Raw genomic sequence first — 54,470 nt, 5'->3', positions numbered from 1 at the left:
GCCGCCGGCGAAGTCGGCCCCGGCGCGGATGAAATCCTCGGTGATCAGCGACGAGGGATAGCCGCGGTTCATCCGCACCTCGTTGGCGAAGGTGCCCCAGACCTGCGTGGCGACGTGGCCCATGTAGTTGCGGCCGACCTGATCGCTGGAATTGGCCAGCCCGAGATGCAGCAGCAGGCGCGGCGTCTCGACGGCGCCGGCGCAGAGGAACACCGCGCCGCAGCGCTGGCGCCGTTCCTGCCCGTCCTGGGTGTAGACCACCGCGGTGACCCGGCCGTCGGTGCCGCGCTCGAGCCCGTGGACGAAGGCCCCGGCCCGGATCTCGGCCCCGTGGGTGACCGCGAGCGGCAGGTAGGTGACGTCCATGCTGGTCTTGGCGCCGTTGCGGCAGCCCTGGTGGCAGAAGCCGCAGTTGATGCAGGCGTTGCGGTAAGGACCGCCCTCGGACTGGAACGCCTGCGAGACCACCGCCGCAGGCGCGTCGGCCCAGCGGATGCCGAGCGCATCGCAGGCGCCGGCCATGATCTGCGCAGGCGCGTTGCGCGGCACCGGGGGCAGGGGATAGCGGCGGCCGGGATCCCAGGGATAGGATTGCGGCCCGGAGACGCCGATGAAGCGCTCGACCCGCTCGTAGAACGGGGCCAGCTCGTCGTAGCTCAGCGGCCAGTCGACACCCTCGCCGCTCTCGGTGTGGAGGCGCAGGTCACGGGCATCGGCCCGGGGCACGAACGCGCCCCAGTGCAGAGTTGAGCCGCCGACCCCGGTACCGCTGTTGTTCGCCCCGAACGCCTCCGGGGTGGAACCGCCGCTCAGGCGCTCCTCGGTCCAGTAGATCTCGTCGGCCAGGGTCTCGTCGAAGGCGAAGCGTTCCGGTGAAAAATTCGGTCCGGCCTCCAGGGCCACGACCTTGAGGCCGGCGGCGGCCAGTCGGGCGAGGAGCGGCGCACCACCCGCCCCGGTGCCGACGATGACCGCATCGACGGAATCGTCCGTGCGGTAGGTCCGCATCCCGTCGAGATTCATCGTGCCGTCTCCCCATGCGTCGGGCGCGGTTCCCAGGGTTCCGGCGCGTCGAGCCCGACTTCGTGGAAGCCCGGCAATCCGTTCGCGATCGGGCCCGGCCGGTCGCCGCCGGCGCCGATGCCGGAAAAGCCGACCCGCGCCAGGGCCGCCGGATGGGCGAGCCACAGGCGCACCGCGTCGGCGCGCAGATCCTCGAACCAGAACCGCATCCGGTCGCCATCCAGGCGGCCACCGAGAATCTCCGGCACCGACAGGTCGCCGCGCTCGGCGAGCGTCAGCAGCGCATCCTGCTCCCGCCCGTCGAGGACGACGAACGGACGGCCGTGGGCGGCGCGGGCCGCCGCGTCGAGGGTGCGCAGGGCGGCGCGATAAGCCTCCAGGTCCGGCGGCAGAGCCACGAAGCGCCAGCCGTCGCCGGCCCCGGATGCCAGGCGCTTGTCGATCCGGGCGGCGATATCCACGCCGGGAGTCGGCAGGACGCGGGCGCAGGCAGCGCGCAGGATCGCGAGTTCCACCGGGTCGAGCGCTTCCGGTCGATAGCCCGGATCATCGGGTTCCGCGCGCTTTGCGAGGGCACCGCGCAGGCGGCTGTTGACCCGCTCCGACGCGATCAGCGCGGCGTAGGCGGGGGGAATTTCGGCAGCCTGCGCAGCGTCCGCGCGGGGCCGGTCGCCAATATGCTGGCGCACCAGGTCGGCCAGGGCCTCAGGACGCTCCAGCGGCAGGAGATGGCCCACGCCGTCGACCGTCACGACCCGATAATGGGCGAGATGCGGCGCCATCAGCGCGTGCTGCGCATCGGCGCCGAGATCGGCATCCTCGGACCCCGCCAGGATCAGGGCCGGCGTGCGCAGAACGCCGACGCGACGGCTCAGATCCTCGTTCGAGCCGGATTCGAGCCAGGCTTTCCAGGCCTTCGGCGCAGCCTCCAGGACGTCGGCGACCGCACGGGCCTCGGTTTCGGGATCGAGCGAATCGCCGACATTCGCGCGGACGAAGGCCTTGGCCTCGCGCAGTCGCGTCTCTGGATCCGCGTCGATCCACGCGATCATCTTGGCGCGGCGATCCTCCGGTATCGGCTCCGGGCCAGGTGGCGAGCCCGAGATCAGGATCAAATCGGTCAGTCCCTCCAGGCCCGATTCGCCGTCCTCGGAGCGGCGGGCGAGGGCCAGCGCCACCTTCGCGCCCATGCTGTGGCCCGCAATGGCGAAGCGCACCGGCGCCTTCGTGCGGATCACGGCGGCGACGTGGTCGGCCATGGCGTCGACTGAGAAACCCGTCGCACCGGAGGCGTTGCCGAATCCCGGCAGATCGATGGACACGCAGACCAGCGTGTCACCGAGGGCCCAGGAGAACGGCTCCCAGGTTCGGGCGCTGCCGCCGAGAAAATGGAGGCTGAAGAGAAGGTCGGGCGCGGGCATTGCGGGGACATCGCGCAGACTTGGAATGCTTCAAGCGTACGCGACGCCGCACAGCACCGGGCGCACAGGGGTGGCGCGGTCCCGATCGGCATGGGATCAAACAGTCGGAGCGACTCATGACGTCCGACATCGATCTGTCCTGGCGCGTGGAAGAGGCCTGCCTGAATGCCTGGCCGAGCCCGCGCCAACTCTTGGTCCACGGCTACCTGCTGCGCGCCACCGGCGGCACCTCGAAGCGGCAGAACTCCGTGAACCCCTTGCGCGGCAGCGGCGCCCCCGAGCCGGCCATCGCGGCCGGGCTGGCGCTCTACGCCGCCCTCGGGCGCCGGGCGATCTTCCGGGTGCCGGCAATCGCGCCGCAGATGGAGCCGCTCCTGGCCGGGGGCGATTACACCGTGGTCGACGAGACCTGCACGCTGTTTCGCGATCTCGACGCCTTGCCGGGTGGCCCGGATCCGGCAGTCAGGCTGACGCCGGCACCGGATGCCGAATGGCTGGCCGTGCGCGACGCCGTGAACCGCGCCGACGCGGCGGCCGCGCAGGCGTTTCGCGACACAGTGGAAACTCTGATCCTGCCGCGGGCCTTCGCGTCAGCGGTCGTGGACGGCGGCATCGGTGCCTTCGCCTTCGGCGTGCTCGACAGCGATCTTTTGGTGATCGAGTCGGTGGCGACGGTCGAGCACTTGCGCGGGCAAGGCCATGCCAAACGCGCCGTGGGCGCGCTGCTGCACTGGGCCCGGGGGCAGGGCGCTCGGGCGGCCTGCCTCCAAGTGGTCGCGACGAACGCGCCGGCCCGGGCGCTGTACCGGGGGCTGGGGTTCGCGCGGGAGCTGTACCGGTATCACTACCGGGTGGGGCCGGAGCCGGCCTGATCCATCAGCGATCTTGATCAGTTTTTAAATAAAGCCCATCCCATCCTCGGCCTCATCCTGAGGAGCTTCCGCGCAGCGTAAGCCTCGAAGGAGTGCCCAGAAATCTCCGTGCTCGCTGGAAATCTCGTTGGTTGCCGACACGACGCTCCGGCATCTCAGGATCAGGGGAGTAATTTGGATATTCGTCGCCATCTATGAACTATCGCTACCATGACGAATTCTCGATTGTGTTTTTGGCAACCCGCAAATAATCAGAAACGCGGTCCTGCAGATGCGGCACCGCCCGCGGATGGGCAATGAAGCGCACCGCCGACATCAAGCGCCAAGCGGTGCCTTCGCTTCCGAATTGGATCCGCTCGACTTCAACCAACAATAGCGGCGCAGCGCAGAAATAGGCCGAGGCCCCAGTGCCGGACCAGCTCGGATAGCGACGCTGCCAGACGATCCGCTCAGGCTCGATGTTCAGGCCGCACTCTTCGTGGGTCTCGCGCAGCGCGCAATCCGCGGGAGATTCCTCGTTCTCCCGGCCGCCGCCGGGAAGGTCCCAAAGCCCTGGAAACGGGATGTCCGGCCGGTCGTCGCGCCGGTAGACGAGGATCTCGTCGCCGAGGACCAGGGCGATCTTCGCGCCCGTGAATGGCCGCCCATCCCAGATGTCGATCCGCACGCTGTCCGGCTCCGACGCGCGGCTCAGAAGAGCGACCCCTGTCGCGTCGGCGCAGTGGCGCTCGCGGGCGTGCGCTTGCCCGTCTCTGCGCCGGAGGCCGGCTGCGTCCGCGCGGCGCGCCGGGCGGACTTCGCGGAGACGGACGGATCGGAGGTCCCATCCGGCACCGCATTCACCGTCCCGTCGGCGAATTGGAGGCTGAGGCGGCTGGCGGCGGTGGCCTCGGCGGCGTGGCGGACCGGCAGGCCGGCGGCGTCCCGGACCAGGACGTAGCCGCGCTCCAGCACGGCCCGGTAGCTCAGCGAGCCGAGGAGATGCGCCAGGCCTTCCAGCCGGTCGCGGCGGCGCTCGACACCGCGCAGGCCGGCCTGGGTCAGGCGATCGGACAGGGCGACCAGGCGGTCGGCCCGGCGTGCCTGCAGCGCCCGCGCCCGCTCCAGGCTGGCATCCCGGGCGACGACGAGGCGGCGGCCGAGCTGGGCCAGGGCCTCGCCCTTGCGCTGCACGTCGTTGCGTAAAGCGGTCAGCGGCCGGTGATCGATCCGCGCCAGGCGGGCGCGGGCGTTGGCGAGCGCCACGTCGGGCGAGCGCCGGGCCATCCGGTCGAGGAGGAGTTGCAGGCGCGCGCGATGACGGCTGGCGCCGGCCGCGAGCGCCGGGGCGAGCCGCGCCTCGGCGAGGTCGAGACGCTGACGCTTGGCCGCCAGCAGGACGTCGGCGCTCGGAAGGGCTCGAGCCAGCGCCCGTAGATCCGACCGGTCGCGCTCGACCCGCCGGCCGATCGAACCGACAGCCCGGGCTGAGAGGTCCGAGACCGTGGCGATCAGGTCGGCACGGACCGGCACGGCCATCTCGGCGGCGCCGGTCGGGGTGGGAGCCCGGCGATCGGACACGTAATCGATCAGCGTCGTATCGGTCTCGTGGCCGACCGCCGAGATCAGCGGGATCGCGCTCTCGAAGGCGGCGCGGACCACGCACTCCTCGTTGAAGGCCCAGAGATCCTCGATGGAGCCGCCGCCCCGGGCGACGATCAGCACGTCCGGGCGCGGGATGGCGCTGTCCGGGCCCAGCGCGTTGAAGCCCCGGATCGCGGCGGCGACCTCTTCCGCAGCGCCGTCGCCCTGGACGCGCACCGGCCAGACCAGGACCGGGCGCGGGAACCGGTCCTCCAGCCGGTGGAGGATGTCGCGGATCACCGCGCCCGTGGGCGAGGTGACGACGCCGACGACGCGGGGCAGGTAGGGAATGGCGCGCTTGTGCTCCGGGGCGAACAGCCCCTCGGCGGCCAGAAGCTTCTTGCGCTCCTCCAGCAGGGCCATCCAGGCGCCGAGCCCGGCCGGCTCCAGGCTCTCGACCACGATCTGGTAGGAGGACTTGCCCGCGAAGGTGGTGATGCGCCCGGTGGCGACCACCTCCAGCCCTTCCTGCGGCTTCTGGCGCAGGCGCCCGAACACGCCCTTCCACACCACCGCGTCGATCCGCGCCTGCCCGTCCTTCAGCGAGAAATAGGCGTGGCCGGAGCCGTGCTGGCCGCGATAGCCGGAGATCTCGCCGCGCAGGCGGACATGGCCGAACGCGTCCTCCAAGGTGCGCTTGAGCGCCCCCGCCAGCTCGCCCACCGACCATTCGGGCTGGTTGGCAGTGAGCACGCTGGTCGGCGGGATATCCGCCGCGGGCGAGGCTGCGGGGCGCGGAGGCGGCACGAGGGGCATGGACGGACGCTAGGCGGCCTCAGCCGCAAGGTCAAAGGCCCAGGTCATGACTATTCCACCGCCAGTTCGCGCGGCGCGTCCGAGATCGTGATGCGCGGGACGAACAGCGACAGCACCAGCGTCAGCAGTGCCACCGCGAAGACCGTCCAGAACGTGCCGTGCAGGGCGTGCTGCAGCCCGTCGCGGATGGCGTCGCCGCCCGTCCCGAGGCTCGCGGGATCGTCGAGGAGGCGCCGGAGCTGGCCGGGGTCGACCGCCGGCCCGCCGGCCGGATGCACCAGCCGGTAGTTCAGCACGGCCCCCAACGCAGTTGCGCCCAGGGTCGAGCCGAGGTTGCGGGCGAAGATGTTCGAGGCGGTGGCGGCGCCACGCTGGGCCCAGGCGACGCTGTCCTGAATGATCACGATGGCGGCGGTCGAGAGAAAACCCATGCCGAGCCCCATCACGATCGAGCCGCAGGCGGCGACGATCGGCGAGGTCTCGGAACGCAGGGCGACGAAGGCCGTGGCACCGAGCGGCAACAGCGTCGCGCCAAACAAGAGCGTCGGGCGCAGGCCGAAGCGCACGAAGTTGCGCGCCGCCGTGGTGGCGCCGATCGGCCAGCCGAGCACCATCAGGGTCAAGGTCAGGCCGGCGATCAGAGGCGATTGCCGGAGCACGCCCTGGACGTACATCGGCAGGAACGCGGTCAGCCCGATCACGGTCATGCCGGAGAGCAGGGTGGCGGCATTGGTGGTGGCGATCGGGCGCTGCATCCACAGGCGAATGTCGAGCATCGGGTCGGCGGCCCGGCGCTCCTGAAGCACGAACAGGATGGCAGCGACCACGAAGCCGAGGGCCGGCCAGAAGGCCGCCGCGGCCGAGGTCCCGGCCTCGGTCAGCGCCATCATCAGCGCGGCGATGGCCGCCGTGAACAGCGCCGCGCCGATCGCATCAATCGGGCGGCTGCGGCGCTCGACGCTCTCCCGCAGGTAGACCAGGAACAGAGCCGCCGCGACGAGGCCCACGGGCAGGTTGATCCAGAAGATCCAGGGCCAGCTCAGATGGCCGATGATCAGGCCGCCGACCAACGGCCCGGCCACGGACGAGATGCCCCAGACACTCGCAAGATAACCTTGGACCTTGCCGCGCTCCCGGGCCGGGTAGAGGTCGCCAATCACCGTCAGGCTCACCGGCTGGATCGCCCCCGCGCCGACGCCCTGCACGAGGCGGAACAGGATCAACGAGGGCATCGACCAGGCGAGCCCGCACAGCAGGGATCCGGCCAAGAAGACCGCGATGCCGAACAGCAGCACCGGGCGCCGCCCGTAGAGATCGGACAGCTTGCCGAACACCACCGTGGTGGCGGTCTGGGTCAGCAGGAAGGAACCGAACACCCAGGCGTAGAGGTGGAGGTCGCCGAGTTGCCCGGCGATCTGCGGCATTGCGGTCGAGACGATGGTCGCCTCGATGGCGATCATGAACATCGCCGCCATCACCGCGGCGAGGACCAGCGGGCGGCGCGTCTCGGAGGGGTTCGGCATGCGCGCGGTCTAGGCCCGCTGCCGGCCGCCACCTAGCGTTGACGACCGGCTCCCGCGCGGCTCCGCTTCCGGGCCGTGCGGAAGCGCACATGTTCGGCTACGCTTCGAGCTCCGCATCGAGGTCGCGACCGCGGGTCTCAGGCAACAGGAATGCGGCGATGGTCCCGACCAGGCTGAAGGCAGCGAGGTAATAGGCCGGAGCCAGCCGGTCGCCGGTCGCAGCGATCAGCCAGTTGATCACGTAGTTGGTGCTGCCGCCGAAGATCGAGACCGAGAGCGCATAGACGATCGACAGGCCGGCGCTGCGCACCGCCCGCGGCAACGCCTCCGGGATACCGACGATCACCGCGGCGGCGTTGATCGAGGACAGAGCCGAGAGCAGGAAGGTCACCGCATAGACGCTGGCCGCGCTGGGGGCGCTCACCACCCAGGCGAAGGCCGGCACGGCCAGGACCAGGATCAGCGCCCGCGGCCAGATCATGAGCGGGCGCCGGCCGAACCGGTCGGCCAGCCAGCCGCCCAGCAGCGGAAAGATCACCGAGGCGAGGCCCAGGGCGATCGGTACCGCGGTGGCGGCGGTCTCGCTCAGGCCCAGAGTGGCGCCGGCAAAGACCGGCATGTTGGTGCCCACGGCGTTCGACACGGTCGAGGCGGCGATGACCAGGAAGGTCAGCCCCAGCAGGCGGCCATGCTCGCGCAGCAACCGCCGGACCACTGCGAAGGTCGAGGATGCCGCGTGGGGATCCTCCTCGGCGCCAGCGGTCTCGGGCAGATGGCTGCGGATCACGAGGCCCACCGGCACGACGCACAGGCCGAGGCCGAACATCACCCGCCAGCCCCAGGCCGACATCGCCTGGTCGCCGACGACGAGCGCCAGGATGGTCGCGACGATGCCCGCGAACAGGGCCGCGCAGCCCTGGCTGGCGATCTGCCAACTGGTGACGAAGCCGCGCTTGGCCGGCGGCGCCGCCTCGAGCAGGTAGGCGGTGGACGGGCCGACCTCGCCGCCGAGGGCGAGACCCTGGATGAGGCGGCCCGCGATGACGATCACTTGGGCCCAGCCGCCGATCGCCGCGTAGGACGGGCAGGCGGCCAGCATCAGCATGCCGAGCGCCATCAGCGCGATGGTGATCAGCATCGCCGGCTTGCGACCGGCCCGATCCGCGAAGGCGCCGATCAGCACGCCGCCGATCGGCCGCATCACGTAGCCGATTCCGAACAGGGCCAGCGATGCCAGCAGGCTGTGGGTCGGGTCGGTGGCCGGAAAGAACGCCTCGCCGATCGGCTTGGCGAAGAAGGCGTAGACGGTGAAATCGTAGAATTCGAGGGCGTTGCCCAGCACCACGGCGCCGACCGCCTTGCGGTCGAGGGCAGGATGCGGCGCGGCGCCGCCTGGTATCGTCGTCTTGGCGTCCATCAGCGTGTCGGCCCCCCGGCCGGCGGATGCTTGGCGATTCCCTCGGTCACCGGCTCGGCGCCATCGGAGACCGCTTCGTCGTAGCCCGCAAGCCAGCGCGTGCGCGCCTCCGTACCCTCGGCGTAGGGGCAGGCCGCTCGGGCGAGGCCCTTGCCGGGCGCGGCGCGGCCGAGGGCGTGCGTGTCGAGATCGTTCGGGGGCGAATCCATGTCGGCGCAGGTCTCCGTGTGTCGCGTCCGCCGCGATGTAGGGCAGGCGGCGTGCGACGGCCTGCGCTCAATGCAGGGTCGGATCCGCGTCCGGCGGGAGGGAGACGGCCTCGCTGAACGGGAATTCCAGCACCACTTCGCCGGCCGCGTCAGTGACGACCAGGCAGGCGGTCATCAGCCGGACCTGGTTCTGCGGATCGGCCAGGGCCGCCCGGATCGTGTCCTGGGCCTTCTCCCAGGCCTGGTCCGGGTCGCGCAATTCGAAACCGGTCGGATCGGTGATCGTGTCGTCACCGATCTGAGTGTGGAAGAAGTAGCGCGGCATGGCCTTCGTCCCCGATATCGAGCGCGTGTGGTCGAGCGCGCGCTGTTCAGATGGGGATCGGCACGTCTCAGGTCAGCAGCGCGGCGCTCCGGGATCGGTCCAGGGACGGGGCTTCATCCCGCACGCCGCCGCCAGCGCTGTTCAGCCGTTCGCGGCTCTCAGTTCCGGGGCCGCGGGAACGGGCCGGAGGTTATGGACGGTCGCCGTGGGGGCGCCCGTGCGATGCAGCTTCTCCATCGCCATCAGGGGCCGCAATTCGGGCTCGGCAAAGTCCATCAGCCGGGCGTTGCGCCAGCGCGGCTTGCCGGCACCGCGGCCGAACCAGCGCGGGCGCACCTCCTCGACCAGCAGCACCAGCCGGCCCGTCCAGGATTTGCGGAACCAGAAGCGCCCCGTCAGAGCCATCGTCCCATCTCCCTGAAAAGACCCGACCGAGCCGATACCGCCCAGCTATCGGCAGCTCCAATACCCGACCCGTCCGCACAAGTACCGGTCGACGGCGCCGTACTATCGCGGATCGACCGATATCCACAGGCCGAGACCGGCGGACGGCACTCAGCGAACGACGTGACGCACGACCAGGCCGAGCAAGAGGATCCAGACCAGGCCTGAGGTGACATAGACGAAGCCTCGCAGGAGCGCGGATTCCAACGCGTGATGCGCGGAACCCTGATCGCCGGGCTGGATCCCGCGCTCGGCAGGCAGCCGCGCCGTCTCGACAACAGCCCCTTGAGGCGCCGCGAGGTAGCACGTCAGGCTCTCCGGCAGCTTTCGTTGATCGGTCTTCACAAATCGAGAGATTACGCTTCGCCAGTTCCGCGGCAAGGTATGGCCGCGGGTGAATCGCAGGCGGGTGCGTGTTACTGATCGCCGACCCCGGCGGCGCGGCCGGCCCACAGCGTCCGATCATGTCCCTGCCTCCTGTCCTGATCACGGGCGTCGCCGGATTCATCGGCAACGCGCTCGCGCTGCGCTTGCTCGAAACCGGCCGGACGGTCGTGGGCCTCGACAACGTCAACGCCTATTACGATGTCGGCCTGAAGGAAGCGCGGCTCCGGCGCCTCGAACCGTTCGCCGGCTACAGCTTCGAGCGCCTCGACCTGATCGACGGCGCCGGCCTCGACGCGCTGTTCCGCCGCCACGGCTTCCGGACCGTGATCCACCTCGCCGCACAGGCCGGCGTCCGTTACTCGCTGACGAACCCACATGCCTATGCGTCGAGCAATCTCGTCGGCTTCCTCAACATCCTCGAAGCCTGCCGCCACGGTGGCGTGGAGCACCTGCTCTACGCATCCTCGAGTTCGGTCTACGGCGCGGTGACGGCGATGCCGTTCTCGATCCACCAGAACGTCGACCATCCGGTCAGCCTCTACGCGGCGACCAAGAAGGCCAACGAGTTGATGGCGCACAGCTACAGCCATCTCTACGGGCTGCCGACCACGGGCCTGCGCTTCTTCACCGTGTACGGACCCTGGGGACGGCCCGACATGGCGATGTCCCTGTTCGCGCGCGCAATCCTCGCCGGCGAGCCGATCCAGGTGTTCAACGAAGGCCGGATGCGCCGAGACTTCACCTATATCGACGACATCGTCGAGGGCATCGTCGCCTTGGCCGAACGACCGGCCGCCCCGAACCCCGCTTGGACCGGCGCCGCCTCGGATCCGGGCACCAGCGCGGCGCCCTATCGAGTCTACAACATCGGCAACAACGAGCCGGTCGAGCTGATGGAGATGATCGCGTTTCTCGAAGACGCGCTCGGGCGCAAGGCCGAGACGATCCTGCTGCCGATGCAGCCGGGCGACGTGCCGGCCACCTACGCGGATATCGAGGACCTGACGCGCGACACCGGGTTCCGGCCGGCGACCCCGCTGAGGCTCGGGATCGAACGCTTCGTGGCATGGTACCGGAGCTATCAAGGCCTCTGAGCGGCGCCTCAGCGACGGCGCCCCGCCGCGTCGCGCCGCCGATAGCCGAGCACGGCCGCGATCCCGACGAAGACCGCCAGCGCCGTCCACATCCCGCCCTCGCCGAGCTTTGCGACGATGGCCGAGAGGCGTTCCGGCTCGTCCATGAGCACGATCAGGACGGCGGCAAGGCCGCAGAGCGTCACGACGATCGCCAGGGCGCGAAAGGTCATCAGAGGCGCTCCGTTCCCGACACCGCCACCGGTGCGATCCGGCGGCAAACCGGTTCGACCTGCTTAGCGCATCGGGCCGAAAGATGGTCACCGGCTTTCGGAAAACGACGATGCGGCGTCAAAGCCTGACGGTCCCGCAATCCGACACGGCGCCGAAGCCGCTTCGATCGGCGAACCGCAGTCGCCCGGCTGGCCGCGATCCAGCTTCCATCCGCCGCAGGCGGCGAAGTCCGAGGCCTGGTGTTGAGGGTCTGGCCGCTCTCTCATCCACGGGATGACGGTCGCGGACGGCTAGGCCGTTGCACGATCTGCGTGTAATCATTTAGAGCTGTTCCAGGCAGGCAAGCTCTGCTCTAAACGCTGCCGCGAAAGCGGTCATAAGGAGGAAATCCATGCGTTCTTTCGTTCTCGGCGCCGTCCTTGCTGCTTTGATTCCGCTTTCCGCCCAGGCCCAGGAGGCCGGTGATGCGGCCGCAGGCGAGAAGGCGTTCGCCCCCTGCAAGGCGTGCCACAATTTCCAGAAGAACGGCGTCGGTCCGGACCTGAAGGGCGTCGTCGGGCGCAAGGCCGGCACCTACGAGGGCTACAACTACTCCGCCGCGGTGAAGAATTCCGGCATCACCTGGGACGAGGCCAATCTCCACGAGTGGCTGAAGAACCCGAAGACCAAGATCCCCGGCACCAAGATGATCTTCCAGGGCTACCCCGACGACAAGAAGATCAACGACGTGATCGCCTACCTCAAGACGCAGTCCTGAGACATCGCGCGACAGCGCAACCGAACCGGAGGGCATCCGCGCAGCCACGCGGGTGCCCTCATCCGTTCAGGACCGAGGTAATCGGGCGCCGATGGCGCGCTATTCCGGGATCAGACCGGCCTGAAGGCCGAGCCGCAGGGTGACGAGGTCGTTCAGCAGGTCCTTCCGGCCCTGCATATCGAGGCCGGTCCGGTCGCCCGCCTCGTCGGGGACGCAGGCGAGCACGTCGCGCAGCGATTGGCCGGCCGGCGTGAGGAAGATGCTGACCTGCCGCTCGTCGGCCCGATCCCGGGCGCGCCGCACGCGGCCCGAGGCCTCCAGGCGCTTGAGCAGCGGAGTCAGGGTTCCGGAATCGAGGAACAGGCGGTTGCCGATCTCCTTGACCGACAGGCCGTCCTCTTCCCACAGCACCAGCAGGACGAGGTATTGCGGATAGGTCAGCTCATAGCGGCCAAGAAGAGTCCGGTAGGCGCGGCCGAAGGCATGCGCGGCGGCGTAGACCGCGAAGCACAATTGGTTGTCGAGGCGCTGCCGATCCCGCTGCGATGGCTGGTCGACGGTCGCACGACCCGCCTGATTCGGCTCAGCGCCGCTCTGCGAAGCAGTCGGGCCTGACATCGGTTGAACTCTCTCTGGTAAAGGCGGGCTATCGTACCGGTATGCCCACAGGTCACTCTTAGTCAGTTCGTGAAACCTGTACAATTCTCATCAACGGTAGAGGTGCCAGACATCCTCCGCGGCGTTCAGCCATCCATGAGCGGGTGCAGGTCTCGTACCATCGCCTTCAGGCGCTCATCGAGGACGTGCGTGTAGATCTGCGTGGTCGAGATGTCGGCGTGGCCGAGCAACTCCTGGACGATGCGCAGATCGGCACCGTTCTGCAGCAGGTGGCTGGCGAAGGCGTGGCGCAGTACATGCGGGCTAACGCGGTCGGGACGCAACCCGGCGGCGACCGCCACGGCCTTCAGGTCGCGGGCGAAAGCCTGCCGGGTGAGATGGCCGCTGTCGCTGTCGGTCGGGAACAGCCACGGGGATTCCTCCGGCACCGCCGCGAGGTGGCCGGTCATCGCGGCCCGGGACGCCTCGGTCAGCGGGACGAGCCGTTCGCGGCCGCCCTTGCCCTTGATGAATAGATAGCGCTCGCGGGTGGTGCCGGCGGCGCGCGGCAGGGCGACGAGTTCCGAGACGCGTAAGCCCGTCGCGTAGAGAAGCTCCAGCAGGCAGACCATCCGGCGGGCGCGCCGCGCCGGCCCAGGTTCCTTGTCAGCCGCCGCCGCATGCGCCGTGGCCAGCAGCCCGTCCACCTCGGCGATCGACAGCACCTTCGGCAGGGTCCGGCCCCGGCGCGGGCCCGACACCGCGACGCTCGGATCGGCCTCGGCGTAGCCTTCGGCATAGAGAAACTTGTGGAAACCGCGCACGCAGGACAGGCGCCGGGCGGCCGACGAGGCCATCAGCCCCCGCGTCACGAGGTCGACCATGAAGGCCCGGAGGCTGTGTGTATCGGCCTCCTCGAGCGGGATGTTTTTGCGGCCGAGATAGGCGAGATAATCGTCGAGATCGCGCCGGTACGCGGCCAGCGTGTTGGCGCCCGCTCCACGCTCGGCGGCCAGCATGTCGAGATAGGCGGCAACCTCCGGAGACTGGAGCGTGACCGGGCCGTCTGCCGCCGCCGCGCTCAACGGTTGCCCGGTTGAAGCTTCGAGGCCGGGATGGTCACGATCATCTCCCGGGGGGTCGGCACCACGAAATTCGCCAGGGCGAACATCGCCGCGAAGACGAGACCGGCCAGGATCGCGAGGGTGGCGAAGAAACGGAACAGGGTCGGCACGTCGGTCGAACCTCGGGCAGACGAGCGCAGTCGGCGGGGAGGGGAGCGCGCGGAAGCCACCCCCAAGATGTCGCGAGAGATCGGTTTCCATCACGCGATCGCGGCGCTGACAAGGCCCGCGAGGACACAGCGATGCGTTTCGCAGGCCGCTTGAATCGCGCTAAGAGCCTGACGCAGGATTGGAAGCCCCCCGCGAGGCGCATGCGGAGCGGCCGATAGGGAGCCGGAGACGCCACGACCATGCAATGCTGCCGTCCATGAACGAGGAGGAAGTCGGTGAACCGATCGAGGCGCGCCTGCGCCGGGCGCTGGGCCTGCGCTCGATCGTGCTCGTCGGCTTGATGGGGGCGGGCAAGAGCACGGTCGGCCGGCGCCTCGCCAGCCGGCTCGGGCTGATCTTCAAGGACGCCGACAGCGAGATCGAGGCGGCGGCCGGCCTGACCATCCCCGACATCTTCGCGATCTACGGCGAGCCGAGCTTTCGGGACGGCGAGGAGCGGGTGATCTCGCGCCTGCTGCGCGCCGGCCCCCTGGTGCTGGCGACCGGCGGCGGCGCCTATCTGCGCGAGGCGACCCGGACACGGATCGCGGAATCCGCCATCTCGGTCTGGCTCAAGGCCGATCTCGACGTGCTGATGCGGCGGCTGCGCAAGCGCGGCAACCGGCCCCTTCTCCAGACCGACGACCCCGAGGCGACGATGCGCGACCTGATGGCGATCCGCCACCCGGTCTACGAGGCGGCCGACGTGGTGGTGATCTCTCGCGAGGTGTCGCACGACCGCGTCGTCCAGGACGTGCTGGAGGCGCTGGACGCCCACCTGAACGCCGCGGCGCCGAGCCCCATCGCCGCCCAGTGACCTTGCAGTGAGCCTGTCCGTGACCGAGCCCTCGACCCATCCGGTTCCCCTGACCGTCCATGTGCCGCTCGATACCGGCCGCGCCTACGACATCCTGATCGGCCGCGGCCTGATCGAGACCGCCGGCGCGCACATGGCCGGTCTCGGGGCCAGGCGGGCGGCGATCGTCACCGACGAGAACGTCGGGGCGCTGTATGCCGATCGCCTGCGGAACAGCCTGGAGCACGCCGGACTCAATGCCGGCTTGGTGACGGTGGCGCCCGGCGAGGCCTCGAAATCCTATGCCGGCTACGCCCAGGTCTGCGACGGCCTGCTGGCGCTGAAGGTCGAGCGCGGCGATCTCGTGGTGGCCTTGGGCGGCGGCGTGGTCGGGGACCTCGCGGGCTTCGCGGCCGCGACCCTGCGGCGGGGCGTGCGCTTCGTGCAGGTCCCGACCAGCCTGCTCGCCCAGGTCGATTCCTCGGTGGGCGGCAAGACCGGGATCAACGCGCCGCTCGGCAAGAACCTGATCGGCGCGTTCCATCAGCCGCGTCTCGTGCTGGCCGACACGGCGGCGCTCGACACCCTGTCCGAGCGCGAGATGCGCGCGGGCTACGCCGAAGTCGCCAAATACGGCCTGATCGCCGATGCCGGCTTCTTCGACTGGTGCGAGGCGAACTGGCGCGGCATCTTCTCCGGCGGCCCGGAGCGTGAGCAGGCGGTCGCCGCCTGCTGCCGCGCCAAGGCCGCTGTCGTCACCCGCGACGAGCGGGAGGACGGCGAGCGCGCGCTGCTCAACCTCGGCCATACCTTCGGGCACGCCCTCGAGCGACTGACCGGCTACGACTCAGGCCGGCTGGTGCACGGGGAGGGGGTCGCGATCGGCACGGCTCTGGCGTTCCGGTTCTCGGCCCGGCTCGGTCTCTGCGCCGGCCAGGATGCCGGCCGCGTCGCCAACCATCTGGCACTTGCCGGGCTGCCGACCCGCCTCCAGGCGGTGCCGGGGGGCTGCGGCGATGCCGACGCTCTCCTCGACGCCATGGCGCAGGACAAGAAGGTGCGCGACGGCGCCCTGACCTTCATCCTCGCCCGCGGGATCGGCCAGAGCTTCATCGCCCCCGGGATCGACCGGGCGGAGGTGCGGGCCTTCCTGCAGGACGAACTCGCTGCAGACCCGCGCCCCTGACCGCACCATCGGCCTTGCCTTGCGCCGGCCGGACCGCTATGAGCCTGCCACGTCCGGGACGGTTCAGACCCGCGCGGAAACCTGGCTCGGAGCGTCCGCGCGACACCCGGGGCAGGAGGTCGAGGCCGGGTCACCGGTCTTGCCGGTTGCCGGTGTAGCTCAGTGGTAGAGCAGCGCTTTCGTAAAGCGAAGGTCGGGGGTTCAAATCCCTCCTCCGGCACCATTCTCTTCCGCGGTCGGTCACAGCTCTCACGCAAGATGCCGACCGAACCGGAGATGCGCCTATTTCAGGCAGCCTGAGCGACGGATCGCTGAAAGGCCACCGCAGTTTCAGAGCCTCGCGTTCCATCATCCTCGGAACTCGACGCTCCATCCTCGTGTAGAGCCACCTGTGCCGAGCACCAGCCCAGCAGACGGGGATAGCCATGAAAGCCGAGATTCTGGACGTCCGGTTCATTCATGAGGGCTGGAGCCGGTTCGGGATCGCGACGGTTCGTCTCGCCGACGGCGCCGTCGTCGAGCGCGAGATCGAGGATCACGGCAACTCGGTGGGCGTCCTGCCGTATGATCCCGAGCGAAGAGTCGCCACGCTGGTGCGCGAGTTACGGGTGCCGCCCCTGTTCGCGTCCGGCGAGCAGGTCCAACTCGAAGCGCCGGCCGGCCTGATCGAGGACGGCAGCCCGGAGGAGAACGGGCGCCGGGAGGTGCTGGAGGAGGTGGGCCTGCGCTTGCACGACCTGGAGTTCGTCGGCGCGACCTATTCCTGCGCCAGCCTGACCACGGAAAAACTGCACCTCTACCTCGCCCCCTATGGCAGGGCCGACCGCGCCGAGCAGGGTGGGGGCGCCGAGGGTGAGCACGAGAACATTCGGATCGTGGAGATGCCGCTCGCCGAGCTCGCTCGCCTGGCGGACCGGGCCGAACTCACCGATCTGAAGACCTTGACGCTGGTCCTGGCGCTCCGCGCCCGCCATCCGGAGCTTTTCGCGGCGTGAGAATCCGCTATCGCGTCTTCGCGCAATGGTTGATCACCGGCGCGGTGTTTCTCGCGGTCGCCTGGATCGCGTTCCACCTGCGCTGAGCACAAAACCCGTCTCAGGGATCGAAGCGATGAGCGAAGACACCGGCACCGCAGAACCGCACGGCCTCGACCGGGGGCTGACCAATTACGGCGACCGGGACTTCGCCCGCTACCTGCGCCGGTCCTTCGCCCGGTCGATGGGCATCTCGCGCACGCTCCTCGACAAGCCGGTGGTCGGCATCGCCATGACGCCGTCCGGCTTCAACAACTGCCATCGCGGCATGCCGGAACTGGTGGAGGCGGTCTCGCGCGGGGTGCTGGCGGCTGGGGCCCTGCCGATGCCGTTCCCGACCGTGTCGCTCGGTGAGGTTTTCCTCAATCCGACCAGCATGATGTACCGCAATCTCATGGCCATGGACACGGAGGAGATGATCCAGGCCCAGCCGATGGACGCGGTGGTGCTGATCGGCGGCTGCGACAAGACCGTGCCGGCCCAGCTCATGGGCGCGGCTTCCGCAGGCTTGCCGGCGATCCAGGTGGTGACCGGCCCGATGTCCACCGGCCGTCATCGGGGCCAGCGGCTGGGCGCCTGCACGGATTGCCGGGGTTTTTGGGCCAAATACCGCGCCGGCACGGTGGATTCGGAAGAGATCGCCGAGGTCGAGGGAAGGCTTTCGGTCACGGCCGGAACCTGCGCGGTGATGGGCACGGCCTCGACCATGGCGTGCATCGCCGAGGCGCTCGGCATGTCGCTGCCCGGGACCGCCGCGATCCCGGCGGTGCATTCGGACCGGCTGGTCGCCGCCGAGGAGACCGGCCGCGCGGCCGTGCGGCTGATCCAGACCCAAGTCACGCCCGCGCAGGTCATCACGGAAAAATCGGTCGAGAACGCGATCCGGGTCCTGATGGCGGTGTCCGGCTCGACCAACGCGATCGTGCACCTCACGGCCATCGCCGGGCGCCTCGGCATCCGCATCCCCGCCGGACGCTTTAACGCCATCTCGGACGAGACGCCGGTGCTGGTCGACCTGAAGCCGGTGGGTGACGGCTACATGGAGGATTTCCATGCGGCCGGCGGCATAGGCGCGCTGCTGCGCGAGCTGCGCCCGCTGCTGCATCTCGACACCGTCGATGTCGAGGGCCGTACCCTCGCCGAGCGCCTCGACGAGCCGCCCGGCTGGGTCGACCGCGCGGTGATCCGGGCGTTCGACAACCCGGTCTCCCCGGTGGGCGGCCTGGTCGCGCTGACCGGAAACCTCGCTCCCGACGGGGCGATCTTCAAGCGCGCCGCCGCGACGCCGGAGCTGTTCGAATCCGAGGGGCGGGCGGTGGTGTTCACCGGCCTTGAAGACCTGAGCCGCCGGATCGACGACCCGGACCTCGACGTGGCGCCGGGCGACGTGCTGGTGCTGCAGAATGCCGGGCCGCACGCAGCCGGCATGCCCGAGGCGGGCTACCTGCCGATCCCGAAAAAACTCGCGCGGGCGGGGATCAAGGACATGGTGCGCATCTCCGACGCACGGATGTCCGGCACGGCCTTCGGGTCGATCGTGCTGCACATCGCCCCGGAGGCCGCGATCGGCGGGCCGCTGGCTGCCGTGCGCGACGGCGACCGGATCCGGCTGTCGATCCGGGACAAGCGGATCGACCTGCTGGTGGACGACGCCGAGATCGCCCGGCGCCTCGTGGACCATCGACCGCCGCCGGCACCCAAGCGCGGCTACAAGGCGCTTTATCGGCGCACCGTTACCCAAGCGCCGGAAGGCTGCGACTTCGACTTCCTGATCGGAGACGGCGAGACGGGCTGAAGCTCACGGCTTGATCCTCGGGCACGCCGGGCTCATCGTTCGACGAAGAATCGGGAGGAGTCGAAAAAATGACGCGCGCCTGCATCGTGGGCTGGGCCCACACACCGTTCGGCAAGCTCGAGGAACCGGACGTCGAGGGCCTGATCGCGCGGGTGTCCGGCGAGGCGCTGACGCATGCCGGCGTCGAGGAGTCCCAGGTCGACGGCATCTATGTCGGCGTCATGAACACCGGCTTCTCGAAGCAGGGTTTTGAGGGGTCGCAGGTCGCGTTGCATCGGCCGGGGCTCGCCCACGCGCCGGCGACGCATCTTGAGAATGCTTGCGCCACCGGCTCGGCGGCGCTCTACGCGGCCCTCGATTTCGTTGATAGCGGCCGCGGCCGGATCGCCCTGGTGGTCGGCGCCGAGAAGATGACGGCGAAATCCGTGGCCGAGACCGGCGACATCCTGCTCGGCGCCTCCTACCGGAAGGAGGAGGCCGACATCGAGGGCGGCTTTGCGGGCGTGTTCGGGCGGATCGCGGCGGGCTACTTCCAGCGCTACGGTGACCGCAGTGAGGAGCTGGCCCGGATCGCCGCCAAGAACCACCGCAACGGCGTCGCGAATCCCTACGCGCAGCTCCGAAAAGATCTCGGTTTCGAGTTCTGCAACAAAGTTTCAGAAAAAAACCCCTACGTCGCGGCGCCGCTCCGGCGCACCGACTGCTCGCTGATTTCGGACGGCGCCGCCGCCCTGGTGGTGGCGGATGCCGAGACGGCAGAGGGTCTGGCGCGCGCGATCGGCTTCCGCGCCCGGGCGCATGTCAACGACATCCTGCCCCTGTCGCGCCGGGACCCGACCGAATTCAAGGGCGCCCGGCTCGCCTGGGACAAGGCCCGCGCGCAGGCCGGGATCGGCAACGACGACCTGTCGTTCGTCGAGACCCACGACTGCTTCACCATCGCCGAACTCATCGAGTACGAGGCGATGGGGCTCGCCGAGCCCGGCCAGGGTTTTCGCGTCGTCCGCGAGGGCCTGACCGAGAAGGGCGGCCGGCTGCCGATCAACCCGTCCGGCGGGCTGAAGTCCAAGGGCCACCCGGTCGGCGCCACCGGCGTCTCGATGCACGTGATGGCCTGCCTGCAGCTCATGGGCGAGGCCGGCGACATGCAGGTCCCCGGCGCGAACCTGGCCGGAATCTTCAACATGGGCGGCGCGGCGGTGGCCAACTACGTGTCGATCCTGGAGCGGCGACGCTGAGCTAGCATTCGGTGTGCCGTCGCTCCGCGGTCGCGGCGGCACACGACAAGGGGCTCGCCCGATCCTGATCGGCGGCGCCCCTCCAACCCAATCCCCTCATCCTGAGGCGACGGAGCGAAGCGAAGGCCTCGAAGGAGCCCTCCAGCCGGCAGCGCGATCCCTGGCGGGCTCCTTCGAGGCTAGCTGCGCTCGTACCTCAGGATGAGGGGATTGGGATTGACCTTAGGGTGTGCATCTGCCGCCAGACACCGCCCACTCAGCCGAGCTTGTCGAGCGCCTGCTTGAGATCGGCGATCAGGTCGGCCTCGTTCTCCAGGCCGATCGACAGGCGTACGGTCTCGGGGCCGACCTGCGCAGCGGCCTTCTCGCCCTCCGGCAATTGCCGGTGCGTGGTCGAGGACGGGTGGATCGCCAGCGACTTGATCTCGCCGATATTGACCAGATGCGAGATCAGCTCGAGCCCGGCGATGAACGCCAGGGCCGCCGGCTCGCCGCCCTTCAGCGCGAAGGTGAAGATCGAGCCCGGACCCTGCGGTGTGTAGCGCCGGGCGAGCTCTTCCCCGGTCTGGCCCGGCAGGCCGGGATAGCTCACCCAGGCCACCGCCGGATGATCCTTTAGGAAAGCCGCGACGGCTCGCGCGTTAACGCAGTGCCGCTCCATGCGCAGCGGCAGCGTTTCGATCCCCATCAGGGTCAGGAAGGCGTTCATCGGCGACAGGCCCGGGCCGAGGTCGCGCAGGCCGAAGAACCGGCAGGCCGCCGCGAACGGCGTCTCCGGGAAGCTCTTGGTCAGGACGAGGCCGTCGTAGTCCGGCCAGGGTTCGGTGATCAGGTTGTAGCCGCCGGCCTTCGTCCAATCGAAGGTGCCGGCATCGCAGATCATGCCGCCGATGGTCTGGCCCGAGCCGCTCAGAAACTTCGATGTGGAGTGCCAAACGATGTCGGCACCGTGCTCGATCGGCCGGATCAGGGCCGGCGAGGCCAGGGTGTTGTCGACGACGAGGGGCAGGCCATGGCGACGGGCCACCGCGGCGATCCCGTCGAGGTCCACCACCGAGGCGCAGGGATTCACGATCGATTCGCAGAAGATGGCCCGGCACTCCGGCGTGATCGCGGCCTCGAAATCCTCCGGCCGCATGCCGGCGGCAAAGCGCGGCTTCAGGTCGTAGCGGCCGTCGAGGCGACGCATGAGGCCCAGCGACCCGCCGAACAGCCGCGGCGAGGCCACGTAGGCGTCGCCGCTCTTCATCAGCGTCATCAGCACGAGCAGCATCGCCGACTGCCCGGAGGACACCGCGACGCCGGCCTTGGCACCTTCGAGATCGGCCACCCGCCGCTCCAGGGCGGCCACCGTCGGGTTCGAGCCCCGCGAGTACGAGAAGCCGGACCGGCGGCCCGCGAAGATGTCGGCCGCCTGCTCGGTGGAATCGAACACGAAGCCGTTGGTGAAGTAGATCGGCTGGACCCGCGCTCCGGTGGCGGGGTCCGGCGCTGCGCCGGCATGGATCGCCCGGGTCGCGAAACGGTGCTTGCGGCTCAAATCCGTCATGGCTCTCGATCGGCTGTTCGGCGCCCGGATCGTCGACGCGTCCGAGCCGGAGGAGGCTTCACGCCGCGCGATGGATGAAAGCCTGCAGGGTTCGGACCAAGGTCGTCGGCTCGTAGGGCTTCGGGATGAACCGGGCGCCGTCCGGCATGTCGTAGGGGCCCGGCGTGCCCATGCCGGAGACCACAAGCACGGGAATTGCCGGCCAGCGATGCGCCACCAGGCGGGCGAGGGCGAACCCGTCCATCGAGCCCTGCGGCATGTCGACATCCGTCATCAGGACGCCGACATCGTCGCGGTTTTCCAGGACCTTCAGCGCCTTGTCGGCGTGGCTGGCCTCCAGCACGGTGAAGCCGGCCTCCGCCAGGGTGTCGGACGCCTCCATGAGCAGGAGGCCGTCATCTTCCACCAGCAGCACCACGGGTTGGCCGGACGGGCTCTCTGTCATCAGACCTGCAAAGGTTTGGACGCGATGTGCGAAGCCCGCGCCGTATGCCCCGGGCCTGCCCCCGTCAAGGCGCGGGACCTGCGACCTCAGGCTGCTTCCTCGCGCTTGCCGAGGCGCTTGTCGAGGTAGGTGTCGACCGTCTGGGTCAGCTCGTCGACCTTGCCGTCGAAGAAGTGGTTGGCTCCCTCGACCATCTGGTGCTCGATGATGACGCCCTTCTGCACCTTCACCTTCTCGATCACCGGCATGACATCCCGGGCCGGCGCGACCCGGTCCTCGGAGCCGTGCACGAACAGGCCGGAGGAGGGGCAAGGCGCCAGGAAGGTGAAGTCGAAGCGGTTGGCCATGGCGGCGATCGAGATGAAGCCCTCGATCTCGGGACGCCGCATCAGCAGCTGCATGCCGATCCACGCGCCGAAGGACACGCCGGCGATCCAGCACGACTTCGCCTCCGGGTTGACCGACTGCACCCAGTCCAGCGCCGCGGCCGCATCCGACAGCTCGCCCGAGCCGTGGTCGAACGCGCCCTGGCTGCGGCCGACCCCGCGAAAATTGAAACGCAGGGCTGCGAAGCCGCGATTGGCAAAGGTGTAAAAAAGATTGTACACAATTTGATTGTTCATCGTGCCCCCGAACTGGGGGTGCGGGTGCAGCACGATGGCGATCGGCGCGCCGCGTTTCTTGGGGGCCTGGTAGCGGCCTTCCAGACGTCCGGCCGGGCCGGTGAAGATGACTTCAGGCATCGTTCGACTCTCGTTACAGCGGTCGCCGGCCGCGCGATCTCGGACCATGAAGAGGCAGCCTTGACTCGCCGCACGCACACCATACAAACACTCTTAGAACAGTTCTAGGCGATTAGAACTGTTCTAATGTAGGTGAGCAGCCGCGACAGGCTAGCTTTCCGGACCAGCCTTGCGGTTGGCGACATTTCATTTGTCGGCGCGCCTTAGCACGGCGAGCCGGTGCGCGGGCAAGGAATTGTCACGCGCCGCAGCAGGGGACGACACGGAATCAGCATGAGCCGGGCCCGCGCCTATCTCGATTACAACGCGACCGCCCCCGTCCGCCCCGCCGTGGCGGAAGCGGTGGCACGCGCGCTGATGCTGCCCGGAAACCCGTCCTCGATCCACCAGGAGGGCCGTGCCGCCCGCGCCGCCCTCGAAGCCGCCCGCGGCCAGGTCGCCGCCCTGGTGGGCGCCCGCCCGGGGCAGGTCGTGTTCACCAGCGGCGGGACGGAGGCCGCGAATGCGGTCCTGTCCGGGGCGCTGGGCCGGCGCGGCCAGGCGCGGCCGACGCACCTGCTCCATTCGGCGACCGAACACCCTTGCGTCGCCGCGGGCCATCGGTTCCCCGATGGCGCGGTCGAGCATCTGCCGGTCACCCCGGACGGCGTGATCGATCTCGGCGTCCTCGAACACCGTCTAAGCATGCTTTCGGACGAGAGCGTGCTGATCTCGGTCCATGCCGCCAACAACGAGACCGGGGCGATCCAGCCTCTGTCCGACATCGCCGCCCTGGCCCGCGCCCATGGCCGGGCCCTTGTGCACAGCGATGCCGTGCAGGCGGTGGGCAAGATCGCCCTCGACATGGCGACCCTCGGGATCGACGCGCTCACGCTCTCGGGCCACAAGTTCGCGGCCCCGAAGGGCGTCGGCGCGATGATCCTGGCCGACGACGTCGCCCTCGACGCCGCCTTCCTGCGCGGCGGCGGGCAGGAGCGGCGCCAGCGCTGCGGAACCGAGTGCCTGCCGGCGATCGTCGGCATGGGCGAGGCGGCGCGGATCGCGGCGGACGCTCTCGAAGCGGAGGGCATTCGCCTCGCGGGCCTGCGGGACCGGATCGAAGCCGGCCTGCGCGTCCGCGCCCCCGAGGCCGTGGTGTTCGCGGCTGGTGCCCCGCGCCTACCCAACACGCTGAGCTTCGCGGTCCCGGGGCTCGACGCCCCCGCGGCCCTGATCGCCCTCGACCTCGCCGGCGTAGCGGTGTCGTCGGGCTCGGCCTGCTCGTCGGGCAAGGTCGCGCGCTCGGCGACGCTGGCGGCGATGGGCGTCGATCCTGAGCTTGCCGGGGGGGCGCTGCGCGTCAGCCTCGGCTGGAACACGGTGGACGAGGATGCGTCATGCTTTCTCGACGCCTGCGAACGGGTCTTGCAGCCCCTATATAAGCGGCGAGGGAAAGCGGCCTGAATGCCGCGACCCACGCTTTCCGAAAGACGCTTCCCGGTCCTTGAAACCGGGCTTGCCAGGAGACGCTGATGCCTGCCGTGCAGGAAACCATCGACCGGGTCCGCTCGATCGACCTCGACCAGTACAAGTACGGGTTCGAGACCACCATCGAGATGGAGAAGTCCGCCAAGGGCATCTCCGAGGATGTCGTGCGCTTCATCTCAGCCAAGAAGAACGAGCCGGCGTGGCTGCTGGAATGGCGCCTCGACGCCTATCGCCGCTGGCTGACCATGAAGGAGCCGGAGTGGGCGCGCGTCTCGTACGACAAGGTCGATTATAGCGACATCTACTATTACGCCGCGCCCAAGCGCCCAGCGGCGATGTCGCTCGATGAGATCGATCCCGAGATCCTGAAGACCTACGAGAAACTCGGTATCCCGCTGCGCGAGGTCGAGGTGCTGGAAGGCATCGCGCCTGAGCGCCGCGTCGCGGTCGACGCCGTGTTCGACTCGGTCTCGGTAGCCACGACCTTCAAGAAGGAGCTCTCGAAGGCCGGCGTGATCTTCATGCCGATCTCCGAGGCGGTGCAGGAATATCCGGAGCTGGTGCAGAAGTACCTGGGCACGGTGGTACCCTCGACCGACAACTTCTTCGCGACGCTGAATTCGGCGGTCTTTTCCGATGGCTCGTTCGTCTACATCCCGCCGGGCGTGCGCTGCCCGATGGAGCTGTCGACCTATTTCCGCATCAACGAGCGCGACACCGGTCAGTTCGAGCGCACGTTGATCATCGCCGACAAGGGCTCGTACGTGTCGTATCTCGAGGGTTGCACCGCCCCGAAGCGCGACGACAACCAGCTCCACGCCGCGGTGGTCGAGCTGGTGGCCCTGGACGACGCCGAGATCAAGTACTCGACGGTCCAGAACTGGTACCCCGGCGACAACGAAGGCAAGGGCGGTATCTACAACTTCGTGACCAAGCGTGGCGACTGCCGCGGCGACCGCTCGAAGATCTCCTGGACCCAGGTCGAGACCGGTTCGGCAATCACCTGGAAATACCCGTCCTGCATCCTGCGCGGCGATGAATCCCGCGGTGAGTTCTACTCGATCGCGGTGTCGAACGGCATGCAGCAGGTCGATTCCGGCACCAAGATGATCCACCTCGGCAAGAACACCACCAGCCGGATCATCTCTAAGGGCATCTCGGCCGGGCGTTCGCAGAACACCTATCGGGGCCTCGTCTCGGCCCACAAGAAGGCCAAGAACGCGCGTAACTTCACCAACTGCGACTCGCTGCTGATCGGCGACCAGTGCGGGGCGCACACCGTGCCCTACATCGAGTCGAAGAACGCGTCCGCGGTGTTCGAGCACGAGGCGACCACCTCGAAGATCTCCGAAGATCAGAAGTTCTACTGCCTGCAGCGCGGCCTCTCCGAGGAGGAGGCAACCGCGCTCATCGTCAACGGCTTCGTCCGCGACGTGCTGCAGCAGCTGCCGATGGAGTTCGCCGTCGAGGCCCAGAAGCTGATCTCGATCAGCCTCGAAGGCTCCGTGGGGTAGCAGACCGCCATGACCTACGCGTTTGACACCCTCAAGTTCACGCAGCGGCTTGAACAGGTCGGCGTCGGACGCGAGCAGGCTGAGGCACATGCCGAGCTTGCTCGGGACATGATCCTGGCAGACATGGCGACAAAGGCGGATTTGCTGACACTAGAGGCAGCGATCAAGTCGGAGCTTCAATCCGAGACAGCCGGTGTCAAATCAGAGTTTCGATCCGAGATGGCCGGCTTCAAGTCGGAACTGCGATCTGAACTATCGAGCGTGAAATCTGAGATCGGTGCATTCAGAGCCGAATTCGGATCTTCCAAAAAAGAGACCGACGGCGCCCTTCGTGAACTCGAACTTCGCATGATCGTAAAGCTCGGCGCCATGATCGCGGCAGCCGTCGCCGTAATCGCGGCGTTGCAGAAATTTCTCTGACGGGCAGGCTTCCCGCCGTCGTCATACAATGACTCTAGGACTACGCTGACATGTTGGAAATCAAGAACCTCGTCGTGCAGATCGAGGACAACCGCATCCTGAACGGCCTGAATCTGACCGTGAACGACGGCGAGGTCGCCGCGATCATGGGGCCGAACGGATCGGGCAAATCGACCCTGTCCTACGTCATCGCCGGCAAGGAGGATTACGAGGTTCTCGACGGCGAGATCCTGCTCGACGGGCAAAACGTGCTGGAGATGGGCGCCGACGAGCGCGCCGCCGCCGGCGTCTTCCTGGCCTTCCAGTACCCGCTGGAGATCCCCGGCGTCGGCACCATGACGTTCCTCAAGGCTTGCCTCAACGCCCAGCGCCGCGCCCGCGGTGAGGGCGAGATCTCGACGCCCGATTTCATCCGCAAGGTGAATGCTGCGGCGGACAAGCTCGAGATCAACAAGGAGATGCTCAAGCGCGCGCTCAACGTCGGCTTTTCCGGCGGCGAGAAGAAGCGCATGGAGATCCTCCAGATGGCGCTGCTGGAGCCGAAGTTCTGCGTGCTCGACGAGACCGATTCGGGCCTCGACATCGACGCCCTGCGCATCGTCTCAGAGGGCGTCAACGCGCTCCGGGCCCAGGGCCGTTCATTCCTGGTGATCACCCACTATCAGCGTCTGCTCAACCATATCGTGCCCGACACCGTGCACGTCATGTCGAAGGGTCTGATCGTGAAGACCGGCGGCAAGGAGCTGGCGCTCGAGCTCGAAGCGTCGGGCTATGCCGAATACCGCACCAACGAGGCTGCGTAAGCCCATGGCCGAGATCCAGAACCTGCGCACCAGCGCCGAAACCGGGCTGTCGAGTTTGTTCGAGGCCTCGCGCAAGAGCTTCGGCACGGAAGAGGCGATCGCCCGTGAGGAGGCGTTCCGCTTCTTCGAGGCCGCCGGCCTGCCGAGCCGACGCGTCGAGGCGTTCAAGTACACCGACCTGCGCGCCGCCATGAAGGAGGCCGTGCCGCCGGCCGAGGCGCCCTCGGCGGAGGCTGCCCAGACTGCCGTCGCCTCCGCCAAGGGCTTTGCCGGTCTCGATGCGGCGCGCCTGACCTTCGTCAACGGCCATCTTATCCGCAACCTGTCGGACCTCGACGGCTTGCCGGCTGGCCTCACCGTGACGCCGCTCAACGATGCGATGGGCAAGAGCGACGCCCGGCTTCGCCTGTTGGCGCCGGTCGAGCAGGCCCGCGAAAACCCGGTCTACCAGCTCAACACCGCCTTCTTGGCCGACGGCGCGCTGATCTCGGTCGCTCCCGGCACGAAGATCGAGCGGGCGCTGCACCTGCGCTTCATCGGAAGCGGATCCGAGAGCTTCTCAACTGCCACGCGTGTCCTGGTCGATATCGGCGACGACGCAGAGATCACGCTACTGGAGAGCCACGAGGGTCCGAACGGCCTGACCTACCAGCCGAACGACGCCCTCGACGTGCGGGTCGGCAAGCAAGCGGTGTTCCGCCATGCCCGGCTCAACCGCGAGGGCAACGCCGCCATTGCGCTCTCGACGATCAGCGTCCGTCTCGACGATGAATCGCGGTTGGAAACGGTCAATCTGGTGACGGGCGCCGTCCTGTCGCGCCACCAGATCTTCATGCATGTCGCAGGCGTGAATGTGAACGCGGTGGTCAACGGCGCCGCCATGCTGGGCGATGGTCAGTTGGCGGATTCGACTCTGCTGGCGGACCATGCGGCCGTGGGTGGCATCGGCCGCGAGATGTTCAAGACGGTGATCGACGGGAACGCCACCGGGGTGTTCCAGGGCAAGATCATCGTCCGCCAGGCGGCTCAGCAGACCGACGGCAAGATGAAGTCGGATTGCCTGCTCCTCAGCGACGAGGGGCAGATGATGAACAAGCCGGAGCTGGAGATCTTCGCAGACGACGTCGCCTGCGGCCATGGTGCCACCTGCGGCGCCCCGGACGACGATCTGCTGTTCTACCTGATGGCCCGTGGCCTGCCGCGCGCGGTGGCCGAGAGCCTGCTGGTCCAGGCGTTCGTCGGCGAGGCCATCGAGTCGGTCACGCACGAGGGCGCCCGCGCGGCGCTGATCGGCGAGATCGAGGCTTGGCTCGCAGCGCGCGCCTGACCCCGCGGCCAGTCCCGTTCCGGGATCGCAACGCTCGTTCGGAGGCCTTCGCCGAGGCCTCCGCTTCATTCCGGCGCCTCCGATGAGGTGGCCCCTGGGACGGACTTAAGTCTCAAAAGGTCGCGACGATGAACGCACCCGTCCTCACCCCCAGCTTCGACGTCGAGGCCGTCCGCAAGGATTTCCCGATCCTGTCGCAGACGGTCTACGGCAAGCCGCTGGTCTATCTCGACAATGCCGCCTCGGCGCAGAAGCCGCGACAGGTCATCGACGCGATGGTCTCCTGCATGGAGACCGGCTACGCCAACGTCCATCGCGGCCTGCACTTCATGGCGAACGCCGCCACAGAGGGGTTCGAGGGCGCCCGCGAGACCACGCGCCAGTTCCTCAACGCCGCGTCGACCGACGAGATCATTTTCACCCGCAACGCCACCGAGGCCTACAACCTCGTGGCGTCCAGCATGGGCTGGGCCGGACTGATCGGCGAGGGTGATGAGATCATCCTGTCGATCATGGAGCATCACTCCAACATCGTGCCCTGGCACTTCCTGCGCGAGCGCCGCGGCGCGGTGATCAAGTGGGCGCCAGTCGACGAGGACGGAAACTTCCTGGTCGAAGACTACGAAAAACTGTTCACGCCGCGCACCAAGATGGTGGCGATCACCCACATGTCGAACGTGCTGGGCACGGTGACGCCGGCGGAAGAGATCATCCGCATCGCCCACGCCCACGGCGTGCCGGTGCTGCTCGACGGGGCGCAAAGTGCGGTCCACCGGCCGATCGACGTGCAGGCGTTGGACTGCGACTTCTTCGTCTTCACCGGCCACAAGGTCTACGGGCCGACGGGCATCGGCGTGCTCTACGGCAAGAAGGAATGGCTGGAGCGCCTGCCCCCCTATCAGGGCGGCGGCGAGATGATCCGCACCGTCAGCCAGGATACGGTGACCTACAACGACCCGCCGCACCGCTTCGAGGCCGGCACCCCGGCGATCATCGAGGCAGTTGGGCTCGGGGCGGCGCTCGAATACATGCTTGGGCTGGGCCGGGAGAACATCGCGGCGCACGAGGCGACGCTGACCCGCTACGCTCACGAGCGGCTCGGCGCCATGAACGCCCTGCGGATCATCGGCACGGCCAAGGGCAAGGGCGGCGTGGTCAGCTTCGAGATGAAAGGCGCCCACGCGCACGACATCGCCACGGTGATCGATCGCCAGGGCGTCGCGGTGCGCGCCGGGACCCATTGCGCCATGCCGCTGCTCACCCGCTTCGGCGTCACCTCGACCTGCCGGGCCTCGTTCGGCCTGTATACGACCACCGCCGAGATCGATGCCCTTGCCGAGGCGCTCGGCAAAGCCGAGATGATGTTCGCCTGATCGGCGCAGCGTCCCGAAGTCAATCGCGCGGCAATGCGCGAGCCGCGAGAAAACCAGGTCCGTCTGCGCGGGCCCGGGGGAGAATGAAACCATGAGCACCGACGCCACAATCACCGGCGGCGCCAACGCCCCCGCCGTCGAGGCCGCCTCGGCGATCCCCCCGGCCGAGCTGGACCGGCTGACCGACGACATCGTCGCGGCGCTGAAATCCGTCTATGATCCGGAGATCCCGGCCGACATCTACGAGCTCGGCCTGATCTACAAGGTCGATATCGGCGACGACCGGAAGGTCGCGATCGACATGACCCTGACAGCCCCCGGCTGTCCCGTGGCCGGCGAAATGCCGGGCTGGGTCGAGAACGCCGTCAGTGCCGTGCCGGGCGTGCAATCCTGCGCCGTGACGATGGTGTTCGATCCGCCGTGGGATCAGAGCCGTATGTCCGACGAGGCCCGCGTCGCCCTGGACATGTGGTAGGGCGCATTAAGTCACCTCGCGCCCCGGCTCGAAGGCAACCGCCTCGTAGATGTCGGATAGCGCGAGCCGGGCCCCGATCTCGGGCAGGTCGATGATGTCGGTCGGCGCTTCGTAGGTCTCCGCCGGCCAGGACTCGTCGACCCGGCGGTAGAGCAGGACGCTCGGGAAGCGCGTCTCGACCAGCAGGATGCCGCGCAGGGTCGGGTTACGCCGGTACTCGTCGAGCCTGCGGAATTGATCGACGCTGCTGGTCGAGGGCGAGAGCACCTCGACCACGAGCCGCGGCGCGCGGCGCGCGGCGTTCGTAGATGTCGCGGACCCGCTCGCCGCATTCCACCGTGATATCGGGGCGCCGGAGCGTCGCGATGCTGGTGCGCAGGGCGACATCGTCGGTTGTCGGGCGGCAGCCGCTGCCACGGAGCTGCTGATGCAGCGTGGCGATGATGTTCACCGTCACCTGATCGTGCTGCGTGCTCGCGCCGGTCATCATCTTGATGTGCGGGACCGGCACGCCGTCCACGAGCTCGTAGAGCCCGTCCTGGCCGAGCTGCCACGCAAAGAACTCGTCCGCGTTCATGCGTCGCGCCGCAGGTTCGGCCATGGCAATCGCCCTCGATCTCGACGAGCCTAGGGAGCCGTACGGAAAGGCAAATCCAGGCCGCGCCGGGCCATAGCCGTGCCCGGATGGCTTCGGTAGTGGCAATCGGACAGGTCGATATCGGAATTTCCGCGTTTTCACAGAACGGATGACACTAAATACCAATTCATATTTACGACATGGCGGCATAATTTTCGCCAACCATTACTATCTGCCGAACCACGACCGACGAAATTCCGGTATAGAGCGAGACGTCCCGGGCCTCAGAGACAGACAAGGGGCCAAGCACGCAATTATCAGACAGACCTGGATTTTTCCTTGACTGTTCAATAACTGCCGATAGCACGTCGGCATGTATCAATTTACGATGCCGTTAATATTTCGGTAACTACGTTTGCCCAGAGGTCACGGGCCGCCGGTTGGGGCGGTTCGTTCAGTGTAGACGGTGACGTGAGATGGGTCCGGGTTACGTGGTTGCGGCGGTGTTTGAGACGTCTGGACTGATCGGCCTTGCGGTTGCCGGGTTTGCCATCCGTGCGGAACGACAGGCGCGCGCATCCGGCCTGCGCGACTTCCTCCGGTCCGGACAGACGTCGCTCTCAGCCTCGGGCCTGACATCGCCGAGCCGGTGGCGCGGAGCCGCACCGCGGGTCGTGGATGTCCCGGTCGCCGCCCATCGCCGCGGTGCGGGTCAGCCGCGCGAATCCGCTGCCCGTTCGGCCCTGGGACGCGCCCTCGGGCAGAGCAACATCCGGTCGGCGCCCCGCCGCCTAGCGCCGATCAGCGCAGGATGATGTCGAGGCCGCTGCCGAGCAGGGTGACGGCGCTGAGCAGGAACATGAACTTCAGGTCTTCGAAACGCGTGCTCATGATCGATCCTTATTCTTCAAGGGGTGGGTGGCTGCTCGGATGCTGAATTATCACCTGATTAACGACTGTTGCGCGAGTCGTTTCAGGAACTGTTAGGGATTGTTCCGCGCTTTCCATTCGGTAAGGTTGATGAACGGTTAGGATCAACCTGTGCTGCTGAACCGGTCTTAACCGCGTTTCGGCAGGCCGGCCGTGCGGCGGCGCACGGTCGTGCGGCAACAGGGAAAGCGCAGGCTCATGACGCAGCCACCGATCAGCGCCATCGTGCGGGCGCGCGACTGGATGTTCCGCGATCGCGGGACCGGCGCCATCACCGTCGCGCAATGGCCGAACCTGCCGCTCTGGCTGTTCCTCGGGCTCACGCTGGCTGCTTGGCTCGCCCGCAGCGCCGAGCCCATCGCCGCGTGGCTCGGCATTGCCGCCGACCTCGCCCTCGGCTGGTGGGCGATCGATGAGCTCGTGCGCGGCGTCAATCCCTGGCGCAGGCTGCTCGGCCTCGCCACGCTGCTCGGTCTCGCCGCGCTCGTCACCCTTCGGAGCGGCGGCTAGAGCCGTTCCCGATCGGGTTGCGACACAATGCGCGACAGGGGCTGGCTTTATCTTGATCGGCGCCCGCCCACGCCAACCCCCTCATCCTTGAGGCGGCGACGCGCAGCGGCTCCTTCAAGGCTCGCGTCGCTCACACTTCAGGATGAGGGGGCTAGGTTGGATGATCGTCGATCAGGACCGGATCGAGGTTATGTCCGCGCAGCCGACCGCCCTGCCAAGGCAGCGTTGTGTACCGTGGCGTTGCGATCGGGAACGGCTCTAAGCCCTCGATTGAACGCGCCCGCTAACGCGGAACCGGTATCCGCTTCAGCCCCCGCCAACGCGTCGTCTGCGTCCTGCTCGTTCAGGCCGTCGGTGGCGATTCGTCAGCGCGTTTTCAAGGGCGATTCGATCGATCTACGCGATCGCCAATTGCATTTTGCGCCTTTGATGCAGAACATTTTATAATACAAATCGTCAAAAATTCATTTTTTATGGCGAAATTTGCAGTATAAATCCAAATTCAACCGCCATTTGAATTTCGGTTGATTACTGAGACGCGCAACGATCGATTGCGGCGCAGCAAAAAGTCATGAATGGTCGCGCCGGATTCGCCCCGGGTAGCGCAGGCCTGTCGAGGTGCGCGCTTCCAGGCTCGGCTTCAGTTTTGGGCTGGACGGCACGATGACCGATGCAGGAGGCTTCGTAGCCCTCGATGCCGCATCGCGCCTCAGCGAGCAGGAGCAGCTTCTCCGCCAGCTGGCTGAAATGCTGCACCTTCCGGTTTCGGTCTTCCGCCGCCGCCGGCCCGATCCGACGGCCGACGGTCCGACGGCAGGGGAATGTGCAGCGATCCTGGCGGCGTTCTCGCGCATCCGCGATCCGGATGCCCGCCGGCGATGCCTGGCGATGGTCGAACGCTGCGCCGACGCGTAGGATCGCGGCTCGTCCCGTTGTGCGCTCGCGCACGTCGGCACAGTAAGAGCCGGGCCGACCGCGTGCTATAGGGGCGCCCGATTCCGAGAGCGGCCCGCCGGATCGGCAGGCCGCAAGGAACATCGCGACCTCCTCGGCACACGACATCCCCGAGCCGGGATTGCGGTCGCCGGTGCACGATGCCCCGCATTCGCTTCAGGCCCTGATGCCGATCATCTCCATTTCGAAGCTGTCGAAGACCTACACGTCCGGCTTCACCGCGTTGAGCGGCATCGACCTCGCCATCGAGCGCGGTGAGATTTTCGCGCTGCTCGGCCCGAACGGCGCTGGCAAGTCGACGCTGATCAACATCGTCTGCGGCATCGTCACGCCCAGTTCCGGTACGGTGACGGTCGATGGGCACGACATCGCCCGGGATTACCGGGCCGCGCGCCGGGCCATCGGCCTCGTCCCGCAGGAGCTGACCACCGACGCCTTCGAGACGGTGCTGAACACGGTGAGCTTCTCCCGCGGCCTGTTCGGGCTGCGGCCGGATCCCGCCCATATCGAAAAGATTCTGCGGGCCCTGTCCCTGTGGGACAAGCGCGACAGCCGCCTCATGACCCTGTCGGGCGGGATGAAGCGCCGGGTACTGATCGCCAAGGCTCTGTCGCACGAGCCCCGGGTGCTGTTCCTCGACGAGCCCACGGCCGGCGTCGACGTCGAGCTGCGCCAGGACATGTGGCGCCTTGTGCGCGACCTGCGCCAGCAGGGCGTCACCGTGATCCTCACCACCCACTACATCGAGGAAGCCGAGGAGATGGCCGACCGCATCGGGGTGATCCGGCGCGGCCGGATCATCCTGGTCGAGGAGAAGGCCGCGCTGATGCACAAGCTCGGGCGCAAGCAGCTCAAGCTTCAGCTCCAGGCACCGATCGCCGCGGTTCCGCCGGAACTGTCCGATTACGGGCTGGCCTTATCCGGCGACGGCCGCGAGTTGGTCTACACCTACGATACACGGGCCGAGCGAACCGGGATCACTGGGCTGCTCACCGGTTTGGCTGCCGCCGGCATCCCGTTCAGCGATCTCCACACCGAGCAGTCTTCCCTGGAGGACATCTTCGTCGGCCTCGTGCGCGAGGGTGAGACACAGGCATGAGTGCGATCATGAACATGAACTGGCCGGCCGTCCGGTCGATCTACCGGTTCGAAATGGGCCGCTTCTGGCGCACCGCCGGGCAGAGCATCCTGGCCCCGGTGATCTCGACGACCCTGTATTTCGTGGTGTTCGGGGCTGCCATTGGCTCGCGGGTCTCGGCGGTGGACGATGTGCCCTACGGGCTGTTCATCGTCCCCGGCCTGATCATGCTCTCGCTCCTGACCCAGAGCATCTCGAACGCCTCGTTCGGAATCTACTTCCCGCGCTTCGCCGGCACGATCTACGAGATCCTGTCGGCTCCGATCTCGCCCCTGGAGGTGGTGCTCGGCTTCGTCGGCGCGGCGGCGTCCAAGTCGATCCTGATCGGCCTGATCATCCTGGCGACCTCGGCCCTGTTCGTACCGCTGCGCATCGATCACCCGGTCTGGATGATCGGTTTCCTGCTGCTCACCGCGGTCACGTTCAGCCTATTTGGGTTTGTCATCGGCCTCTGGGCCGACGGCTTCGAGAAGCTGCAGCTGGTGCCGCTGCTTGTCGTGACGCCGCTGACCTTCCTGGGCGGCAGTTTCTACGCGATCAGCATGCTTCCGCCGTTCTGGCATGCGGTGAGCCTGATCAACCCGGTGGTCTACCTGATCAGCGCCTTCCGCTGGGCGTTCTTCGGCAAGGCCGATGTCAGCATCGCGATCAGCCTCGGCATGACAGCCCTGTTCCTGGTGATCTGCCTCGGCCTCGTCACCTACATCTTTCGGACCGGCTATCGCCTGAAGAGCTGAATTCAGGGCTGCGCCGCGAGGAACGCCAAGACGCCGTCCCGGTGCGGCTTGGCCCCCACCGCCGTCGAGTGGTCCTTGCCCTCGATCTCAAGCGCCCGCGCGTCCGGGATCAGGGCGGCCAGGGCCGGGCCCGAGCCCGCCACCGTGTCGAGGGTTCCGACCGCCACCAGCACCGGCACCTCGATCTGGGCGAGCTCCGCCCGGCTGAGCGTCTGGCGCGAGCCGCGCATGCAGGCCGCGAGCGCCCGCAGGTCGCTCCGGGTCTGCTCGGCGAAGATCCGGAACGCCGCGGCGGTCGGATTCGGGGCGGGCGTGCCGGCAGGCGCTTCGAGGGCCTCTGCGATCCCGGACGGTAGCCCCTTCCCCTCGACGAGGTGCATGCCGAGACCGCCGATCAGGGCGGAGCGGACCCGGTCGGCATGGTCGAGGGCGATATGGGCAGTGATCCGACCGCCCATCGAATAGCCCATCACGTGCGCGCGCTCGATCCCGAGATGGTCGAGCAGCCGCACCGCGTCGCCGGCCATGGCTTCGGAGCTGTAGGCCGCCGGGTCGTAGAGCTTCTCGCTCTCGCCGTGGCCGCGATTGTCGAGCGCGATCGCCCGGTAGCCGGCCTGGGTCAGGGCTCGCACCCACTGGGTGTTGACCCAGTTGACCGCGTGGTTGGACGCGAAACCGTGGATCAGCAGGACCGGCGTGCCGGCGCCCTCCGCCGGCGGCACGTCGATATAGGCGATCCGCACGCCGTCCGAATTGAAGGAATCCATGCCGCGCAACCCGTGCCGTCGACGCTCGGCCTCCGCTTAGACCACCCGCCCGCGCGGGGGCAACGCGGATCCGTCCGCTTGCGGGGGAGGGCGCCGGCTGGCACACCGCCCCGGTTATGACCGATACCAAGCCCTACGGCACCTACGAACCGGCCGGCCTCGTGGCGGCGATCACCCGCCGGACCAGTCGGATCCCGGCCGAATCCTGGTACGGCCGGCGTCTGGCGCTGTTCCTGCGCCGGATCGCGATCTCGCGGCTGGGCGGCAAGCCCCTCGACGTGACCCGCTACGGCGCACGGATGCGGCTGCACCCCTACAACAACAACTGCGAGAAGAAGGTGCTGTTCACGCCGCAATTCTTCGACCCGCAGGAGCGGGCTATGCTGCAGGAGCGCCTGCCGCAGGATTGCGTGTTCCTCGATATCGGCGCGAATATCGGCGCCTACGCCCTGTGCGTGGCGGCATTCTCGGGACCGGGCGCCCGGATCGTGGCGGTCGAGCCGCAGCCCGATGTGTTCGGTCGCCTGACCTACAACATCGCCCAGAACCCGTTCCACACCGTCAAGGCCGTGGCCTGCGCGGTGGCCGACAAGGCCGGCGAGCTGACCCTGTTCATCGACCCCCGCAACCGCGGCGAATCGAGCCTGCGGATCGTCGGCACCAATGAGGGTGCCCGAATCACCGTGGCAGCGGTGACGCTCCTCGACCTGCTGCGGGCCGAGGGCCTGACCCGCGTCGACGCGATCAAGCTCGACGTGGAGGGCGCCGAAGACCTGATCCTGGAGCCGTTCCTGCGCGAGGCGCCGGACTCGCTGCTCCCGCGCATCCTGCTGATCGAGAACGGCACTGGCCAGTGGCAGATCGACCTGCCGAAGCACCTCGAAAAATTCGGCTATCGCGAGATTTCGCGCTCGCGGCTGAATATGATGTTCGAGCGTCGGGAACCGATCAGGGCGGCGTGACCACCGGGATCTCATGCGTTAGCGCGACGCCGGCGGGGCTCACCGTGCAGCGATAGGCCCGCACCGCGACGCCCGCCGCGCGCGCCTCCCGGAACGCCCGGTCGAAGGCCGGGTCGATGTCCCGGGCGACGTCGAACGCCTCCGCGTGCATCTGCACCACGATGATCACCAGCGCCCGGCCGCCCTCGGCGACCACCTGGGCAAGATCGCGCATGTGCCGGGCGCTGCGGGCAGCGACGCAATCCGGGAACTCCGCGAGCCCGGCCTGGCGCATCAGATGGCAGTTCTTGACCTCGACATGGCAGGGCCCGGTGGCCGCGCCGCTCGCCAGGAAATCGACGCGGCTGGCCTGCGCGTAGCGGACCTCCGGCTTGAACAGGTCGTGGCCGGCGAGGTCCGCGATCAGGCCGGCGCGAAACGCCTCGGCCACCAGGGCGTTCGGGCGCATCGTGTTGATGCCGACCCATTGCGGGCCGCCCGGCAGGTCGGCCTCGACCAGTTCCCAGGTCAGCGGCAGCTTGCGCGCCGGATTGCTCGAGCGGGAGAGCAGGACGGGCCGGCCCGGCAGGTTGAGGCCCAGCATCGCGCCGGGGTTGGGGCAGTGCACGGTGACGAGGCCGTCGTCCGTCTCGATATCGGCCAGGAAACGCTTGTAGCGCTGCACCAGCCGTCCGGGCGTCAGCGGCGCGGCGAAGAGCATCGATATCTCCGGGTTCGTGTGGTCCGGGCCGGCGGCCGCGCTATCTGCTGAGCACCGGCCGCCGAAGGTGTCACCGCTGTCGCGGCGAGACCGATGGGCGCAGGATACGATCGGCCGGATCGCGATCCGCGCTTTAGCATGCCCTCCGACCGCAGAGTCCCATGGACCAGCTTTCCGATCCGATCACGGCCGCGATTCTCGTCATCGGCGACGAGATCCTGTCGGGACGTACCAAGGACAAGAACATCGGCACCATCGCCGATTTCCTCACCGCCGCCGGAATCGACCTGCGCGAGGTGCGGGTCGTGCCGGACGAGGCGGCGATGATCGTGGAGGCGGTGAACGCCCTGCGGGCGCGCTACACCTACCTGTTCACCACCGGCGGGATCGGCCCGACCCACGACGACATCACCGCCGATTGCGTGGCCGAGGCTTTTGGGGTCGGCATCGACATCGACGAGCGCGCGCGGGCCATGCTGCTGGAACGCCACAAGCCTGAGGATCTGAACGCAGCGCGCCTGCGCATGGCGCGGATCCCCTTCGGCGCTGACCTCATCGCCAACGCGGTCTCGAAGGCCCCGGGGTTCCGCATCGGCAACGTCCACGTCATGGCCGGGGTGCCGAGCGTCATGCAGGCTATGCTCGACGCGATCGCGCCGACCCTGAAGGGTGGCGCCGCGATGATCTCCGAGACCATCGAGGCGTCGGCTCTGCCCGAAGGTCAGTACGCCGGTGAACTCGGCGAGATCGCCAAGGCACGGCCTTCCGTGTCGATCGGCTCCTACCCGGCGATGACGCCGGAGGGGTTTCGCAACCGGATCGTCGTGCGCAGCCGGGATGCGCAGGCGCTGGCGGAAGCGCGCGACGCCGTCGCGGCTCTGGTGGCGCGGCTCTCGGCCTGAAGGCATCCGGTCGGGGAGCGGAGCGGATGATTCGGGATCGGAACGACCGGGCCGACAAGGAGGCGCGGCGCGACGCGCTGCTGAAGGAGGTCTCCGAGGTCGGCCGGCCCGATGCCTACGTGCTGCACGAGGTCATCCGGCTCGGCGGCGACGAGGAATTGCGCCGCCACGGCTTCGCACTGTTCATCTCCGCCTTCGCGGCGGGCCTGAGCATCGCCCTGTCGCTGATCGTGCCGGGGGTGCTGAAGAGCCACCTGCCCGAGGCCGACTGGGTGAAGGTCGTCACCACGATGGGCTATTCGGTCGGCTTCCTGGTGGTGGTCCTGGGCCGTCAACAGCTGTTCACCGAGAACACCATCACGCCGATCCTGCCGCTGCTGCACGACCGCTCGATGAAGACCGCGTTCCGCGTGGTGCGGCTCTGGCTGATCGTCCTCTTCGGCAACATCCTGGGGACGCTCGCCATCGCCACGGTGCTGGCTCATGCCGGCGCCTTCGAGCCGCCGGTGCTCAAGGCTTTCGCCGCGATCAGCCACGACGCCGTCGGGCACGGGTTCTGGTCCACCTTCGTGAAGGCGGTGTTCGCCGGCTGGATGATCGCCCTGATGGTCTGGTTCCTGCCCGCCACCGGCGGCGCCGCGCCCTTCGTGATCATGCTGATGACCTGGCTGGTCTCGCTCTGCGGGCTGGCTCACATCGTCGCCGGCTCGGTGGAGGCCTTCTACCTGCTGATCACCGGCGCGGCCTCGCTGGAGGATTACGCGCTGCGCTTCTTCCTGCCGACGCTGCTCGGCAACACGATCGGGGGCGTCACCCTGGTGGCGGTCCTGAATTACGGCCAGGTCGCCCCGCAGGTCGAGGAAACCAAGGAGGTCGAGGGCGAGCGCACCGACTGACCTCAAGCTCTAATCCAGCCGCACCGGCGGGCTGATCAGATGGTCGAGGTCATCGAGGATCCAGGTGATCGTCCCGCGCAGGGGGCCGTACAGGCCGATCTGGTGCTGGCGGTACAGCAGGTCGTGGGTAAGCCGTGCCGAGAGGCCGTTCAGCCGGCCGCCCCCGAACGTGTAGCGCCCGAGGGTGCCCCAGCCGTTGAAATCGGCCAGCGAGACGATGGCGCCCTTCTCGACATACTGGAACGGCGGCAGCTCCGTCGCGACCGTATCCCCCCGGGCGAGTGCCCGCCCGAGATGGGATGAAAGGTGCTGCGCCTGCTGCCGCGCCGCCTGGGCGGTGGCAGGGACCGGCTTGCCGGTCTTGGGATCGGCCTGGCTGGCGCAATCCCCGAGCGCGACGATCGCCGGGTCCCGGGTCGTGCGCAGATCGGGACCGACCACGAGTTGGCCGGTGCGCGAGCGCTCCAGCCCCTCGATCGCGCCGAGCACGTCCGGCGCCTTCACGCCAGCGGCCCAGACCTTGAGCCCGGCCGGGATGCGGCTGCCGTCCTTCAGGGTGAAGCCTGACGCATCTGCGCCCGTGACCATGGCGCCGGTCCGAACCTCCACGGCGAGATCCGACAGGGTGCGGGCGGCCGCCCGGGAGACCCGCTCCGGGAAAGCCGGCAGCAGCCGCGGCCCGCTCTCGATCAGGGTGAGACGCAGCCGCTGCGGAAGGTCCGGGGAGCCGTATTCCGAGGCCAGGTTGATCGCGTGCTTCAGCTCCGCGGCCAGCTCGACGCCGGTGGCGCCGCCACCGACGATGGCGATCTCGAGCATCTCGGGGCTGTCGAGCCGGGCCAGGAGATGGCGCCGCAAGTGCCGGTGGAACGACTCGGCCTCGGTGAGGTCATCGATGGTCAGGCAATGTTCGGTGACCCCCGGGGTGCCGAAATCGTTGGCCCGGCTGCCGATGGCGAGGATCAGGAGATCGTAGGCGAGATCGGCTTCCGGCCGCCCCTGCGCCGCCTCGACCGCGAGCCGAACCCGCCGGGCCGGGCGGTCGACCTCGACCAGGGTGCCCGGCTGGAACCGGAAACCGTTCCGGCGCGCCTGCGCGAAGAAATCGACCTTCTGCCGGTCGGGCTGGGCCGTGCCGGCGGCAAACGTGTGCAGCATCGGCTTCCAGACATGGGACAGGCTGCGATCGGCCAGCACAACCTCGGCCTTGCCGCCCCGGCCGAGGCTGGTCGCCACCTCGATCCCCGCGACCCCGCCGCCGATGATCACGATCCGCGCTTTGTCCGCCATGCCGTCTCCAGGAATTTTCGCTCCCGGTGAACGCCGTGCGGGCGCCGATGTTCGTGCATTGACTCACGCGGCGCTCGCCGCCCGCTCACTCGGACTCGGCGCGATGGAGCCGATGTTCCTGGGTGATACCGCCATAGCCATAAGCCGCCGCTCGACTATCGATGATGTGGATGTTCGAATGCGGGTGCAGGTTGCCGAGGATGCTCGAAAGAAGGTCGAAAGCGGCGCGATGGAAATCGGCCTTTTCGGTCTTGGTGTTCGTTTCGTCCGTGACTTTCACCTCAAGACGGAACGCTTTCCTGCCGAGTTCGGACAACGATCGGCCTGCGATGAACCATTGGTCATCTGGCTGATACTGAACGATCATTGCCGTGCGATTCACCTCTTTCTTCAAGACACGACAGGTCAGAGCAGAGATTTCCTCGGCAAGGCGGCGGGTCAGATGTTGATCGGGCTGCCCCGATACGGTCAGCGTGATACCGGGCATCTCGGCTCCTACCGGTTACGTTACGGCCGAAGCCAGCATGCCGCGCTCCTTGTGACGACAAAAGCAGGAAGATACGATGTCATCCATCGGTTTACCGGATGGATGAATGGCCCAGCTGTTCGATCTTGATCGCCTTAAGACTCTGGTGACGATCGCGGAGACGGGCAGCCTGTCATCGGCCGCTCCGCGCCTGTGCCGCTCGCAATCGGCGATCAGCGAACAGATCCGCAAGCTCGAAGAGATGTGTGGCCGCCCGCTGCTCGTGCGCGGCAAGACCGGCGCGAGCCTGACGCCGGCGGGCAAGCGCCTCGTCGCCCATGCACGCGAGTTGCTCGCCCTGAGTGACGTCGCCTACAGAGATATGCAGGGCGCTCGATTGGCCGGCGACTTACGTCTAGCGATTACGGATTATTTCCGGCCGCAAGCCTTGCCGGTCATCCTCCGGCGCTTGCGCGAGCGGTTTCCTCGGCTGCGCATGCATGTCTCGATCCGGAAGAGCGCCCGGATTGAAGAAGAGGCCGCGGCAGGATCGTTCGATATCGGGCTTTCCATGACCCTGCTGACTGGGGATCGATCCAGCACTCACGCCAGCGAAGATTACATCCGATTGCGCCGCGAGCCCCTGCTCTGGGTTGCCGATCGATCCTTCCGAGCGCCCGAGCCGGATATCCTTCCGCTCGTCGTCCTGCCCGATACCTGTTCGCTGCAACGCTTCATCGTCAAGACGCTCGACGCCCATGCCGTCCCGTATGCGATCGGGCATTCGGCCTCCGGGATCGGCGGATTGCATCTGGCGCTCGCGGCGGGCCTGGGCATCGCCTGCCTCAACGCGTCCGCTGTGCCCGAGGGCGCCGTTCCGCTGACTGGGAACCCGCGGCTGCCGCCTCTGCCGGAGGTCGAGTTCTGCCTGGTCCCATCGCGCCCCGACGCGCCATCCGTCATCTTGGAAGCCAGAGCTATGCTGGCCGAACACTTGGCCTGACGGGCATCTTGCGGGGAGTGCCGATCTCAATCACGCGCGTCGCGCCGTCTCGTCCCGGGTCCCGGGTCGCATTCCGGTTACGCGGCATGCGCCCAGGACAGGAACGGCGCGAGACTCCCATCGCTCTGCTTCGTCAGTCTCCATTGAGACCGCGGGCGGGCCCGGCGGATAACCGACAGGTCGCTCAAACGAAAAAACCGCCCGAAGGCGGCTTCTCGCAGGTTGAGTGGCGTTCGAAACAATCAGGCTCGCAGGCGGGTCCGGACCTCGCCGAGGCTGGCGCGGATCAGGCCTTGTGCGGCGTCGCCCTGCATCCGCTCGCGCAGGATGGTCTCGGAAACCTTGACGGCAGCGTCCGCAGCGGTCGCCCGGACTTGAGCTTCGGCTTGGGCTTCGGCCTGCGAAATCTTCAGCTCGGTCGCCTTGGTGCGGCGCGCCAGGAAGTCGTCGAGCTTGCGATGACCCTCTTCGGCGGCGCGCTTGGCTTCCTCGCGGGCGCCGGCAATGATCGCCTCGGCTTCCTTCTCGGCCTCGGCGCGGCGGCGCTTGTAGTCGGCCAGCACGGTCGCAGCTTCCTCGCGCAGGCGCTTGGCCTCGTCGAGTTCGTGACGGACGCGGTTGGCGCGACCGTCGAGGCCCTTGGTCATCGCCGAGAAGGCGCCGGCCTTCCAGGCGATGCCCAAGAAGATGACGAACGCGACGGCGACCCAGAATTCGGCTTCGAGCAGCATCGTGGGTTCCCGTCTAGTGTGCGGTGGCGTCGAGGGCGCGGTCCAGGGTCGCCGGATCGGGCGCCTGTCCCGTCAGGCGCTCCACGATCGCCGTCGCGGCCTCGCCGGCGATGCTGCGGACATTGCCCATCGCAGCCTCGGTCCGGGTCCGGATCGTCGCCTCGGCGGTGGAGAGCTTGGCGTTCAGATCCGCCTCGAGCGCCTTGCGCTTGGTCTCGGCCTCGCCAGCCAATTCGTTCCGGGTGGTCTGGGCGATGTCGCGGGCCTTGCCCTGGGCATCGCGCAGCGCGGTCTCGTAGGCGATGCCGGCGGCGTCCGCCTCGGCCTTCATGGCCTGAGCCTGATCGAGGTCGGCGCGCAGGCGCTCGGCGCGGGCATGCAGGATCGCCTGGATCCGCGGCAGCGCGACCTTGTCCATCAGGTAGTAGAGGAGACCGAAGGCCAGCGCGAGCCAGATCAGCTGCGACAGGAACCCGGAGGTCTCGAAGGGCGGGAAGGCGCCGCTATGCGCTTCCGTGTGCTCGACATGGCCGGGCACGACCTGCGTGTCGGCGCCCGGGGGCGGCGTGGTGAGGGGATTCGGCTGAGCCATGAGACCGCTACACTGACACCGTTCGCTTGGGTCGCCGCCGACGCGGTGACGGAAGAAGGCGGACGCCCCGTTCGCGAAGCGTCCACCTGGTGGTCGGGCGGTGAGAGCCCGGTGGAGGCCGCGTCATCCGCGGCCCCCGAGCGCGTCGATCAGACGGCGAACAGCAGCAGCAGCGCGATGAGCAGCGAGAAGATGCCCAGCGCCTCGGTCAGGGCGAAGCCCAGGAGCAGCGTGGCGCGCTGGCCGTCGGCCGCGGAGGGATTGCGAAGGGCGCCGGCAAGGAACTGACCGAACAGGTTGCCGAGGCCGATGCCCGCACCCGCCATGCCAAGGCAGGCGAGGCCGGCGCCGATGTACTTCGCAGCGACGGGATCCATGATAACTCCTGAGGTCTCTTCAGATCGAAACGTGCGGTGACGTTCGCGGCGGGTGGAGCCGGCCAAGTGCGGAGGCCGGGGTGAAGCTGAGCGGCCGGGGCGTGCGCCTAGTGGCCGGGATGAAGCGCGTCGTTGAGGTAGATCGCCGTCAGCGTCGCGAAGACGTAGGCCTGAAGCGCCGCAACGAGGAACTCGAGGGCGGTCAGCGCGATCGTCAGGAACAGCGGAAGCGGCGATAGCACGCTCCAGGCCCCCGCGAGAAGAAGCTGGACCACGAAGAACGCGAAGATCTTCATCGCGATGTGGCCGGCGAGCACGTTGGCGAACAGACGGACAGAGAGGCTGATCGGTCGCGAGACGAACGAGATGATCTCGATCGGCACGAGGATCGCCAGGAGCGGCTTCGGCACGCCCGACGGCACGAACAGCCCGAAGAAGTGGGTACCGTGCTTCATGACGCCGTAGATCACCACCACCGAGATCACCAGGGCGGCGAGGCCGAAGGTGATGATCAGGTGGCTGGTCACCGCGAAGGCGTAGGGGATCATGCCGAACAGGTTCAGGATCAGCACGAACATGAACAGCGAGAACACCAGCGGCATGAACCGCTTGCCGCCGTCGCCGGTGGCCTGGTGAAGCGTATCCGCGATGAATTCGTAGAAGATCTCGGCCATAGACTGCATCCGCCCCGGCACCACCGAGCGCGAGGCCGTCGCCACCACGGTGATCAGCGCGATCACCCCGACGGCGGCAAACATGTACAGAGCGGATTGTGTGAAGGCGAGTTGCTGATGGCCGATATGGCCCAGCGATACGAGCGGCTTCAGCTCGAACTGCTCGATCGGGTCGATCGTGACCGCCATTCTCGCTTCCGCCCCTCTTGATCCGGCGCGCCGATGAACTCGGCCGCCTCAAACCTCTATCGAACGGCGTGCCTTATGGCTCTTGCCGATCGCCTCGTCCGGGACGCGCGCCGGCAAAACCTGACACCCGCATCACGTTGTAGATCCCCACCACGAACCCCAGCATCAGAAGGACGATCAGGCCCCAGGGTTTCGTCCCGAAGACATGATCGACGATCCAGCCGAGTATGCCCCCCGCGATCACGCCCGCGACGAACTCCGTGGAGATCGTCATGGCTTGGCCAAGCGAGGAGGGCCCGGTACCCCGAGGCCGCGAAGAAGGATCGGGAGCGGCTTGCGGACGCTTCCGTTCGATCTGCGTCTCGAGATGTCTGAGCCTCGCGGAGAGTTCGCTGTCCGTCGGCGTTCCTTCGGTCCCGTTCCCATCCCTGGAATCGTCGCCGCTCACGGCTGAAACTCACAGGGCGGGAGGATCTGAAACCGGCTGGACGCCCCCATCAAGCGGGCGCACCATAGTTTCGCCTATCTTGAGTGTCAAGGCGACGCCGATACATATTAAACCTTTGACGGATATGATGTTTTGGGTTCTTGGCGCGGCCCGGGGGCGTGGTGCTTCGCGCATCGCCCCGCACCGCCGATCAAGCGCCCAGGATCGGCTTGATCACCTTCTCCATGCCGTCGATCGTCATCTCGCCGGTGTAGCGCTCGCCGTTGATGAAGAAGGTCGGCGTCGAATCCACCTTCAGGACGTCCAGCCCGCGCTGCTTCACGGAATTGACCGCGCCGTAGACCTTCTGGTCCTTCAGGCAGGCCTCGAAGGTGTCCTTGGTGTAGCCGGCCTGCCGGAGCATCTGCTCCAGGGCGTCGACCGGCTTCTGGGTGAAGGCCCAGGCCGGCTGCTGGTCGAACAGCAGGTCGGTGATCGGGTAATATTTGGCGTCGCCCTGGCAGCGCGCCAGCATGAAGGCCGCCGTCGCCAGCGGGTCGAGGGGGAATTCGCGCAGGGTGAAGCGCACCTTGCCGGTATCGATGTAGCGCTCCTTGAGCACCGGCCAGGTGGTACGGTGGAACGCGGCGCAGTGCGAGCAGGTCATCGAGGCGTATTCGATGATCGTACACTTGGCGTCGGCCGGGCCGAGCCAGACATCGCCGAGCGGGCCGGGCTGCATCAGCGCCGCCAGGTCGGCGTTCTGCGCCCAGGCCGAGCGGGCGAGGTAGGGCAGGGCAAGGCCGGCGCCGAGCGCGAGGCCGGTGAACTTGAGAGCGTCGCGTCGCGTGGTCATGGGCAGGCTCCGCCGGATTTATTCGGTCTTGGCGTCGCGGTTCGGTACGCGGCTGTGACTGTCCTGGCAAGGTGACGGAATCGCCGCCGGATCTTGCGGCTCAGCGCTCCGGCCGGGTCGCCACGGCCGCGATACCGAGGCGATCCAGGGCGGCGCGCAGGCCGTCATCGTCGATCGCCGCCACCGCGCGCTTCACCTCGACGGCCCGGGACGGATCGATTCCGGTGCGCGGCGCCGGCCGACCGCCGCGGCCGACCCGATCCTGCTGCAGCACGATCCGGGAGACGCAGGCCCAACCGTAATGTGCGTTGATGCGCTGGATCACCACCGGCGCGAGATGCTGGAGCTCGATGGCGAAGACGCCCTCGACCCGGACCACCAGCGTCCCGGATTCGGGTGAGTCACCATCCTTGCGGCGGCGCTTCGGCCATTCGAGCTTCGACGGACGGCAGTAGCGTGCCAGCCGCTCGCCCACGATTTCCGGCCAGGCGGCCAGGATATCGGTCGACGCGAAGCCCTGCGCCGCGAAGGCCGGCCCGATGCAGCTCTCGATCAGCTCGGCCAGCGGTTTGACGCGCGCCATGGGGGTTCGGGCCTCGCCATCCCTAATGAGTCGCGCGAGGTTAGCGCAGCTTCGTTGACGAAGGGAGCACGAGCCTGGGGTTTCTCGGCCCTATGATCGTTCGGCCCCGCCTTGTATGCAGCCTGGCCCATGCCGCCCTGCCCAGCCACGGATTCCGGGTCCGGTCCCGGACCCCACGCCGACGACCTGCTCGCCTGGTACGACCGGCACCGCCGGGTCCTGCCGTGGCGTGCGCTCGCCGGTGAGGTGCCCGATCCCTACCGGGTCTGGCTCTCGGAGGTGATGCTGCAGCAGACGACGATCGCGGCGGTGCGGCCGTATTTCGAGCGGTTCCTCACGCGCTTCCCCAATATCGACGCCCTGGCCGCCGCTCCCGAGGAGGCGGTGATGTCGGCCTGGGCCGGGCTCGGCTACTATTCCCGGGCGCGCAACCTGCACGCCTGCGCCAAGGCCGTCGCGGCCGCGGGCCGCTTTCCCGACACGGCCGAGGGCCTGCGCAAGCTCCCGGGGATCGGGGCCTACACGGCCGGGGCGATCGCCGCGATCGCGTTCGAGCGGGCGGAGGCCGCGGTCGATGGCAACGTCGAGCGGGTGCTGAGCCGGGTCTACGCCGTGGAAGCGCCACTGCCCGGCAGCCGCCCGGAGATCCGCCGGCTGACGCAAAGCTTGGTGCCGCACGACCGGCCAGGCGACTTCGCGCAGGCGCTCATGGATCTCGGCGCGACGATCTGCACGCCCAAGCGCCCCGCCTGCGCGCTCTGCCCGTGGATGCTGCCCTGCCAAGCCCGGGCGCTCGGCACGCAGGACACGTTCCCGCGCAAGATCAAGCTGGCCAAGGGGGCGCTCCGGCGAGGCGCGGCCTTCGTGGCGATCCGCAGCGGCGACGAGGCGGTGCTGCTGCGGACGCGCGCGCCCGAAGGGCTGCTCGGCAACATGGCCGAGCCGCCCGGCAGCGCCTGGGAGCCGGATTACGATGTCGCCGCGGCCCTGCTGGACGCCCCCCTCGACGCCCGCTGGAAGCGCCTGCCGGGCCTCGTCCGCCACGGCTTCACGCATTTCCCGCTGGAGCTGACGGTGTTCTCGGCCCGGGTCGCGCTCTCGACCCCGACGCCCCCAGGTATGCGCTTCACCCCGCGCGCGGCGCTGGACGACGAGCCGCTGCCCGGCCTGATGCGCAAGGTGCTGGCCCACGCCTTCGATCCGAAGCCGGAGCCCGAGAAGAAGCCGCGCGGCCGCCCGAAGAAGGAGCCGCCGCCGATGCCGCTGCTCGCGGCCATGGAGGCGCCGATCACGATGGAGGATCCGGAGCCGCGGCCGAGCGTGCGCGCGGTGCCCAAGCCTCGGCCGAAACCGGCGCCGGAGCCGCCGCCGGACACGGACGATTTTTTGGATGGCGAGCCCGAGGCACCCCCGGCCCCGGTGCGCGCCCGGTCGACGCCGCGCCGGCCTGGCGCTGCGCGGCGGCGTTAATCTCAAAAGAAACCGGGTTCCCAAAAGGGCGAGCCCTTTGGTGGGGATTGGGGCGAAGCCCCAAGCTGTTCGCAGGGCTCCGCTCTGCACCCGCCAAAGGGCTGAGCCCTTTGGGATCCCGTGACCGAGAGGGGACCAGCTCAGCCGTTCGCCATCGCCTGGCGCAGCCCGGCCCGGTAGCTGTCGATCACCACCGGCTTGCCGGAGCGCTCGACGTGCCAGAAGGTCCAGCCGTTGCAGGCCGGGAGCCCCTGGACCAGGGCGCCGATCTTGTGGATCGAGCCGATGACCAGGCCATTGTCGAGCTGTCCGTCCGGACGCACCGTGGCGCGGAAGCGGCGGCGCTCGTCGGTGACGATCTCGCCCGGGCGGATATGCCCGGCCTCGATCACCGAGAGGAACGGCACCCGCGGCTCGGCGCGCTTGGTCGGCGCCACCATGAGGGCAGCTTTCGACAGCGGCTGCACGGCGGCGATCCGCTCCATCGCGGCCTTCGCGTAGGTCGCCTCGCGCTCGATGCCGATGAACCGGCGTCCGAGGCGCTTGGCGACGGCGCCGGTGGTGCCGGTGCCGAAGAACGGATCGAGCACCACGTCGCCGGGATTGGTCGCCGCCATCAAAGTGCGGGCGAGGAGCGCCTCGGGCTTCTGGGTCGGATGGACCTTATGGCCCTCCGCATCCTTCAGCCGCTCTTCGCCGGTGCAGAGCGGGATGAACCAGTCCGAGCGCATCTGAAGGTCCTCGTTGCCCCCCTTCATCGCGTCGTAATGGAAGGTGTAGCCCTTCGAGTCCGCCGAGCGCGAGGCCCAGATCAGGGTCTCGTGGGCGTTGGTGAAGCGCTTGCCGCGGAAGTTCGGCATCGGGTTGGCCTTGCGCCAGACGATGTCGTTGAGGATCCAGTAACCGAGATCCTGCAACGCGCTCCCGACCCGGAAGATGTTGTGGTAAGACCCGATCACCCAGAGGGTCGCGTTCGGCTTCATCACCCGACGGCAGGCGGCGAGCCATTCGCGGGTGAAGGTGTCGTAGGCCTCGAAGGTCGCGAACTTGTCCCAGTCGTCGTCGACCGCGTCGACACGGCTCTGGTCCGGACGCAGCAAGCCGGCGTCGCCGAGCTGCAGGTTGTAGGGCGGGTCGGCGAAGACGCAGTCGACGCTGGACGCCGGCAGCGCGTTCATGGCCGCGATGCAATCCCCGACCAGCACTTGGTCGAGGGGGAGGGGACGCTGGACGGGTACGAGACCCATCCGTGGCGCCGACGCGGGCCGCCCGGCACGCGAGACCTGTTTCCGGGCGACGGCGTCGGCAACCACGGTACGCGGGGAAGCCATGGCAAACACCGGTTACGCGACTGACCGGCAGACCATGCGTCGGACACGGTAAAGGTCGCGTTGTCGAAATTGCCCGGCTCGCGTCCCGTTCTGGGGCTGCAGTTTTTGCCTAGCGCCGGCCCGACCAATCCTTCTTCAGATGTAGCGCGTTCCGGACGCCGCGTTTACGTGCACGGTGTCATAAAGTGAGACCGGTCTTCTCGCCGTCACTGGGTCTTGTAGCGATCAATCCTGCTGATCTGCACAGAACGTCAAGTTTCGGCGGAAGTCGGTGCTCGCCTCCACCTGAGCGGGATGCAGGGTCACACCCAGCGCAGACCTTAGGCTTAAATGCTGATCTGAGGAATGGCAGCAGGTTCGGCAAGAAGACTTGCCGTTCGCTTGGCACGACTGTCGCCGATACAAATCGTGTCGAGGTCGGAAATAAATCGAAACCAAACGCCAAGTCATCGGCATGACCAGGCACAAACCGGCCAAAATGTGACCTGAACTCGCCTGAAAAGCCCGCCTTATTCCGGCCCGTTTCTGAAACGACTGGCGCCGCCCCGGAAACAACAAGGGAATGCGGGAAGAATGACATCTGGTTTCGGTAAGTTCGTGGCCTCCGTTGGAATGCTGTCTGCCATCGTCGGAACGACCCTCCCGGCTGCTGCCCAGAGCGGCGCGGCCTCCTGGTACGGGAGCGGCCATCGCACCGCGAACGGCGAGCGTTTCAACCCCAACGGACTGACCGCTGCCCATCGCAGCCTGCCGTTCGGAACCCGCGTCCGCGTCGAGAACCGCCGGACCGGCCGCTCGGTGGTGGTGCGGATCAATGACCGCGGCCCGTTCGTGCGCGGCCGGATCATCGATCTCTCGCGGGGCTCGGCCCGTGCCCTCGGCATGGGCGGCACGAGCTACGTCTCGCTTCAGGTCCTGAACTGAGCATCCGGGACTGACGGCTTCCTGGCCGAACGAGTCCTGAAGCCGTCCGGCCTCCCGACGTTGTCTGCAGCATCGGGAGGCCCCATGTGCTGCGAAAGCAGCCCGGATCCAGCCGACCCATGCCCAAACCCCTGATCGTCGACATCCCGCACGACCTCGGCCGCGACGAGGCCAAGCGGCGCCTCGAGCACGGCACCGATCAAGCGCGGGCGTTCCTGGCCAAGAGCGGCGTCACGGTCGACCAGCTCGCCTGGACCGGCGACCGCCTCGATTTCGGCGTCTCGGCCATGACCCAGAAGATCGGCGGCACGATCGATGTCGGCGCCGAGAGCGTCCGCCTGGAGGTGAAGCTGCCGTTCCTGCTCGCCCTGTTCGCTGAAAAGATCCAGAAGGTGGCGAGCAAGGAAGGCAATCTCCTGCTCACCAAGAAGTAGCGCTCCGGAACCCCGGCCGCGGGCTGTCGTTGCTGCCCGAACGGTGCGGGACAGCACCGCGGGCCTTCTGGAGGATAACCGTGCCGGACTTCACCCTCGCCGATCCGGGCCAAGTGCCGGAAATCCCGCCGCAACAGCCCACTCCGGCGCCGGATACGCCGTACGATCCGCCCCAGGCGCCGACGCAGCCGCCTGGCCCGGAGATCCCTGGCAACACTCCGGCCGAGGCGCCGGGCATCCAGCCGCCGGAGATCCCGGTGAACGATCCCGGCCCGCCGGAGATCAGCCCGCCGACCGGGCCGGCCAACCCGATCGCCTGAACGACGGGGAGCGCCGTTTGAACCGGACGCCCGGCACTGCCATAAGCCCGGCATGGCCGCTCCCCCCCTTCTGACTCTCCAGGACGTCGCGCTCACCTTCGGCGGCACGCCGCTGATCAACCGCGCCGACCTGACCATCTCCCCCGGCGAGCGCACCTGCCTCGTCGGGCGGAACGGCTCGGGCAAGTCGACCCTGATGAAGATCGCCGCCGGCCTGGTCGAGCCGGACAAGGGCCGGCTGTTCGTCCAGCCCGGCACCACGATCCGCTACCTGGCGCAGGAGCCGGATTTCTCGGGGTTCTCCAACACCCTGGATTTCGTCGAGGCTGGTTTGCCGCCGGGCGAATCCGCTCATCGTGCGCGGTACCTGCTGGAAAGCCTCGGCATGACCGGGGCCGAGGATCCGAAAAAGCTCTCGGGCGGCGAGGGGCGGCGCGCCGCGCTCGCCCAGGCGCTCGCCCCCGAGCCCGACGTGCTGCTGCTCGACGAGCCGACCAACCATCTCGACCTGCCGGCGATCGAGTGGCTCGAAGCGGAGCTGCGCGGAACCCGCGCCGCGATGGTCCTGATCAGCCACGACCGGCGGTTTCTCTCCGCGCTATCCCGCGCCACGATCTGGCTGGACCGCGGAGAGACGCGAAGGATCGAGCAGGGTTTTTCCAACTTCGAAGCTTGGCGCGACGCATTCTTCGAGGAGGAGGAGCGCGACCAGCACAAGCTCGACCGCAAGATCGTCGCCGAGGAGCACTGGCTGCGCTACGGCGTCACCGCGCGCCGCAAGCGAAACGTCCGCCGCCTCGGCAACCTGCACGAGCTGCGCCAGAATCGCCGCGACGTCCGGCGCCCGGTGGGCAGCGTCAGCATGCAGGCGTCAGAAGCCGAATCCTCCGGCAGCCTCGTTGTGGAAGCCCGCGACATCGCCAAATCCTACGGCGAGCGGACCATCGTGGACGGTCTGTCCCTGCGGGTGATGCGCGGCGACCGGCTCGGCATAGTGGGAGCCAACGGCGCCGGCAAGTCGACGCTGATCAACCTGCTGATGGGCCGGCTCGCCCCCGATTCGGGGCAGATCGTGCTCGGCTCCAACCTGATGCCGGTGGTGCTCGACCAGGCCCGGGCGACCCTGGAGCCCGGGATGACCGTCACCGAGGTGCTCACCGGCGGCCGGGGCGACAGCGTCACGGTGAACGGCCAGAGCCGCCACGTCATCGGCTACCTGAAGGACTTCCTGTTCAGCCCCGAGCAGGCCCGGACCCCGGTCTCGGTGCTGTCCGGCGGCGAGCGCAACCGCCTGTTGATCGCCCGCGCGCTGGCACAACCGGCCAACCTGCTGGTTCTCGACGAGCCGACCAACGACCTCGACCTCGAGACCCTCGACCTGCTCCAGGAGATGCTCGGCGATTACCAGGGCACGCTCATCCTGGTGAGCCACGACCGCGACTTCCTCGACCGGGTCGCCAGCAGCGTGCTGGTCTCGGAGGGGGCCGGCCGCTGGGTCGAATATGCCGGCGGCTACAGCGACATGCTGGTCCAGCGCGGCCAGGGGGTCGAGGCGCGCACGGTCGCGCCCACGAAGAAGGAACCGCGCGAGCGCACGGCCCCGGCCGCCCAGCCTGCCGGAAAGCCGAAGCTCGGCTTCAAGGACCAGCACGAGTTGAAGACGCTCCCGGCCCGCATGGAGAAGCTCGAAGCGGCGATCGCCCAGCTCAAGACGATCCTCGACGATGCGGACCTCTACGCCCGCGACCCGGCCCGGTTCGACAAGGCCACCGCCATGCTGGCCCAGGCCGAGACCGAGCTGTCCCAGGCCGAGGACCGCTGGCTGGAACTGGAGATGCTGCAGGCCGGGTGATGCCGGCCCTTGACAGGGACTAGGAAAACTGTCTTATACGGCCTCGGCGGGCGCGATCCCGCGGGGCCGCAACGATCAGGAACCGAACGGAACGGATGATCGCATGACCGCCTATCAGACCCTCGAACAGCGCTTCTCCCGCCTGGCGGCCCTGGAAGGCGCGGCCGGGATCCTCGGCTGGGATGCGCAGACGCTGATGCCCGACGGGGCCGCGGAGGCGCGGGGCGACCAGTTGGCGATCCTGCGCGGTCTGGCCCACGAGATCCTGACGGCCCCCGAGACGCATGACGAGCTCGCCGCCGCCGAGCGGCAGGGCGGCCTCGATTCCTGGACGGCCGCCAACCTGCGGGAGATGCGGCGCGCCCAGGCCCATGCCGGCGCGGTGCCCCGGGACCTCGTGGAGGCGAGCTCGCGGGCCGTGTCCCGGTCCGAGATGGTTTGGCGCGAGGCGCGGCGGGACTCCGATTTCGCCCGGCTGGCGCCGTATCTCGCCGAGGTGCTGCGGCTGCAACGGGAGATCGGGCAGGCCAAGGGCGCGGCGCTCGGGCTCGACCCCTACGACGCCCTGCTCGACAGCTACGATCCCGGCATGCGCCGGGCGGTGATCGATCCGCTATTCGCTGACCTGACGAGCTGGCTGCCGGACCTGATCGCCCGCGCCCGGGCGATCCAGGATGCGCGCCCGGCGCCGCTGCCCCTGGAGGGGCCGTTCGACACGGGCACGCAGCGCGCGCTCGGCCTCAAGCTGATGACCGCCCTCGGCTTCGATTTCGCCCGCGGCCGCCTCGATATCAGCTTGCACCCGTTCTGCGGGGGCGCCACCGACGACGTGCGCATCACCACCCGCTACGACGAGGCCGATTTCGGCCGCGCCCTGATGGGCGTGCTGCACGAGACCGGCCACGCCCTCTACGAGCAGGGCCGCCCCGCCGCCTGGCGCCACCAGCCGGTCGGCGCCGCCCGGGGCATGAGCCTGCACGAGAGCCAGTCGCTCATCGTCGAGATGCAGGCCTGCCGCAGCCGGGCGTTCTTCACCTATCTGGCCCCACTGCTGCGCGAGGCGTTCGGCCGGTCCGGGCCGGAATGGTCGCCGGAGAACCTGCACGCCCTGAACACCCGGGTCCGGCCAGGCTTCATCCGGGTCGATGCCGACGAGGCGACCTACCCGGCCCATATCCTGCTGCGCTACCGGCTGGAGACCGCGATGATCGCGGGCGACCTCGCGGTGGCCGACTTGCCCGGCGCCTTCAACGACGGGTTGCGTGACCTCCTCGGCCTCACCGTGCCGGAGGACCGCCTCGGCTGCCTGCAGGACATCCACTGGCCGAGCGGCGCCTTCGGCTATTTCCCGACCTACACGCTCGGCGCCCTCGCCGCGGCCCAGCTGTTCCGGGCGGCCCGGGCGGCAGAGCCGGCCTTGCCGGGCTGCCTCGCCGAGGGCGATTTCGCACCGCTGCGCACGTGGCTGCGCGCCAACGTCCACGAGGTCGGCAGCCTGCTTGGAACGGATGATTTGTTGGTCCAGGCCACGGGAGCGCCCCTCGGGACGGCGGCGTTCCGAGCGCATCTGGAGGGGCGGTATCTGGGGGCTTAGCGCACGGTGCCGCGCCTTCGTTGAGATCTGTCAGGCAAACCGGGTCGGCCCGTATTTGTCCCCGATAACCATAGTGCTAACATCCAGCTCACGAAGCATGGGGATCGGCCATGGCGATCATTGGCAGACATAAACCCGGTCAATTCGGTCTGTTTCTTGTGGTCAAAGACGTTGCGGCCGCAGC

58 protein-coding genes, 1 tRNA gene and 1 pseudogene (1 of these 60 running past the window's edge) are annotated in these 54,470 nt (G+C 68.2%); 30 read left to right on the top strand and 30 right to left on the bottom strand.

The window, feature by feature from the left end:
* Both MKL09_RS02780 and MKL09_RS02775 read right to left on the bottom strand, forming a co-directional pair.
* Nucleotides 1-1,023, bottom strand: partial view of a GMC family oxidoreductase gene (locus MKL09_RS02780; protein WP_244017732.1) — the 5' portion only. The gene continues 525 nt to the left of window position 1, outside the view; 1,023 of the gene's 1,548 nt are visible here — the first part of the coding sequence; it begins with the start codon at nucleotides 1,021-1,023; its stop codon lies off the left edge, out of view.
* Entirely contained in the window at nucleotides 1,020-2,444 is a 1,425-nt protein-coding gene (locus MKL09_RS02775; protein ID WP_244017731.1) for an alpha/beta hydrolase, read from the bottom strand. Before MKL09_RS02775 ends, MKL09_RS02780 begins: the two co-directional genes overlap by 4 nt.
* A gap of 116 nt (nucleotides 2,445-2,560) precedes the next feature.
* Between MKL09_RS02775 and MKL09_RS02770 the strand changes: the two genes are divergently transcribed.
* On the top strand, nucleotides 2,561-3,316 hold the full coding sequence (locus MKL09_RS02770) for a GNAT family N-acetyltransferase (RefSeq protein WP_244017729.1): 756 nt from the start codon (nucleotides 2,561-2,563) through the stop codon (nucleotides 3,314-3,316).
* Between the two features lie 205 nt (nucleotides 3,317-3,521).
* On the opposite strand, the gene MKL09_RS02765 is transcribed toward MKL09_RS02770, so the two are convergent.
* The 8 genes from MKL09_RS02765 to MKL09_RS02730 form a co-directional block, all read right to left on the bottom strand.
* On the bottom strand, nucleotides 3,522-3,983 hold the full coding sequence (locus tag MKL09_RS02765) for an NUDIX hydrolase (RefSeq protein ID WP_244017727.1): 462 nt from the start codon (nucleotides 3,981-3,983) through the stop codon (nucleotides 3,522-3,524).
* A gap of 23 nt (nucleotides 3,984-4,006) precedes the next feature.
* Entirely contained in the window at nucleotides 4,007-5,695 is a 1,689-nt protein-coding gene (gene xseA, locus MKL09_RS02760) for an exodeoxyribonuclease VII large subunit (RefSeq protein ID WP_244017725.1), read from the bottom strand.
* A gap of 50 nt (nucleotides 5,696-5,745) precedes the next feature.
* Nucleotides 5,746-7,218, bottom strand: coding sequence for an MDR family MFS transporter (locus tag MKL09_RS02755; protein ID WP_244017723.1), 1,473 nt, complete (start codon nucleotides 7,216-7,218; stop codon nucleotides 5,746-5,748).
* Between the two features lie 97 nt (nucleotides 7,219-7,315).
* Nucleotides 7,316-8,635, bottom strand: a complete 1,320-nt coding sequence (locus MKL09_RS02750) for an MFS transporter (protein WP_244017721.1) — start codon at nucleotides 8,633-8,635, stop codon at nucleotides 7,316-7,318.
* Complete coding sequence (locus MKL09_RS02745) at nucleotides 8,635-8,844, bottom strand: Rmf/CrpP family protein (protein ID WP_244017719.1); 210 nt, start codon at nucleotides 8,842-8,844, stop codon at nucleotides 8,635-8,637. Before MKL09_RS02745 ends, MKL09_RS02750 begins: the two co-directional genes overlap by 1 nt.
* Before the next feature lie 67 nt (nucleotides 8,845-8,911).
* Nucleotides 8,912-9,169: a DUF6894 family protein gene (locus tag MKL09_RS02740; protein ID WP_244017717.1), complete on the bottom strand. Its 258-nt coding sequence runs from the start codon at nucleotides 9,167-9,169 to the stop codon at nucleotides 8,912-8,914.
* A gap of 141 nt (nucleotides 9,170-9,310) precedes the next feature.
* The gene (locus MKL09_RS02735; RefSeq protein ID WP_244017715.1) at nucleotides 9,311-9,574 is read right to left on the bottom strand and encodes a hypothetical protein; all 264 of its coding nucleotides are present in this window, start codon (nucleotides 9,572-9,574) and stop codon (nucleotides 9,311-9,313) included.
* 150 nt (nucleotides 9,575-9,724) lie between these two features.
* On the bottom strand, nucleotides 9,725-9,958 hold the full coding sequence (locus MKL09_RS02730; protein WP_244017713.1) for a hypothetical protein: 234 nt from the start codon (nucleotides 9,956-9,958) through the stop codon (nucleotides 9,725-9,727).
* Between the two features lie 119 nt (nucleotides 9,959-10,077).
* Between MKL09_RS02730 and MKL09_RS02725 the strand changes: the two genes are divergently transcribed.
* Nucleotides 10,078-11,094, top strand: a complete 1,017-nt coding sequence (locus MKL09_RS02725; RefSeq protein ID WP_244017711.1) for an NAD-dependent epimerase — start codon at nucleotides 10,078-10,080, stop codon at nucleotides 11,092-11,094.
* A gap of 8 nt (nucleotides 11,095-11,102) precedes the next feature.
* Here the strand turns inward: MKL09_RS02725 and MKL09_RS02720 are convergent, their stop codons facing one another.
* Nucleotides 11,103-11,306 (bottom strand): hypothetical protein, encoded by a 204-nt coding sequence (locus MKL09_RS02720; protein ID WP_244017709.1) that lies wholly within the window; start codon nucleotides 11,304-11,306, stop codon nucleotides 11,103-11,105.
* 392 nt (nucleotides 11,307-11,698) lie between these two features.
* Here MKL09_RS02720 and MKL09_RS02715 point away from each other — a divergent pair, with 392 nt between their 5' ends.
* Nucleotides 11,699-12,064, top strand: coding sequence for a c-type cytochrome (locus tag MKL09_RS02715; protein WP_244017707.1), 366 nt, complete (start codon nucleotides 11,699-11,701; stop codon nucleotides 12,062-12,064).
* A gap of 99 nt (nucleotides 12,065-12,163) precedes the next feature.
* On the opposite strand, the gene MKL09_RS02710 is transcribed toward MKL09_RS02715, so the two are convergent.
* From MKL09_RS02710 to MKL09_RS02700, 3 genes are all read right to left on the bottom strand, one after another.
* Nucleotides 12,164-12,682 (bottom strand): MarR family winged helix-turn-helix transcriptional regulator, encoded by a 519-nt coding sequence (locus MKL09_RS02710; RefSeq protein WP_244017704.1) that lies wholly within the window; start codon nucleotides 12,680-12,682, stop codon nucleotides 12,164-12,166.
* Nucleotides 12,683-12,807: 125 nt separating this feature from the next.
* Nucleotides 12,808-13,746 carry a site-specific tyrosine recombinase XerD gene (locus tag MKL09_RS02705; RefSeq protein ID WP_279605647.1) on the bottom strand — a complete coding sequence of 313 codons (939 nt, stop codon included), beginning with the start codon at nucleotides 13,744-13,746 and terminating at the stop codon, nucleotides 12,808-12,810.
* On the bottom strand, nucleotides 13,743-13,895 hold the full coding sequence (locus tag MKL09_RS02700; RefSeq protein WP_058190531.1) for a hypothetical protein: 153 nt from the start codon (nucleotides 13,893-13,895) through the stop codon (nucleotides 13,743-13,745). Before MKL09_RS02700 ends, MKL09_RS02705 begins: the two co-directional genes overlap by 4 nt.
* A 245-nt stretch (nucleotides 13,896-14,140) precedes the next feature.
* Between MKL09_RS02700 and MKL09_RS02695 the strand changes: the two genes are divergently transcribed.
* From MKL09_RS02695 to MKL09_RS02670, 6 genes are all read left to right on the top strand, one after another.
* Nucleotides 14,141-14,752, top strand: coding sequence for a shikimate kinase (locus MKL09_RS02695; RefSeq protein WP_244017702.1), 612 nt, complete (start codon nucleotides 14,141-14,143; stop codon nucleotides 14,750-14,752).
* Between the two features lie 19 nt (nucleotides 14,753-14,771).
* Nucleotides 14,772-15,917, top strand: coding sequence for a 3-dehydroquinate synthase (gene aroB / locus MKL09_RS02690; protein ID WP_244017701.1), 1,146 nt, complete (start codon nucleotides 14,772-14,774; stop codon nucleotides 15,915-15,917).
* Between the two features lie 148 nt (nucleotides 15,918-16,065).
* Nucleotides 16,066-16,140: transfer RNA gene (locus tag MKL09_RS02685), tRNA-Thr, on the top strand.
* A 202-nt stretch (nucleotides 16,141-16,342) separates the two neighbouring features.
* Nucleotides 16,343-16,912, top strand: a complete 570-nt coding sequence (locus MKL09_RS02680) for an NUDIX domain-containing protein (RefSeq protein WP_244017699.1) — start codon at nucleotides 16,343-16,345, stop codon at nucleotides 16,910-16,912.
* Nucleotides 16,913-17,027: 115 nt separating this feature from the next.
* The gene (locus MKL09_RS02675) at nucleotides 17,028-18,746 is read left to right on the top strand and encodes an IlvD/Edd family dehydratase (protein ID WP_244017697.1); all 1,719 of its coding nucleotides are present in this window, start codon (nucleotides 17,028-17,030) and stop codon (nucleotides 18,744-18,746) included.
* Nucleotides 18,747-18,814: 68 nt separating this feature from the next.
* A complete protein-coding gene (locus MKL09_RS02670; RefSeq protein WP_244017695.1) occupies nucleotides 18,815-19,984 on the top strand; it encodes an acetyl-CoA acetyltransferase in 1,170 nt (389 codons plus the stop codon).
* 256 nt (nucleotides 19,985-20,240) lie between these two features.
* Here the strand turns inward: MKL09_RS02670 and MKL09_RS02665 are convergent, their stop codons facing one another.
* From MKL09_RS02665 to MKL09_RS02655, 3 genes are all read right to left on the bottom strand, one after another.
* Entirely contained in the window at nucleotides 20,241-21,533 is a 1,293-nt protein-coding gene (locus MKL09_RS02665) for an O-acetylhomoserine aminocarboxypropyltransferase/cysteine synthase family protein (protein ID WP_244017693.1), read from the bottom strand.
* Nucleotides 21,534-21,591: 58 nt separating this feature from the next.
* Nucleotides 21,592-21,978: a response regulator gene (locus tag MKL09_RS02660; RefSeq protein ID WP_244017691.1), complete on the bottom strand. Its 387-nt coding sequence runs from the start codon at nucleotides 21,976-21,978 to the stop codon at nucleotides 21,592-21,594.
* Nucleotides 21,979-22,064: 86 nt separating this feature from the next.
* Nucleotides 22,065-22,721 carry an alpha/beta hydrolase gene (locus tag MKL09_RS02655; RefSeq protein ID WP_092045953.1) on the bottom strand — a complete coding sequence of 219 codons (657 nt, stop codon included), beginning with the start codon at nucleotides 22,719-22,721 and terminating at the stop codon, nucleotides 22,065-22,067.
* A 273-nt stretch (nucleotides 22,722-22,994) separates the two neighbouring features.
* Here MKL09_RS02655 and MKL09_RS02650 point away from each other — a divergent pair, with 273 nt between their 5' ends.
* The 7 genes from MKL09_RS02650 (at nucleotide 22,995) to MKL09_RS02620 (ending at nucleotide 30,100) form a co-directional block, all read left to right on the top strand.
* On the top strand, nucleotides 22,995-24,164 hold the full coding sequence (locus MKL09_RS02650; protein ID WP_244017689.1) for a cysteine desulfurase family protein: 1,170 nt from the start codon (nucleotides 22,995-22,997) through the stop codon (nucleotides 24,162-24,164).
* A gap of 68 nt (nucleotides 24,165-24,232) precedes the next feature.
* Nucleotides 24,233-25,702, top strand: coding sequence for a Fe-S cluster assembly protein SufB (gene sufB / locus MKL09_RS02645; RefSeq protein WP_244017687.1), 1,470 nt, complete (start codon nucleotides 24,233-24,235; stop codon nucleotides 25,700-25,702).
* 9 nt (nucleotides 25,703-25,711) lie between these two features.
* Nucleotides 25,712-26,122: a CCDC90 family protein gene (locus tag MKL09_RS02640; RefSeq protein WP_244017685.1), complete on the top strand. Its 411-nt coding sequence runs from the start codon at nucleotides 25,712-25,714 to the stop codon at nucleotides 26,120-26,122.
* Between the two features lie 50 nt (nucleotides 26,123-26,172).
* Nucleotides 26,173-26,925: a Fe-S cluster assembly ATPase SufC gene (sufC, locus tag MKL09_RS02635; RefSeq protein ID WP_092045957.1), complete on the top strand. Its 753-nt coding sequence runs from the start codon at nucleotides 26,173-26,175 to the stop codon at nucleotides 26,923-26,925.
* Between the two features lie 4 nt (nucleotides 26,926-26,929).
* Nucleotides 26,930-28,252: a SufB/SufD family protein gene (locus MKL09_RS02630; protein WP_244017684.1), complete on the top strand. Its 1,323-nt coding sequence runs from the start codon at nucleotides 26,930-26,932 to the stop codon at nucleotides 28,250-28,252.
* Nucleotides 28,253-28,380: 128 nt separating this feature from the next.
* The gene (locus MKL09_RS02625; protein ID WP_244017682.1) at nucleotides 28,381-29,625 is read left to right on the top strand and encodes a cysteine desulfurase; all 1,245 of its coding nucleotides are present in this window, start codon (nucleotides 28,381-28,383) and stop codon (nucleotides 29,623-29,625) included.
* Nucleotides 29,626-29,716: 91 nt separating this feature from the next.
* Nucleotides 29,717-30,100: an SUF system Fe-S cluster assembly protein gene (locus tag MKL09_RS02620; protein WP_007566736.1), complete on the top strand. Its 384-nt coding sequence runs from the start codon at nucleotides 29,717-29,719 to the stop codon at nucleotides 30,098-30,100.
* A 6-nt stretch (nucleotides 30,101-30,106) separates the two neighbouring features.
* Here MKL09_RS02620 and MKL09_RS02615 read toward each other — a convergent pair.
* Nucleotides 30,107-30,677: pseudogene (locus MKL09_RS02615) on the bottom strand (Uma2 family endonuclease).
* 1,128 nt (nucleotides 30,678-31,805) lie between these two features.
* Here MKL09_RS02615 and MKL09_RS02610 point away from each other — a divergent pair.
* The 4 genes from MKL09_RS02610 (at nucleotide 31,806) to MKL09_RS02595 (ending at nucleotide 34,946) form a co-directional block, all read left to right on the top strand.
* Nucleotides 31,806-32,117, top strand: a complete 312-nt coding sequence (locus MKL09_RS02610; RefSeq protein ID WP_244017680.1) for a hypothetical protein — start codon at nucleotides 31,806-31,808, stop codon at nucleotides 32,115-32,117.
* Between the two features lie 663 nt (nucleotides 32,118-32,780).
* Nucleotides 32,781-33,032 (top strand): hypothetical protein, encoded by a 252-nt coding sequence (locus MKL09_RS02605; protein ID WP_244017678.1) that lies wholly within the window; start codon nucleotides 32,781-32,783, stop codon nucleotides 33,030-33,032.
* Between the two features lie 205 nt (nucleotides 33,033-33,237).
* The gene (locus tag MKL09_RS02600; RefSeq protein ID WP_244017882.1) at nucleotides 33,238-34,170 is read left to right on the top strand and encodes an ABC transporter ATP-binding protein; all 933 of its coding nucleotides are present in this window, start codon (nucleotides 33,238-33,240) and stop codon (nucleotides 34,168-34,170) included.
* A 14-nt stretch (nucleotides 34,171-34,184) separates the two neighbouring features.
* On the top strand, nucleotides 34,185-34,946 hold the full coding sequence (locus MKL09_RS02595; RefSeq protein ID WP_244017880.1) for an ABC transporter permease: 762 nt from the start codon (nucleotides 34,185-34,187) through the stop codon (nucleotides 34,944-34,946).
* Nucleotides 34,947-34,948: 2 nt separating this feature from the next.
* Here the strand turns inward: MKL09_RS02595 and MKL09_RS02590 are convergent, their stop codons facing one another.
* Entirely contained in the window at nucleotides 34,949-35,713 is a 765-nt protein-coding gene (locus MKL09_RS02590; RefSeq protein WP_244017676.1) for an alpha/beta fold hydrolase, read from the bottom strand.
* Nucleotides 35,714-35,829: 116 nt separating this feature from the next.
* Between MKL09_RS02590 and MKL09_RS02585 the strand changes: the two genes are divergently transcribed.
* Nucleotides 35,830-36,675 (top strand): FkbM family methyltransferase, encoded by an 846-nt coding sequence (locus MKL09_RS02585; RefSeq protein WP_244017674.1) that lies wholly within the window; start codon nucleotides 35,830-35,832, stop codon nucleotides 36,673-36,675.
* Here MKL09_RS02585 and sfsA read toward each other — a convergent pair.
* Nucleotides 36,662-37,375, bottom strand: coding sequence for a DNA/RNA nuclease SfsA (gene sfsA / locus MKL09_RS02580; protein ID WP_244017672.1), 714 nt, complete (start codon nucleotides 37,373-37,375; stop codon nucleotides 36,662-36,664). The two genes, MKL09_RS02585 and sfsA, sit on opposite strands and share 14 nt — an antisense overlap.
* Nucleotides 37,376-37,536: 161 nt before the next feature.
* Here sfsA and MKL09_RS02575 point away from each other — a divergent pair, with 161 nt between their 5' ends.
* Entirely contained in the window at nucleotides 37,537-38,277 is a 741-nt protein-coding gene (locus MKL09_RS02575) for a competence/damage-inducible protein A (RefSeq protein WP_244017670.1), read from the top strand.
* Between the two features lie 26 nt (nucleotides 38,278-38,303).
* A complete protein-coding gene (locus tag MKL09_RS02570) occupies nucleotides 38,304-39,173 on the top strand; it encodes a formate/nitrite transporter family protein (RefSeq protein ID WP_244017668.1) in 870 nt (289 codons plus the stop codon).
* 9 nt (nucleotides 39,174-39,182) lie between these two features.
* Here the strand turns inward: MKL09_RS02570 and MKL09_RS02565 are convergent, their stop codons facing one another.
* Nucleotides 39,183-40,463 carry an NAD(P)/FAD-dependent oxidoreductase gene (locus MKL09_RS02565; RefSeq protein WP_244017666.1) on the bottom strand — a complete coding sequence of 427 codons (1,281 nt, stop codon included), beginning with the start codon at nucleotides 40,461-40,463 and terminating at the stop codon, nucleotides 39,183-39,185.
* 85 nt (nucleotides 40,464-40,548) lie between these two features.
* Complete coding sequence (locus MKL09_RS02560; protein WP_244017664.1) at nucleotides 40,549-40,950, bottom strand: tautomerase family protein; 402 nt, start codon at nucleotides 40,948-40,950, stop codon at nucleotides 40,549-40,551.
* Between the two features lie 106 nt (nucleotides 40,951-41,056).
* On the opposite strand from MKL09_RS02560, the gene MKL09_RS02555 reads away from it, so the two are divergent.
* Complete coding sequence (locus MKL09_RS02555) at nucleotides 41,057-41,932, top strand: LysR substrate-binding domain-containing protein (protein ID WP_244017662.1); 876 nt, start codon at nucleotides 41,057-41,059, stop codon at nucleotides 41,930-41,932.
* A gap of 242 nt (nucleotides 41,933-42,174) precedes the next feature.
* On the opposite strand, the gene MKL09_RS02550 is transcribed toward MKL09_RS02555, so the two are convergent.
* From MKL09_RS02550 to MKL09_RS02520, 7 genes are all read right to left on the bottom strand, one after another.
* Nucleotides 42,175-42,660 carry an ATP F0F1 synthase subunit B gene (locus MKL09_RS02550; protein ID WP_244017878.1) on the bottom strand — a complete coding sequence of 162 codons (486 nt, stop codon included), beginning with the start codon at nucleotides 42,658-42,660 and terminating at the stop codon, nucleotides 42,175-42,177.
* A 16-nt stretch (nucleotides 42,661-42,676) separates the two neighbouring features.
* The gene (locus MKL09_RS02545) at nucleotides 42,677-43,255 is read right to left on the bottom strand and encodes a F0F1 ATP synthase subunit B' (protein WP_244017659.1); all 579 of its coding nucleotides are present in this window, start codon (nucleotides 43,253-43,255) and stop codon (nucleotides 42,677-42,679) included.
* A gap of 149 nt (nucleotides 43,256-43,404) precedes the next feature.
* Entirely contained in the window at nucleotides 43,405-43,632 is a 228-nt protein-coding gene (locus MKL09_RS02540) for a F0F1 ATP synthase subunit C (RefSeq protein WP_007566773.1), read from the bottom strand.
* Between the two features lie 107 nt (nucleotides 43,633-43,739).
* Complete coding sequence (locus MKL09_RS02535) at nucleotides 43,740-44,495, bottom strand: F0F1 ATP synthase subunit A (protein WP_244017657.1); 756 nt, start codon at nucleotides 44,493-44,495, stop codon at nucleotides 43,740-43,742.
* Between the two features lie 73 nt (nucleotides 44,496-44,568).
* Nucleotides 44,569-44,943: an AtpZ/AtpI family protein gene (locus MKL09_RS02530; protein ID WP_244017655.1), complete on the bottom strand. Its 375-nt coding sequence runs from the start codon at nucleotides 44,941-44,943 to the stop codon at nucleotides 44,569-44,571.
* A 190-nt stretch (nucleotides 44,944-45,133) separates the two neighbouring features.
* A complete protein-coding gene (locus MKL09_RS02525) occupies nucleotides 45,134-45,778 on the bottom strand; it encodes a DsbA family protein (RefSeq protein ID WP_244017653.1) in 645 nt (214 codons plus the stop codon).
* A gap of 100 nt (nucleotides 45,779-45,878) precedes the next feature.
* Nucleotides 45,879-46,361, bottom strand: coding sequence for a DUF721 domain-containing protein (locus MKL09_RS02520; protein WP_244017651.1), 483 nt, complete (start codon nucleotides 46,359-46,361; stop codon nucleotides 45,879-45,881).
* A gap of 129 nt (nucleotides 46,362-46,490) precedes the next feature.
* Here MKL09_RS02520 and mutY point away from each other — a divergent pair, with 129 nt between their 5' ends.
* Nucleotides 46,491-47,831 carry an A/G-specific adenine glycosylase gene (mutY, locus tag MKL09_RS02515; RefSeq protein WP_244017649.1) on the top strand — a complete coding sequence of 447 codons (1,341 nt, stop codon included), beginning with the start codon at nucleotides 46,491-46,493 and terminating at the stop codon, nucleotides 47,829-47,831.
* A gap of 140 nt (nucleotides 47,832-47,971) precedes the next feature.
* On the opposite strand, the gene MKL09_RS02510 is transcribed toward mutY, so the two are convergent.
* On the bottom strand, nucleotides 47,972-49,162 hold the full coding sequence (locus MKL09_RS02510; protein ID WP_279605646.1) for a site-specific DNA-methyltransferase: 1,191 nt from the start codon (nucleotides 49,160-49,162) through the stop codon (nucleotides 47,972-47,974).
* A 573-nt stretch (nucleotides 49,163-49,735) separates the two neighbouring features.
* Between MKL09_RS02510 and MKL09_RS02505 the strand changes: the two genes are divergently transcribed.
* The 5 genes from MKL09_RS02505 (at nucleotide 49,736) to MKL09_RS02485 (ending at nucleotide 54,286) form a co-directional block, all read left to right on the top strand.
* Nucleotides 49,736-50,086, top strand: coding sequence for a septal ring lytic transglycosylase RlpA family protein (locus MKL09_RS02505; RefSeq protein ID WP_409565870.1), 351 nt, complete (start codon nucleotides 49,736-49,738; stop codon nucleotides 50,084-50,086).
* A gap of 119 nt (nucleotides 50,087-50,205) precedes the next feature.
* Complete coding sequence (locus MKL09_RS02500; protein ID WP_243971335.1) at nucleotides 50,206-50,520, top strand: polyhydroxyalkanoic acid system family protein; 315 nt, start codon at nucleotides 50,206-50,208, stop codon at nucleotides 50,518-50,520.
* Between the two features lie 80 nt (nucleotides 50,521-50,600).
* Nucleotides 50,601-50,840: a hypothetical protein gene (locus MKL09_RS02495; protein ID WP_244017645.1), complete on the top strand. Its 240-nt coding sequence runs from the start codon at nucleotides 50,601-50,603 to the stop codon at nucleotides 50,838-50,840.
* 52 nt (nucleotides 50,841-50,892) lie between these two features.
* Nucleotides 50,893-52,692, top strand: coding sequence for an ATP-binding cassette domain-containing protein (locus tag MKL09_RS02490; RefSeq protein ID WP_244017643.1), 1,800 nt, complete (start codon nucleotides 50,893-50,895; stop codon nucleotides 52,690-52,692).
* A 103-nt stretch (nucleotides 52,693-52,795) separates the two neighbouring features.
* Nucleotides 52,796-54,286 carry a carboxypeptidase M32 gene (locus MKL09_RS02485; protein ID WP_244017641.1) on the top strand — a complete coding sequence of 497 codons (1,491 nt, stop codon included), beginning with the start codon at nucleotides 52,796-52,798 and terminating at the stop codon, nucleotides 54,284-54,286.
* The last annotated feature ends 184 nt before the right edge of the window (nucleotides 54,287-54,470 follow it).

It is taken from the genome of Methylobacterium sp. J-048, from assembly GCF_022829515.1.
In the GTDB taxonomy this organism is placed as follows: Bacteria; Pseudomonadota; Alphaproteobacteria; order Rhizobiales; family Beijerinckiaceae; genus Methylobacterium.
Note: the sequence above shows the minus strand (reverse complement) of the source record. Positions and strands in the feature narration are given on the sequence as shown.

Coding starts and splice junctions, on each gene's coding strand:
- MKL09_RS02775 (WP_244017731.1), bottom strand. CDS start 2,444: ATGCCCGCGCCCGACCTTCTCTTCAGCCTCCATTTTCTCGGCGGCAGC.
- MKL09_RS02770 (WP_244017729.1), top strand. CDS start 2,561: ATGACGTCCGACATCGATCTGTCCTGGCGCGTGGAAGAGGCCTGCCTG.
- xseA (WP_244017725.1), bottom strand. CDS start 5,695: ATGCCCCTCGTGCCGCCTCCGCGCCCCGCAGCCTCGCCCGCGGCGGAT.
- MKL09_RS02755 (WP_244017723.1), bottom strand. CDS start 7,218: ATGCCGAACCCCTCCGAGACGCGCCGCCCGCTGGTCCTCGCCGCGGTG.
- MKL09_RS02750 (WP_244017721.1), bottom strand. CDS start 8,635: ATGGACGCCAAGACGACGATACCAGGCGGCGCCGCGCCGCATCCTGCC.
- MKL09_RS02745 (WP_244017719.1), bottom strand. CDS start 8,844: ATGGATTCGCCCCCGAACGATCTCGACACGCACGCCCTCGGCCGCGCC.
- MKL09_RS02740 (WP_244017717.1), bottom strand. CDS start 9,169: ATGCCGCGCTACTTCTTCCACACTCAGATCGGTGACGACACGATCACC.
- MKL09_RS02735 (WP_244017715.1), bottom strand. CDS start 9,574: ATGGCTCTGACGGGGCGCTTCTGGTTCCGCAAATCCTGGACGGGCCGG.
- MKL09_RS02725 (WP_244017711.1), top strand. CDS start 10,078: ATGTCCCTGCCTCCTGTCCTGATCACGGGCGTCGCCGGATTCATCGGC.
- MKL09_RS02720 (WP_244017709.1), bottom strand. CDS start 11,306: ATGACCTTTCGCGCCCTGGCGATCGTCGTGACGCTCTGCGGCCTTGCC.
- MKL09_RS02715 (WP_244017707.1), top strand. CDS start 11,699: ATGCGTTCTTTCGTTCTCGGCGCCGTCCTTGCTGCTTTGATTCCGCTT.
- MKL09_RS02710 (WP_244017704.1), bottom strand. CDS start 12,682: ATGTCAGGCCCGACTGCTTCGCAGAGCGGCGCTGAGCCGAATCAGGCG.
- MKL09_RS02695 (WP_244017702.1), top strand. CDS start 14,141: ATGCTGCCGTCCATGAACGAGGAGGAAGTCGGTGAACCGATCGAGGCG.
- MKL09_RS02680 (WP_244017699.1), top strand. CDS start 16,343: ATGAAAGCCGAGATTCTGGACGTCCGGTTCATTCATGAGGGCTGGAGC.
- MKL09_RS02675 (WP_244017697.1), top strand. CDS start 17,028: ATGAGCGAAGACACCGGCACCGCAGAACCGCACGGCCTCGACCGGGGG.
- MKL09_RS02670 (WP_244017695.1), top strand. CDS start 18,815: ATGACGCGCGCCTGCATCGTGGGCTGGGCCCACACACCGTTCGGCAAG.
- MKL09_RS02665 (WP_244017693.1), bottom strand. CDS start 21,533: ATGACGGATTTGAGCCGCAAGCACCGTTTCGCGACCCGGGCGATCCAT.
- MKL09_RS02660 (WP_244017691.1), bottom strand. CDS start 21,978: ATGACAGAGAGCCCGTCCGGCCAACCCGTGGTGCTGCTGGTGGAAGAT.
- MKL09_RS02655 (WP_092045953.1), bottom strand. CDS start 22,721: ATGCCTGAAGTCATCTTCACCGGCCCGGCCGGACGTCTGGAAGGCCGC.
- MKL09_RS02650 (WP_244017689.1), top strand. CDS start 22,995: ATGAGCCGGGCCCGCGCCTATCTCGATTACAACGCGACCGCCCCCGTC.
- sufB (WP_244017687.1), top strand. CDS start 24,233: ATGCCTGCCGTGCAGGAAACCATCGACCGGGTCCGCTCGATCGACCTC.
- MKL09_RS02640 (WP_244017685.1), top strand. CDS start 25,712: ATGACCTACGCGTTTGACACCCTCAAGTTCACGCAGCGGCTTGAACAG.
- sufC (WP_092045957.1), top strand. CDS start 26,173: ATGTTGGAAATCAAGAACCTCGTCGTGCAGATCGAGGACAACCGCATC.
- MKL09_RS02630 (WP_244017684.1), top strand. CDS start 26,930: ATGGCCGAGATCCAGAACCTGCGCACCAGCGCCGAAACCGGGCTGTCG.
- MKL09_RS02625 (WP_244017682.1), top strand. CDS start 28,381: ATGAACGCACCCGTCCTCACCCCCAGCTTCGACGTCGAGGCCGTCCGC.
- MKL09_RS02620 (WP_007566736.1), top strand. CDS start 29,717: ATGAGCACCGACGCCACAATCACCGGCGGCGCCAACGCCCCCGCCGTC.
- MKL09_RS02610 (WP_244017680.1), top strand. CDS start 31,806: ATGACGCAGCCACCGATCAGCGCCATCGTGCGGGCGCGCGACTGGATG.
- MKL09_RS02605 (WP_244017678.1), top strand. CDS start 32,781: ATGACCGATGCAGGAGGCTTCGTAGCCCTCGATGCCGCATCGCGCCTC.
- MKL09_RS02600 (WP_244017882.1), top strand. CDS start 33,238: ATGCCGATCATCTCCATTTCGAAGCTGTCGAAGACCTACACGTCCGGC.
- MKL09_RS02595 (WP_244017880.1), top strand. CDS start 34,185: ATGAACTGGCCGGCCGTCCGGTCGATCTACCGGTTCGAAATGGGCCGC.
- MKL09_RS02590 (WP_244017676.1), bottom strand. CDS start 35,713: ATGGATTCCTTCAATTCGGACGGCGTGCGGATCGCCTATATCGACGTG.
- MKL09_RS02585 (WP_244017674.1), top strand. CDS start 35,830: ATGACCGATACCAAGCCCTACGGCACCTACGAACCGGCCGGCCTCGTG.
- sfsA (WP_244017672.1), bottom strand. CDS start 37,375: ATGCTCTTCGCCGCGCCGCTGACGCCCGGACGGCTGGTGCAGCGCTAC.
- MKL09_RS02575 (WP_244017670.1), top strand. CDS start 37,537: ATGGACCAGCTTTCCGATCCGATCACGGCCGCGATTCTCGTCATCGGC.
- MKL09_RS02570 (WP_244017668.1), top strand. CDS start 38,304: ATGATTCGGGATCGGAACGACCGGGCCGACAAGGAGGCGCGGCGCGAC.
- MKL09_RS02565 (WP_244017666.1), bottom strand. CDS start 40,463: ATGGCGGACAAAGCGCGGATCGTGATCATCGGCGGCGGGGTCGCGGGG.
- MKL09_RS02560 (WP_244017664.1), bottom strand. CDS start 40,950: ATGCCCGGTATCACGCTGACCGTATCGGGGCAGCCCGATCAACATCTG.
- MKL09_RS02555 (WP_244017662.1), top strand. CDS start 41,057: ATGGCCCAGCTGTTCGATCTTGATCGCCTTAAGACTCTGGTGACGATC.
- MKL09_RS02545 (WP_244017659.1), bottom strand. CDS start 43,255: ATGGCTCAGCCGAATCCCCTCACCACGCCGCCCCCGGGCGCCGACACG.
- MKL09_RS02540 (WP_007566773.1), bottom strand. CDS start 43,632: ATGGATCCCGTCGCTGCGAAGTACATCGGCGCCGGCCTCGCCTGCCTT.
- MKL09_RS02535 (WP_244017657.1), bottom strand. CDS start 44,495: ATGGCGGTCACGATCGACCCGATCGAGCAGTTCGAGCTGAAGCCGCTC.
- MKL09_RS02525 (WP_244017653.1), bottom strand. CDS start 45,778: ATGACCACGCGACGCGACGCTCTCAAGTTCACCGGCCTCGCGCTCGGC.
- MKL09_RS02520 (WP_244017651.1), bottom strand. CDS start 46,361: ATGGCGCGCGTCAAACCGCTGGCCGAGCTGATCGAGAGCTGCATCGGG.
- mutY (WP_244017649.1), top strand. CDS start 46,491: ATGCCGCCCTGCCCAGCCACGGATTCCGGGTCCGGTCCCGGACCCCAC.
- MKL09_RS02510 (WP_279605646.1), bottom strand. CDS start 49,162: ATGGCTTCCCCGCGTACCGTGGTTGCCGACGCCGTCGCCCGGAAACAG.
- MKL09_RS02505 (WP_409565870.1), top strand. CDS start 49,736: ATGACATCTGGTTTCGGTAAGTTCGTGGCCTCCGTTGGAATGCTGTCT.
- MKL09_RS02500 (WP_243971335.1), top strand. CDS start 50,206: ATGCCCAAACCCCTGATCGTCGACATCCCGCACGACCTCGGCCGCGAC.
- MKL09_RS02490 (WP_244017643.1), top strand. CDS start 50,893: ATGGCCGCTCCCCCCCTTCTGACTCTCCAGGACGTCGCGCTCACCTTC.
- MKL09_RS02485 (WP_244017641.1), top strand. CDS start 52,796: ATGACCGCCTATCAGACCCTCGAACAGCGCTTCTCCCGCCTGGCGGCC.